This window comes from Streptomyces prunicolor NBRC 13075 (assembly GCF_000367365.1).
In the GTDB taxonomy this organism is placed as follows: Bacteria; Actinomycetota; Actinomycetes; order Streptomycetales; family Streptomycetaceae; genus Streptomyces; species Streptomyces prunicolor.
The window spans coordinates 1-56,969 of the sequence record NZ_BARF01000018.1 but is presented as its reverse complement, the minus strand read 5'-3'; the positions used below and the strand labels follow the sequence as shown (position 1 = coordinate 56,969).

Sequence of the window (56,969 nt, the reverse complement as noted above, 5' to 3'; positions counted from 1 at the left end):
ACAGCGGGCCTGCACTCGAAATACGACCCCCGCGCGAAGCGCAATGTTGCGGAGGGATGAAATCCGCTTCAATCCGCGTTGGTGCCTTCCGAAAGACCACCTGATCAGGGGCGAACGGAAGGCACCGCGTGGCAGCGAAACAGGGGGAGACACCGGGGTACAGCCAAGGCTGGGCAAGAAGACTCGCCGGATACGCCTGGCGCCACCCCAAGGACGTCATCCTCGCCCTGGGCGCCTCCCTCGCCGGCATGGCGGTCACCGCCCTCGTCCCCCTGGTCACGAAGGTGATCATCGACGACGTGATCACCGGCCACACCCGCTCCATGGCCCCCTGGGCAGCCGCCCTGATCGTCGCCGCCCTCCTCGTCTACGTCTCGACATACATCCGGCGTTACTACGGCGGCCGCCTCGCCCTGGACGTCCAGCACGACCTCCGCACCGAGATGTACGGGACGATCACCCGCCTCGACGGCCGCCGCCAGGACGAGCTGTCCACCGGCCAGGTCGTCGGCCGCGCCACCAGCGACCTCCAGCTGATCCAGGGCCTGCTCTTCATGCTCCCGATGACCATCGGGAACGTCCTGCTCTTCGTGATCTCCCTCGCGATCATGGCCTGGCTGTCCCTCCCCCTGACCCTGATCGCCCTGGCCGTCGCTCCCGCCCTCGGCATCATCGCCAAGCGCAGCCGCAGCAAACTGCACCCGTCCACCTGGTACGCGCAGGCCCAGGCCGCCGCCGTAGCAGGAGTCGTCGACGGCGCCGTCAGCGGCGTACGCGTGGTGAAGGGCTTCGGCCAGGAGGACCAGGAGACCGGAAAACTCCGCGAGGTAGGACGCCGGCTGTACGCGGGACGCCTCCGCACGATCCGCCAGAACGCCCGCTACACCCCCGCCCTCCAGGCCGTCCCGGCCCTCGGCCAGGTCGCGATGCTCGCGCTCGGCGGCTGGCTCGCGGTACGCGGTCACATCACGCTCGGCACGTTCGTCGCGTTCTCCACCTACCTCGCCCAACTCGTCGGCCCGGTCCGCATGTTGGCGATGGTCCTCACGGTCGGCCAGCAGGCCCGCGCCGGCACCGAACGCGTCCTCGAACTCATCGACACCGAGCCCTCCATGACGGACGGCACCAAGGAACTCCCCGCCGACGCCCCGGCCACGGTCGAGTTCGACGACGTCTCCTTCGGCTACGACGACACCCGCCCCGTCCTGAACGGCCTCAGCTTCGAGATCCGCCCCGGCGAGACTCTGGCGGTCGTAGGCTCCTCGGGCTCCGGAAAATCCACGGTCTCGCTCCTCCTTCCGCGCTTCTACGACGTCACCCACGGCGCCGTCCTCATCGGCGGCCACGATGTCCGCGAACTCACCCTCGACTCGCTGCGCGCCGCGATCGGCCTGGTCCCCGAGGACTCCTTCCTCTTCTCGGACACGGTCCGCAACAACATCGCCTACGGCCGCCCCGACGCGACCGACGAGGAGATCCGCACCGCCTCCCGCGCCGCGCAGGCCGACCGGTTCATCGCGGAACTCCCCGACGGCTACGACACGACGGTCGGCGAACACGGCCTCACCCTCTCCGGCGGCCAGCGTCAGCGCGTCGCACTCGCCCGCGCGATCCTCACCGACCCGCGCCTGCTGGTCCTCGACGACGCGACCTCGGCGGTGGACTCACGCGTCGAGCACGAGATCCACGAGGCCCTGAAACACGTCATGCAGGGCCGCACCACCCTCCTCATCGCGCACCGCCGCTCCACCCTCAACCTCGCCGACCGCATCGCCGTCCTCGACGCCGGCCGCCTCGCCGACATCGGCACCCACGACGAACTCCAGGCGCGCTCACCCCTCTACCGCCGCCTCCTCACCGACCCCGACGAACTCGGCGGCGTCTCACCGGGCCACGCCCTGCCCGCCGCGGAACCGGCCGAAGACACCTCCGTACGCGAGGAGTTGGACGCGGAGTTCGACGCCGAGCGCGGACTCACGCCCCGGCTGTGGACCGGCGACCGCGAGCCCAAGGACACCGCGCTGTCCGGGATGCCCGCGACCCCCGAACTCCTCGCCCAGGTCGACGCGTTGCCCCCGGCGACCGATGTCCCCGACATCGACGAGGCACGCGCGGTACGCGCCGAGGACTCCTACGGCCTGCGCCGGCTGCTGCGCGGTTTCGGCACCCCGCTGCTGATCAGCCTCGGCCTGGTCGCGGTGGACGCGAGCATGAGCCTGCTGCTGCCGATCATGATCCGGCACGGCATCGACCAGGGCGTCACCAAGATGGCGATCGGCGCGATCTGGTCGGCGTCAATTCTGGCTCTGCTCGCGGTAGTTGTGCAGTGGGCGGTCCAGCGCAGCGAGACGCGCATGACCGGACGCACGGGGGAGCGGGTCCTCTACACCCTCCGCCTCAAGATCTTCGCCCAGCTGCAACGCCTCGGACTCGACTACTACGAGCGGGAGTTGACGGGTCGGATCATGACGAGGATGACGACGGACGTGGACGCGCTGTCCACGTTCTTGCAGACGGGGCTGGTCACGGCCTTCGTCTCGGTCGTCACCTTCTTCGGCATCATGGTCGCCCTGCTGGTGATCGACATCCAGCTGGCGCTGGTCGTGTTCGCGACCCTCCCGCCCCTCGTCATCGCCACCTTCTTCTTCCGCCGGGCGAGCGTGAAGGCGTACGAACTCGCCCGCGAGCGCGTGTCGTCGGTCAACGCCGACCTCCAGGAGTCGGTGTCGGGGCTGCGGATCGTGCAGGCGTTCCGACGCGAGAAGGACGGCGGCCGACGGTTCGCCGAACGCAGCAGCAGCTACCGCGAGGCCCGTACGCGGGGCCAGTGGCTGATCTCGATCTACTTCCCCTTCGTGCAGCTGCTGTCGTCGGTGGCGGCCGCGTCCGTACTGATCGCGGGCGCGGGCAGGGTGGACAACGCGACCCTGACAACAGGCGCGTTGGTCGCCTACCTCCTCTACATCGACCTGTTCTTCGCCCCGGTCCAGCAGCTCTCCCAGGTCTTCGACGGCTACCAGCAGGCGACCGTCTCCCTGGGCCGCATCCAGGAGCTGCTCCAGGAACCGACGTCGACACGAGCGGCCGAAGAACCGCTGGAAGTCCTGTCTCTCCGCGGCGACATCGCCTTCGAGGACGTGCACTTCGCGTACGGCTCCGCCGAAGAGGCAGATACTGCAGAGGCCATCGGGGGCGTCGAGTTGAGCATCCCGGCCGGCCAGACGGTCGCCTTCGTCGGCGAGACGGGCGCGGGCAAGTCGACGCTCGTGAAGCTGGTGGCCCGCTTCTACGACCCGACGGGCGGCCGGGTCACGGTCGACGGCACGGACCTCCGCGCCCTCGACATCACGTCGTACCGCCACCACCTGGGCGTCGTCCCCCAGGAGGCGTACCTCTTCCAGGGCACGGTCCGTGACGCCATCGCCTACGGCCGCCCGGACGCCACCGACGCCGAGGTGGAGGCGGCGGCCCGCGCGGTGGGCGCCCACGAGATGATCGCCACGCTCGACGGCGGCTACCTCCACGAGGTCGCCGAGCGCGGGCGCAACCTCTCGGCGGGCCAACGCCAGCTGATCGCCCTGGCCCGCGCCGAACTGGTCGACCCCGACATCCTCCTCCTGGACGAGGCCACAGCGGCCCTGGACCTGGCCACAGAAGCCCAGGTCAACCAGGCCACCGACCGCCTCGCAGGCCGCCGCACCACCCTCGTCGTCGCCCACCGCCTGACGACGGCGGCCCGCGCGGACCGGGTCGTGGTGATGGACCACGGGCGGGTCGTCGAGGACGGCACACACGACGAGCTGCTCGCGCTCGACGGGTACTACGCCGAGCTGTGGCGCACGTTCATCGGCGCGCCCGAGTCGGAGGAGCCGGTCGCCGCACCCCACTGACGGTCGCGCAACCATGCGACATACGTCTTGCGTCCGTACATCAGTACGCTGTTCGGCTGCTGTGCTGTGCGGGAGGGGTGACTGTGGACATGGGTGCGCTACGACGGCGGGTGGCGCTCGGCACGGCCGTGCTCACCGTGTCCGGACTGCTCGCGCTCGCGGCCCCCGGCACCGCCCAGGCGGCCCTGGTCTGCCCGGGGCGGGAGGTGGTGACGCTGCCCTTCTCCACCGGCACCGTCCATGTCTTCCGCCGGGGCGAGTACATCTGCGCGTACACCGCCCCCAAGAGGTCCGGCGCCAAGCGCACCATGTCGGTCAGCGTCCAGGCCCGCGGCAACCGCCCGGTCGTCGACAGGGGCCGGTACACGCGCCGGGCCGGACCGGTCACCGTGCACGCCGGGCACCGGTGCGTACGGGTGAAGGGCGCGGTCGGCGGCGGCTCGGTCAGCTCGGGCTGGATCCTCTGCTGAACCGCAGGTCGGCACCGTAGCCGCACAATCTCCTCTGGTGTGACGGGAGTTGCTCCGATAGCTTCCCGTTCACAACTGCCTCACAGGGGAGACTGCATGCGCAAGGCGCTCAGATGGCTGCTGGCGCTCACCGTGCTCATAGGCACGCTGAGCACGGCCGGGGTGGCCACCGCCGCCCAGGCCGGCCCGGCCAGTCAAACGGCGGACATCAAGGACCAGTTGCTGGCGATACCCGGCATGAGCCTGATCCAGGAGAAGCCGTACACCGGCTACCGCTACTTCGTCCTGAACTACACCCAGCCGGTCGACCACCGGCACCCGTCCAAGGGCACGTTCCAGCAGCGGATCACCGTGCTGCACAAGGACGTCTCACGCCCGACGGTCTTCTACACCAGCGGCTACAACGTCTCGACGACCCCCAGCCGCAGCGAACCGACCCGGATCGCGGACGCCAACCAAGTCTCCCTGGAATACCGCTACTTCACGCCGTCGCGGCCCGCCCCGGCCGACTGGTCCAAGCTCGACATCTGGCAGGCGGCCAGCGACCAGCACCGCGTCTTCAAGGCCCTCAAGTCGATCTACACCAAGAACTGGATCGCCACCGGCGGCTCCAAGGGCGGTATGACGGCCACCTACTTCGAGCGGTTCTACCCGCACGACATGGACGGCGTCGTCGCCTACGTCGCCCCCAACGACGTGGTGAACAACGAGGATTCGGCCTACGACCGCTTCTTCACCAAGGTCGGCACCAAGGAGTGCCGCGACCGCCTGGACGCCGTACAGCGCGAGGCGCTGGTGCGCAGGGACGCGCTGGAGAAGAAGTACGCGGCGTACGCGGCCGAGAACGGCTTCACCTTCACCACCGTCGGCAGCCTCGACAAGGCCTACGAAGCCGTCGTCCTCGACTACGTCTGGGGCTTCTGGCAGTACAGCCTGGTCTCCGACTGCGACACCATCCCGGCGAACGCACAGGCCGCCACCGACGACGAGATCTGGACCTCCGTCGACACGATCTCCGGCTTCTCCTTCTACACCGACCAGGGCCTGGACCCGTACACCCCGTACTACTACCAGGCGGGCACCCAACTCGGCGCCCCCACCATCCAGTTCCCGTACATCGAGAAGAAGTACATCCACTACGGCTACCAGCCGCCCCGCAACTTCGTCCCCCGCTCCATCCCGATGAAGTTCCAGCCGGGCGCCATGCGGGACGTGGACAGCTGGGTCCGCCACCACGCCACCCGCATGCTCTTCGTCTACGGCCAGAACGACCCGTGGGGCGCGGAGCGCTTCGCCGTCGGCAAGGGCTCGAAGGACTCGTACGTCTTCACCGCGCCCGGCCTCAACCACGGCGCGAACGTCGCGGCCCTGACCGCCGACCAGAAGGCACTCGCCACCGCCCGCATCCTCGCGTGGGCCGGTGTCCCGGCCACCACCACGGCACAGGCGAAGCCGCTGGCGCCGTACGACGCGAAGCTGGACCGGCAGGACGTGCAGCGCGAGCCGACGCTGCGCCCGTAAGCAAGCTCCGTGCTGTGCCCGGCCGTTGAGAGTCACCTGACTACACCGGCCGGGCGCAGCCCACCGGTTGCTCGCCGCCGAGCTGGACGTACAGGGCGGTCGAGGCCGGGCAACTCGCGCGCCGGAGCACGGCCTTGACGACCTTGTACTGCGGCTTCCGCTGACCCGAGCCGTCGCACGCCGTCTCCCGCACCTGCCCGCTGCCCGAGCCGTAGACGCAGTCACCGACGATCGTGCGGGGCCCGCCCCCGCCACCCGGGTCGCCGGGGTGCGGCGGCTCCAGGTTGCGCATACAGGCGTAGCCCTTCGGTATGACCCCGTCGCTGACCCCGCCCGAGGATCCCTGAGCGCTGATGTGCAGCACGAAGTCCGTGATCGCCGGGCACGCGGGACCGTCGCTCACATCGCCGTCGTAGCGGGCGATGACGCGGGCCGCCGCCCGCTCGCTGGTGCACGGCACCTCGGTGAAACTCGTCGTACCGAAGGAACTGCACTCGTCGACGCCGAGGAACACCGTGCCGTAGCCGGAGGGTTGGGTGGTCGCCGAGGAGGTCGACGACGCGGGCGCCTTCCCGCCGAGCCGGCCTTCCCCCGCGTCGGAACCGTTCGCCGACGAGCAGCCGGTCACCAGGGCGGCGAGCAGCGCGCACACCACCCCCACGCTCCATCGCTCACGCATCGATCCCCCCGACTGCCCCCGCCCAGCGTGACCCGCGGTGGCGGGCGCACGCCAGACGTGCGGGGGGCTTTGGGCCAGTTGGCGGGGGTGGGGCGGGTGCGGAACGTACCCCTAGTACGACAGTCCGTGCCCGACCGGATACAGCACCTGCGTCGGATCGTCCGCGCGCTGCACCGCAACCGGCAGCTTCCCGCGCGGCCGGACCCGGCCCGCGATCACCCGTGCCGCCGCCCGGAGTTCGACGTCGGTCCAGGAGTAGGACGCCAAGTAGGCGGAGACCGAGGGTAGTTGGGCAACATCGTAGGGGTTGCGGACGGCGACGGCCACGACCGGTTTCCCGGTGGCGACCAGTTGCTCGACGAGCGTCTTCTGTGCGTCGGCCGCCGTGACGTTGTAGGTCGCCACCACCACCACATCCGCCGCACGCGCCGCCGCCACGGCCTTCGCGACGGTCGCGGCGGAAGGAGCCGTACCGGTGGAGAGGGCGGTCGCCGTGAACCCCAGCTCCCCGAGGGCTGCCGCGAGCACACCGGTGGGTGGCCCCGTAGTACCGGAGGGGGAGGCCGGATCGGCGCCGACCACCAGGACCTTCCCGTGCGTACGGCGGGACAGCGGCAGCAGCCCCGCCTTGTTGACCAGCAGGGTGGTCGTCCGCTCGGCGATCCGGTCGGCGGCGGCGAGGTGAGCGCCGGTCCCGACCGTACGGTCGACACCCGCCCGGTCGGCATACGCGTCCTCGAACAACCCCAGCCGGGCCTTCAGCCGCAGCACCCGCAGGATCGACTCGTCGAGCCGCGCCTCCGTCAACTCCCCGCCCCGCACGGCGTTGAGGACGGCGTTCCAGGCGACGTCCAGGGACGGCGGGTTGAGCAGCTGATCCACCCCGGCCTTCAGCGCGAGCACCGGCACCCTGTCGTCCCCGTACTTCTGCCGTACGCCCTCCATCTGCAGCGAGTCGGTGATCACGACCCCGTCGTAACCGAGTTCGCCGCGCAGGATGCCGGTGAGGATGGGGTGGGAGAGGGTGGCCGGGTCGCCGGAGTCGTCGAGGGCCGGGACCATGATGTGGGCGGTCATGATCGAGTCGATGCCCGCGCCGATGGCCGCCCGGAAGGGGACGGCGTCCAGCTTCCCCCACACCTCGCGGCTGTGCGTGATGACCGGGAATCCGAAGTGGCTGTCCACTGCGGTGTCGCCGTGCCCCGGGAAGTGCTTGGCGGTGGCGGCCACCCGGCTGCTCTGATACCCCTTCACCTCGGCGGCGACGAGGCCGGCCACCGCGTCCGGGTCGGCGCCGAAGGACCGTACGCCGATGACCGGGTTGGCCGGGTTGACGTTCACATCGGCGTCGGGGGAGTAGTCCTGGTTGACGCCCATCGCGCGCAGCTCGGCGCCGGAGATCCGGCCGAGGGTGCGGGCGTCGGCACGGGAACCGCCCGCGCCGATCGCCATCGCGCCCGGGAAGAGGGTGGCGGGGGTGCCGATACGGCACACGATGCCGTGCTCCTGGTCGGTGGCGACCAGTACGGGTAGCCCTCGGGGCTGACTGAGGGACGCCTTCTGGATGCCGTTGGAGAGGGCGGCGATCTGGTGCGGGTCGCGGGTGTTGTGCGCCCAGGTGAAGTAGATGATGCCGCCGACCCGGTACTTGGCGATCAGCTCGGCGGCGGTACGCACGCCGATCTCGCTCAGGTTGGCATCGATGTCGGCCTGGTCGGGGGCGGTGGCGGAGTGGCCGTAGACCCGCATCACGAACAGCTGGCCGACCTTCTCCGGCAGCGTCATACGGGAGATCAGCGAGCGGAGTGTCTTGTCGTCGGCGTCGTAGGCGTGGGCGGTGCCGCCGACCGCGAGGGACGCGGTGACGCCCATGGTCGCGGCGAGAACGGTACGTCTGGAGGGCACGTGCGCTCCTTCCGGAGGTGTTCCACTTCGGATCATCGGATCCGCTGAAGGAAACTTCCACGACTTCACGAATATCCGGGAAGTTTCTGCCAGTCAAGGGAACGCACAGTACCCAGCTGAGGGGCCGCCATCGGCGCAGTTGGAGGGGGGCGCGCCGATGACGGCGTGCCGCCGGCCGCGGTACGGAGGAGAGGGTTTGTCAGCTTTCGCAGCCAGCAGCGAGGCCGACGCCGTACCGCGGAGACTCTTCCGGCAGCATGCCGGTTGGACGGAGGGGAGGGGATGCGGGTTCCCTCCTGGTGGCCGATTCCCGGAAGTTGGTGAACCCGTGCACAACGGGACGGATGCGGTCACACACAGGTACGCGCGGACGAACGGTGGTCGTCCATCCCGTGGACGTCCCGGCGGGGCGGGCGAGCACCGTCCGATCATGAGGGCATGCCCGTAGTCGACATCCCCGGTTCCAAGTCCATCACCGCCCGCGCGCTGTTCCTGGCCGCGGCGGCCGACGGTGTCACCACCCTCCGGCGCCCCCTCCGCTCGGACGACACCGAGGGGTTCGCCGAGGGCCTGACCCGGCTCGGCTATCGCGTGGGCCGGAGTCCGGACGCCTGGCAGATCGACGGCCGCCCGCAGGGCCCCGCGGTCGCGGAGGCGGACGTGTACTGCCGGGACGGCGCGACGACCGCCCGCTTCCTCCCCACCCTCGCGGCGGCCGGCCACGGCAGCTTCCGCTTCGACGCGTCCCCGCAGATGCGCCGCCGCCCGCTCCTTCCGCTCACCCAGGCCCTGCGCGACCTGGGCGTTGACCTGCGCCACGAGGAGGCGGAGGGCCACCACCCGCTGCGCATCCAGGCGTCGGGGGTGGAGGGCGGCGAGGTGGTCCTGGACGCGGGCCAGTCCTCCCAATACCTGACCGCGCTGCTTCTGCTGGGCCCCCTGACCAGGAAGGGCCTGCGGATCAGGGTCACCGACCTCGTCTCCGCGCCGTACGTCGAGATCACGATCGCGATGATGCGGGAGTTCGGGGTGGAGGTACTACGGGAAGGGGACGGCCGGGTGTACGTCGTCCCACCGGGGGGCTACGGGGCCACCACCTACGGCATCGAACCGGACGCGTCCACCGCGAGCTACTTCTTCGCGGCGGCGGCCGTGACCGGCGGCGAGGTGACGGTCCCCGGACTCGGCACCGGCGCGCTCCAGGGCGACCTCGGCTTCGTCGACGTACTGCGCCGCATGGGTGCGGAGGTGGAGACCGACGCGCACGGCACACGGGTGCGGGGCACGGGCGAGCTGCGCGGTCTCACGGTCAACATGCGGGACATCTCGGACACCATGCCGACGCTGGCGGCGATCGCCCCGTTCGCCTCCGGCCCGGTCCGGATCGAGGACGTGGGCAACACGCGGGTGAAGGAGTGCGATCGGCTGGAGGCCTGTGCGGAGGGCCTCCGGCGGCTGGGCGTGGAGGTGGCGACGGGGGACGACTGGATCGAGATCCGGCCGAGTGACGTGCCGGGGGCAACTCCCGTCACGGGCACGGAGATCAAGTCCTACGGCGACCACCGCATCGTCATGTCCTTCGCGGTGACCGGGCTCAGGGTGCCCGGTATTTCGTTCGACGACCCGGGGTGCGTACGGAAGACTTTCCCGGGTTTCCACGAGGCGTTCGCGGCGCTGCGAGCGCAGTTGCCGGAATAGGCCGAGACGCAGGGACAAGGAGTCAACGGGTGGGTTTCGAACTGAAGGCTCCGGTCCTGGCAGGCGAGTTGGTGCGCCTGGAGCCCCTCGATCACCGGCACGCGGCCGAGCTGGCGGTGGCGGTTCACCTGGGTGCCGAGGGCGGATCAGGTGCAGGCCTACATCGACGCCCAGTTGGGCAGGGCGGCGACGGGCCAACTCGCGCCGTACGCCCAGGTGTCGACGGCCACGGGGAGGGCGGTCGGCGTCACGGCCTTCTGGGAACCCCGCTCCTGGCTGACGGGCGATCAACTCGACGCCGTCGAGGTCGGGTTCACCTGGCTGGCGAGTTCGGCGCAGGGCACGGGCGTCAACGCCGAGGCCAAACTCCTGCTGTTCCGGCACGCGTTCGAGGAGTGGGGCGTATCCCGGGTCGACCTGAAGACGGACGCCCGCAACGACCGCTCCCGCGCGGCGATCCAGAGCGTCGGCGCCCGCTTCGAGGGCGTCCTGCGCAACTGGTCCCGCTCCTGGGCGCCGGGCGAGGACGGCCGGTTGCGGGACTCCGCGATCTACTCGATCACGGCCGAGGAGTGGCCGGAGTGCCGGGCGGGGTTGGAGGCACGGGTGCGGGCGCGGCCGGCGCGGGGCAACGCGCGGGCGGACAGCCTGAGTTGATCGTGGACCGAGTGGACCGAGTGGACCGAGTGGACCGAGTGGACCCAGCGGACCGACTGGGCCGACTGGACCGTTCGGCCGGTGATCGGAAACCATCGACCTCATGACCGCCTACCTCATCCTCCACGGCTGGCAGAACCACCGTCCGAAGGACCACTGGCAGCACTGGCTGACCGACCGGCTCCGCGCACTCGGGCACCACGTCACCTACCCTCAGCTGCCCGACCCCGACGAGCCCGACCTGGACGTATGGCTGGGTGAACTCGGCCGCCATCTCGGCGAGTTGCCGGGCGGTGCCGACTCCGAGCGGGTCGTGCTCGCGCACAGCGCCTCCGCGCTGCTCTGGCTGCACGCCGTCGCCCGCGGGCTGGTCGAGGGCGGTGCGGTCGACCGGGTGCTGCTGGTCGGACCGCCGTCCGCGTCCGTCGTAGCCGGGTATCCGGAGGTCGCCGGATTCGTCCCGCCCGCCGCGGACTTCACCGTCCCCGGGAACGTCCGTCTCGTCGCCGGTGACGACGACCCGTACTGCCCGGAAGGCGCCCGCACCGCCTACGGCGATCCGTTCGGCATCCCCACCGAACTCGTCCCGGGCGGGGGCCACTTGGACCTGGTCGCCGGTTACGGCTCCTGGCCCGCCGTACTGGACTGGTGCCTGGACGGGACGGCGCGGCTCACGGCTCGACCGGTGGGGTGACGCCTGCTCCCGCCCGCAGCTCGGGCGTGCTCGCGCCCACCCCCGCCACCGCCAGTACGCACAGCAGCCCCCCGGTGAACAGAGACGTCGCGCCCGAGGTCCAGCCGGCGACCAGGCCGCCGCGGAGGTTGCCCAGGTTGGGGCCCGCCTGGCCGACGATCTGTTCGGCGGCGGAGACGCGGCCCAGCAGGGCGTCCGGGGTGTGGGTCTGGATGATCGTGCTGCGGGAGACCACCGAGCAGGCGTCGGCCGCACCGGCCAGGGCGAGGCAGCCGAGCCCCGCCCACGGGTTCGTCATCAGGCCGAAGGCCGCCAGCGCGGCACCCCAGATGCTCGCCCCGAGCAGCATCACCGGGCCCGGGCGGCCGAGCCGGGTGACGGTGCCGGAGAAGACGGACGCGGTGATGCCGCCGACCGAGACCGCCGACAGGAACAGGCCCAGGGTGCGTGGATCGCCGCCGAAACGCTCGGAGTTGATCAGGGGGAACAGACTGACCGGCATCGCCAGGACCGTCGCGGCCAGGTCGATGAGCAGCGCGCCGCGCACCACCCGGTGGCCCGCCAGGAAGCGCAGGCCGTCCAGGATGCCGTGCAGTCCGCCGCGCGACGGCTCACCCTCGGGCGGCAGCGCGGGCAGGCCGAAGGCGCCGTAGAAAGCGACGAGGAAGGTGAGCGCGTCGACCAGGTAACCCGCGCCGATGCCGACCCAGCCGATCAGCAGGCCGCCGAGCGCGGGGCCGACGAGCATCATGGTCGTGAAGGACATGGTGTTGAGGGCGAGCCCCGCCGCCACCTGGTCCTTCGGCAGCAGCCGGGGGATGAACACGCCCGACGCCGGGCCGCCCACCGCGCTGAAGCCCGACTGCGCGGCGATCAGCGCGAGCACGCCGAGCACCGGGACGTGACCGGTGAAACCCTGCACGGCGAGGAGGAGCGAACTGACGGCCTGCCCAACGGTGTTGAAGAGGAAGATGCGCCGCCGGTCGCCGCGGTCCACCCACGAACCGGCGAACAGCCCGACGACCACCGTCGGCACCGCGCTCGCCAGCCCGACCGCGCCGGTCCAGACCGTGCTGTGGGTCATGTCCCAGACCTGGTACATGACGGTCACCGAGGTCATGAACGAGCCCAGCACGGACACCGTCCGCCCGACCAGCAGCCGCCGGAACACCGGGGACGTCCGCAGGGGCCGGACGTCGATCAACGTCCGGGTGAGGCTCATGAGGGCATGACAGGGCGCGGGGCGGGGTGAGGAGGCACCGGGGGACCCTAAGCCGCGACCCGTAGGGGCCGCCAGTTGTTTACGCGGAGTCGTTGAGCAGGCGTGCCAGGTGATCGTGACCGGCGGCCAGCAGCTCGGGGAGCGGCGCGGCGGCCTCGTACCACCGCTTCTCGTACTCCCAGCACAGCCAGCCGTCCCACTCGTGCCGGGACAGCACCTCCACGCACTCGGCGAGCGGAAGCACACCGGCTCCGAGCGCCAGCGGGGTGGTGTCGTCGGCCGACGCGATGTCCTTGACCTGCACGTATCCGAGATACGGGCCCAGCGCGGCGACCGTCTCCGGCGGCTGCTCACCGCCCAGCCAGGTGTGCATGACGTCCCACAGCGCCCCGACCTGCCGATGCCCGACCGGCCCGAGCACGCGGAGCGCGTCCGCACCGGTCCGATGCGAGTCGTGGGTCTCCAGCAGTACCCGTACGCCGAGGTCGGCACCCCACTCCGCCGCGGTACCGAGCCGCCGAGCGGCGGTGGCGTCGGCCTCCTCGACGGGCTGGTCACTTCCGCCGCCGGGAAAGACGCGGATGAAGGGCGCACCCAAGTCCCGCGCCAGCTCCAGCAGTTCACGGATCTCGGCGAGTACGACGTCGTCGTCACCCGGTGCGGCCACCCGCGGATACCCGGCGAGGCCCAGGACTTCGACCCCGGCCGCCTTGAACTCGGCGACCACGTCGGCCCGTTGGGAGGCGTCGATACCGGGGTGGACGGGCTCCTCAGGGTGTGCGCGCAACTCGACGCCGTGGTAGCCGTGCGTGACGGCGAGCTCCAGTACGTCGGCCACGGGGAGGCCGGGGACACCGAGGGTGGAGAACGCGAGCTTCATACTCGGGACCCTACTCGTCACTCACCGGTCCCGTGCAGGTCGAGCCGCCAGTCCTGGCCGACGAGATCCTGGCCGAAGGAGCGGTGCGGTTTCTCGGCGACGAGGACGAACCCGTGCCGTTGATAGATGCGGCGGGCGGCCCCGAGGATGTTATTCGTCCACAGCACGAGGTCGCGATAGCCGACCCCGCGCGCGAACTCGACGACCGCCGCGACGAGTTGATCCCCGATCCGCAGCCCACGCGCATCGGGCTCGACGAGCAACAACCGCAGCCGGGCCGTCCCCGGGGCATCGTCCCGCACACACATCACACACCCCACCGCCCGCCCGTCCAGCTCGGCGATCCACACCCGCTCCAGATGCGGATCGTGATCCTCGGCGAAATCGGCGACGATCCGCGCCACGAGCCCTTCGTAGTCGGCGTTGAAGCCGTACTCGGCGGCGTACAACGCGGCGTTCCGCTGGACGATCCAGCCCAGGTCACCGGGCCCGGGCTCACGCAGCACGACGTCCTCGGGCCGGGACCGCCGAACGTCCTCCGGGTCCTCCGACAGGATGGTCCGTACGGTGTGCAACGCCTCGGACAGCCGCGGCCGGTCTGCCTCCGGCACGGTCGCGAGCAGCGCCCCTACGGATTCGTCCGCGCGCTCGGCCAACAGCGCGGCGGTCTCCCGCCCCCGCTCGGTGAGCGTGACCTGGCGCCGCCGCGGATCCCGCTCCGAGGGCGCCCGCTCGACCAGCCCGTCCTGCTCGAAGCGGTTCAGGATCCGGCTCAAGTACCCGGCGTCGAGGGAGAGTTCGGTACGGAGATCGGCGGCGTCCGTACGGGGGGAGTGCGCGAGTTCGTACAGGACGCGGGACTCGGTGAGGGTGAAGGGGGCGTAGAGGTGACGGCTGTAGTCGAGGGCGCCGATGACGTTCGTATAGAAACGGTTGAAGGCGCGGATGTCCTGGACGGTCATGATCGATCCCCGGTGCTCGGTCCCCGGTGCTCGCGCAGGGTAGTTGACTCAGTCAGAGGTATTACGGTTCTGACGGTAGTACGGGGGAGGGCCGCGCGTCCACGGTTGGAGCCATGCCTCCATGGTTGGAGCTATGCCTCCATGGTTGGAGCTATGCCTCCATGGTTTCGGAGCACGCTCAGGGGCGTGCGGTAGGTTCCCCGCCATGACCGGACTCGGCCCCGTCGCATGGCCACCCGCCCCGATCAGGACCGAGCGGCTGGTACTCCGCGAGTCGGAGACGCGGGACCGCGCGGCGTTCATCGAGCTGTTCGCGTCGCCGGAGGTGAACAGCTACCTCGGCGGCCCTCGACCGCGCGACGAGCTGGAGCGCACGGTGCCGCAGACACCCGGGCGGCGCCCCGGCCTTTTCGTGATCGAACGGGACGGAACGATGATCGGCACCGTCGAGTTCAACCGGCGCGAGGGCGACCTTCGGAGCCAGGTCCGCCCGGACGCCGGGGAGGCCGATCTCGGCTATCTGCTCCTGCCGGAGGCATGGGGACACGGGTACGCCGCCGAGGCATGCGCGGCGGCGCTCGCCTGGTTCGCCGACACACTCCCCGGCGAGCCGGTGCTCCTCTGCACCCAGACCGCCAACACCCGTTCACTGCGCCTCGCGGCGAAACTGGGGTTCATCGAGGTGGGGCGGTACGAGGCGTGGGGCGCCGAACAGTGGATGGGGGAGGTTCCGAAGCACGTCCCAGTCCCATTCGGGGGCACGTCCTAGTCCCACCAGAACCGCCACTGATGCCGCCCGACAAGCCCGTTCGCGTACTCGGGGAACGGCGTCGGCGGATCGTCCACGATGTTGTCGGCGGTCGACAGCACATGTTCCAGGGCGAGTTGCTCCGCGTGCGGGACATCAAGCGGCGGCCGGGCGACCGACACGGTCAGCGCACCCCCGAACCCCGACACGACCCGCACCCCGAACCGCTCCTCCCAACTCCGCAACAACGCACACAACAAGGGAACCGGCGCCTCGGCAGCCCACCCGACGATCGCCGACGCATCGGCGCTACGCCGCGCGGGCACAAGCGCCAACTGGCAGGTGTGCACAAAGGGTTCGTCCCCGAGCAGCTCCTCCACGGCCCACCGGCCGGCCTCCGCCGCACTCACCCCGGCACCCGTGCCAGGGTCGCCCGCCGCGAGCCCGGGCCAGGTCTCGAAGGGCGGCCCCGGATCGTGCGGCCAGGGCTCCATGTCCTCCGGATCGTCGTCATCCGGCAACACGTCGCCGCCCGCCGCCGGATTCGACCAGTACGGCAGCCGCCGACGCCGATACTCGACGAAGTCCGCAGCGAGCACGTCATCGAGCCGAATCGCGTCGACCTCGCTCAAGTCCTGGACCTGGTAAGGATCATCCCGCCAACAGATGAACGGATACAGCCCCGTGACCTCGGCCGACTCCAACAGCCTGGGCCACAACTCCACCAGATCCTCCGGCAGTTCGTCGGAGAACCACACCTCCACCTCCCCTCGCGCCTCGAAGCGGCCGGAGAGCGGGGACAGTTCATCGGGCAAGGGGAAGACCATGCCGGGACGATATGGGGAGGGACTGACAACGGGACGGTGGGGCGGAGTCAAGTGGGCGCAGGGCGGCGGGACTTCACGCCGCCCGCGAGGTTGACGCGAGTGGTCGGCCTCGGGCGATCCTGGCCCATGACCCGCGCTCTGTCGACGCCGCCCGTCATCGCCCCCGGCTCGCTCGGCGGCTCACCTCAACCCGTGCTCCCCGTCACCGGGGGCTTGCTGCTGCGCCCCTGGGAAGAAGCCGACGCGTCGGCGTTCCTGGCCGCTTACCAGGACGACGAGATCCGCCGCTGGCACACGCGTCGGCCTTCCACCGAGGGCCAGGTCCGGGAGTGGTTCGAGGCATACCGCCAGGACTGGAAACAGGAGAAGGGCGGCCACTGGGCGATCACCCGCGACGGCGCCGAGGTACTCGGCCGGATCGCACTGCGCGGTCTGGACTTCGACGACGGCACAGCGGGCGTGGCCTACTGGGTGCTCCCGGCAGCTCGTGGCGCCGGTGTCGCCACACGTGGCCTGAAGGCGCTGACCGCCTGGGCTGTGGCCGAGATCGGCTTCCACCGGCTGGAGTTGGACCACTCGACCCGCAACCACGCCTCATGCAGGGTCGCCACCAGCTCCGGCTACCTTCTGGAAGGCACCAAGCGCAGCGCCGCCGTGCACGACGACGGCCGACACGACATGCATCTGCATGCCTGCATCCGAGGTCTCTGAGGTCGGGGCCGAGCGATGCGCGGAGAAGCACCCACCGGCAAGGTGACCCGTAGAAGTGTGGCACTCCGCGCCGAACTGTCACACTTCCGCAGAGAAGGTCCCCGGCGGCAGACACCGGCAAAAACCCGCCGCACCGTCCAACTCCAAGACCCCCCTTACTTCCGCGGCACCCCCGAAGACCCCCGAACCATCAACTCCCCCCGAACCGTGGCGATCCCACCCGGCGGCGGCTCCTCCCGCCCCATCGCGATCCGCCCCGCCCGAGCCCCCGCCTCCGACAACGGCAACCGCACCGTCGTAAGCGAAGGCACCGCATCCACGCTGAACGGCAGATCGTCGAACCCGGCGACCGAGACGTCGTCCGGAATCCGCAGCCCCGACTCCCGCAGCGCGGCGCTCGCCCCCACCGCGACGGAGTCGTTCGCCGCGACCACGGCCGTCAGCGACGGATCCCGCCGCAGCAGCTCCAGCGTGGCCTCGTAGCCCGACCGCCGGTCGTAGCGGCCATGCACGGTCCACCGGGGATCCTCCACGATCCCGTGCGCGGCCAGCGCCTCCCGGTGGCCCTCCAAGCGGTGTCGGGTCGTCGTCCGTTCCTCCGGGCCCGCGATGTAGCCGAGCCGGCGATGGCCGAGGCCGATGAGGTGCTCGGTCAGTTCCCGGCCACCCCCGCGGTTGTCGAAGGTCAGCGCGAACGCCCCGGTGTCCGGCGCCGGCGGGCGCCCGCACAGCACCACCCGCGTCCCCGCCTCCCCCAGTTTCCGCAGCTTCGCCGCGACCGCCGCCGCGTGCGGGGCGTTCTCCATGGCGCCGCCGGTCAGCACGACCGCCGCCGCCCGCTGGCGCTGGAGCAGGGTCAGATACGTCAGCTCGCGCTCCGGGGAGCCGCCCGTGTTGCACACCACCGCCAGCCGTTCCCCGCCCGCGCGGCCCCCCGGCCCCCCGATCTCGCCCTGGATCGCGCTCGCCATGATCCCGAAGAAGGGGTCGGCGATGTCGTTCACCAGGATGCCGACCAGGTCGGAGGTGGCCGCCGCCAGCGCGCTCGCGGGACCGTTGAGCACGTAGTCGAGCTCGTCGACCGCCCGCAGCACCCGCTCGCGCGTGGTGGCCGCGACCGGATAGTTGCCGTTCAGTACGCGCGACACCGTCGCGGGGGAGACCTGGGCGCGGGCCGCCACGTCCGCCAGGGTCACCGTCATGTTGTTCGTCCTCCGGTCGCGCATCTTGTCGTACGCCGTTGTACATACGCTGCTCAGTCGTACACAGGCCGCCCGAAGGAAGCCCCCGTCCGAGCAGACGATAAGGCCATCTACCCCGGTCGTTCGCCCCCTCGAACAACTCGACCCCATCACGGTCTTGTACAGACCAGTGGGCAAAGGCTAGCTTCTGCATATATAGAAAGCGCTTGCTGGATTCTTGAGGCGTACGTGGAAACGTGCGTGGACGAAGGGAAACACGTGACACGCAAGACGGTGCGTATCGCCATGAACGGCGTGACCGGGCGCATGGGCTACCGACAGCACCTCGTCCGCTCGATCCTCGCACTGCGCGAGCAGGGTGGTCTAGACCTCGGCGACGGTACGGTTCTGTGGCCGGAACCGATCCTCGTCGGCCGCCGCGAGCACGCGCTGAAGGCGCTTGCCGAGCAGCACGGGCTCGACCCGGCGAACGTCTCCACGGACGTCGACGCGGTCCTCGCCGACCCGACCGTCGAGATCTACTTCGACGCGCAGGTCACCTCGGCCCGCGAGGAGGCGCTCACGAAGGCGATCGCCGCGGGCAAGCACATCTACACCGAGAAGCCGACCGCGACCGGCCTCGACGGCGCCCTGGAACTGGCCCGCCTCGCCGACGCCGCCGGCATCAAGCACGGCGTCGTCCAGGACAAGCTCTTCCTCCCGGGCCTGCTGAAGCTCAAGCGGCTCATCGACGGCGGCTTCTTCGGCCGGATCCTGTCCATCCGGGGCGAGTTCGGCTACTGGGTCTTCGAGGGCGACTGGCAGAGTGCCCAGCGCCCGTCGTGGAACTACCGCGCCGAGGACGGTGGCGGCATCGTCGTCGACATGTTCCCGCACTGGGAGTACGTCCTCCACGAGCTGTTCGGCCGCGTCAAGTCCGTCCAGGCCATCGCCACCACCCACATCCCGCAGCGCTGGGACGAGAACGGCAAGCCCTACGACGCCACCGCCGACGACTCCGCCTACGGCATCTTCGAGCTCGACAGCGGCGCCATCGCCCAGATCAACTCCTCCTGGGCCGTCCGCGTCAACCGCGACGAACTCGTCGAGTTCCAGGTGGACGGGACGGAGGGATCGGCGGTCGCGGGCCTGCGCAACTGCCGTGCCCAGCACCGGAGTTCCACCCCCAAGCCGGTCTGGAACCCGGACCTCCCCGCCACCGAGGTCTTCCGCGACCAGTGGCAGGAAGTCCCCGACAACACCGAGTTCGACAACGGCTTCAAGGCCCAGTGGGAGCTGTTCCTCCGCCACGTCTACGCCGATGCCCCGTACCACTGGGACCTCCTCGCCGGCGCCCGTGGCGTCCAACTCGCCGAGCTGGGCCTGAAGTCGTCCGCCGAGGGCCGCCGTTTCGACGTTCCGGAGATCACCCTGTGACCATCCAACTCCCGTACAGCAGTGGGGCCTTGAGGGCGTACGAGCCCCGCCAGGAACCCCTCGCCGTCACCTCCGGCACCCCCTTCACCTCTCGTACGGTGTTCTCGGCGGCGCACGTCGTCGCCGACCCGTTCGCCGACACGAGCCCCGACTCGGCCGCCGCCGTCGACTGGGACGCCACCCTCGCCTTCCGCCGTCACCTGTGGTCGCACGGGCTCGGTGTCGCCGAGGCGATGGACACCGCCCAGCGCGGCATGGGCCTGGACTGGGCGGGCGCGGCCGAGCTGATCCGCCGAAGTGCCGCCGAGGCCAAGGCGGTCGGCGGCCGTATCGCCTGTGGTGTCGGCACCGACCAGCTCACCGGCCCGGCGTCCCTGGCCGACGTACAGGCCGCGTACGAGGAGCAGTTGGCCCTCGTCGAGGCGTCGGGCGCGCAGGCCATCCTGATGGCGTCCCGGGCGCTCGCGGCCGTGGCCAAGGGTCCTGAGGACTACCTGGAGGTCTACGGCCACCTGCTCCGCCAGGCCACCGAGCCCGTCGTCCTGCACTGGCTCGGCCCGATGTTCGACCCGGCGCTGGAGGGCTATTGGGGTTCGTCCGACCTGGACGCGGCCACCGACACGTTCCTCGAAGTCATCGCCACGCACCCCGACAAGGTCGACGGCATCAAGGTGTCGCTCCTGGAGGCTCAGCGGGAGATCGACATCCGGCGCCGACTGCCGCAGGGCGTGCGCTGCTACACCGGCGACGACTTCAACTACCCCGAGCTGATCGCGGGCGACGACCAGGGCTTCAGTCACGCCCTGCTCGGCATCTTCGACCCGCTCGGCCCGCTGGCGGCGGAGGCGGTCCGCGTCCTGGACACCGGGAACACGGCAGGCTTCCGTGAACTCCTCGACCCGACGGTCGAGTTGTCCCGCCACCTCTTCCAGACCCCCACCCGCTTCTACAAGACGGGCGTGGTGTTCCTGGCCTGGCTCGCGGGCCACCAGGCGCACTTCACGATGGTCGGCGGCCTCCAATCGGCCCGCTCCCTCCCGCACTTCGCCCGTGCCTACGAACTCGCCGACGGGCTGGGCCTGTTCCCCGACCCGAAGCTCGCGGAGGAACGGATGAAGAACCTGCTCGCCCTGTACGGAGTGACCCAGTGAGCGCCGCCGACCTGTCCCGCTTCTCCATCAACCAGATGACGGTCAAGCAGCTGTCGATGCCCGAACTGGTCGACGCCTGCCTGGAGTTGGGCGTCCCGGGCGTCGGCCTCTGGCGCGAGCCGGTCCAGTCGTACGGCCTGGAGGAGACCGCGAAGCTGGTCCGCGGCGCGGGGCTCGCGGTGACAACGTTGTGCAGGGGCGGCTTCTTCACGGCGATCGACCCGGCCGAGCGCGCCCGCGCCCTGGACGACAATCGCCGGGCCGTCGACGAGGCGGCCGTGCTCGGCACGGACACCCTCGTTCTCGTGTCCGGCGGTCTGCCCGCCGGTTCGAAGGATCTGCACGGCGCGCGGGAGCGGATCGCCGACGCGCTGGGGGAGTTGGGGCCCTACGCCGAGGAGCGGGGCGTACGGCTGGCCATCGAGCCGTTGCACCCGATGTTCGCCTCCGACCGCTGTGTGGTCTCGACGCTCACCCAGGCCCTCGACCTCGCGGAGCGGTTCCCCGCCCAGCAGGTCGGCGTCACGGTGGACACGTACCACATCTGGTGGGACGACCAGGCCCCGGCGCAGATCGCCCGGGCGGGCGCGGGCGGCCGTATCCACACCTTCCAACTCGCCGACTGGACCACCCCGTTGCCCGAGGGCGTGCTCAACGGCCGCGGGCAGATCGGGGACGGCGCGATCGACATGCGGGAGTGGAAGGCGTACGTCGAGGCCGCCGGTTACACCGGTCCCATCGAGGTCGAACTGTTCAACGACGGGCTGTGGGCGCGGGACGGGCGGGAGGTGCTGGCGGAGACGGCCGCGAGGTTCGTGGAACACGTGATCCGCTGAGCCCGTCCCCGCGGGGTCACGCGCGCCGGTCGGAAACGGTGAGCGTCTGCTTCAGTGCGGCGAGGCCGTCCGCGTAGATGCCCTGGAACAGGGCGATGGCCTCGTCGTCGCTGATGCCGTCCGGCGTGAAGGCGCCGGACCACTCGACGCGGGCCGTGTCCTGCCCGGGTGTCTCGTGCACCGTGAGGGTGGAGAGGTAGCCGGTGACGGGGAAGGGGGCCTGGAGGATCGAGTAGCTGTAGGTGCGGGCCTTGTTGTCGAAGGCTTCGAGGCGCTCGACGATCACGCCGCCGTCCTCGTTCCGGAGGCTGCGGACGCGTCCGCCGTCGCTGAGTTCGCTGGCGGGGATGTAGGGGAGCCAGTCGGGCAGCGAGTCGAAGCCGCCGATGAGCTGCCAGACGCGGTCGGGCGAGGCGGGTATGTCGAGGGATGCGGTGGTCGTGGCCACGGGATCCTCCTGGGGGCGTAGGGGGCGTAGGGGGCGTAGGGGGCGTAGGGGGCGTAGGGGGCGTAGGGGGTCAGGCGGTGGGCACGGGCGCGTCCTGCGCTATCAGCCGCTCCGCGCGCAGATCCGTCCAGAACGCGGCCGGGATCGGCTCGCCGAGAGCGGCCAGGTCCTCGGCGATGCGGCTGGGCCTGGTGGCGCCGGGGATCACGGCTGCCGTCGCCGGATGGGCGAGGGAGAACTGCAGCGCGGCGGACTTGATACCGACCCCGTGCCGCTGGGTGAGCGCCTTGATCCGCGCCACCTTGTCGATGATGTGCGCGGGCGCCTGCTGGTACTCGAAGTGCGTTCCGCCGGCGAGGATGCCCGAGCTGTAGGGGCCGCCGACCACGATGTCGACGTCCTGCGCGGCTGCGGCGGGCAGCAGGCGCTGCAGGGCGCGGTCGTGGTCGAGGAGGGTGTAGCGGCCGGCGAGGAGGAAGGCGTCGGGCTTCGGCTCGTCCAGGTCGAGGGTGAGCTCCAGGGGTTCCACGCGGTTGACGCCAAGGCCCCAGGCCTTGATGACGCCCTCCTCGCGCAGCTTCTGCAGGACACGGAACGCGCCGGTGCGGGCGGTCTCGTAGGCGGCCAGCCACTCGTCGCCGTAGAAGTCCTGGGCCACGTCGTGCACCCACACGATGTCGAGGCGATCCGTCCGCAGGCGCTTGAGGCTGTCCTCGATGGAGCGGAGGGTGGCGTCGGCGGTGTAGTCGTTGACCATCTTGTTCGGGCGGCCGTGTTCGAAGAGGCCGCCCTTCTCGCCGAGGTCGCGTGCGGCCGGGTCCTCGATCTCGTCGAGGATGACGCGGCCGACCTTCGTGCTGAGGACGAACTCGTCGCGGGGGTGCTGCGCCAGTACGTCACCGAGCCGGATCTCGGAGAGTCCCGCGCCGTAGAAGGGCGCGGTGTCGAAGTAGCGGATGCCCTGGTCCCAGGCGGCTTCGACGGTGGCTGCGGCCTCCTCGTCGGGGATGGCGCGGAACATGTTGCCGAGCGGTGCGGTGCCGAAGCCGAGGGCGCCGGGCAGGAGGGGCTTGATGCTCATGGGGGGATCCTTGCGAGGGTGATGGTGATGGTGATGGTGATGGTGATGAGGGATGGCGATGAGTGCCGAGAGGTGGTGATTACGGCGGATTCATCCTTGAATGCGCGATCCGTCGGCCTTGCGTGTTCGAGGTTAGGATCCTTGGGTGAGACTGTCCAAGACTTGCTTGGACATACTTGAGTCCTCCGAGGTCCTACATGCTTGACCTGCGCCAACTCCGCTACTTCGTCGCCGTCGCCGAGACCGAACACGTCGGCCGGGCCGCCGAGCAGCTGCACATCTCCCAGTCGCCGCTCAGCCGGCAGATCGCCCAGCTCGAGAAGAACCTGGGCCTGACCCTTTTCGAACGCAGTCAGCAGCGCATCCGGCTGACCTCCGACGGCCGGGTCTTCCTGACCGAGGCGCGTGCCCTGCTGCGCCACGCGGACCGGCTGGAGAACCTCGGTCGGCGGCTCGGCCGCGGCGAGGAGGGCGGTCTGTGCATCGGCTACGTGGCCGACGCCATGCACACGGGCATCCTGCCCACCGCCCTGCGCACCCTGCGCGATCGGCGCCCGGGGATTCACGTCGCGCTGTACGACCAGGAGTCGGCCGAGCAGTTCGAGGGGCTGCGCCAGCGCAGCCTCGACATCGCGCTGGTGCGCACACCGCCGCCCGAGGACGACCCGGACCTGGACACGGCCCCTTTGCTGCGGGATCCGTTGCTGCTCGCGCTGCCCGCGGAGCATCCCCTCGCGGGGCAGGCGGAGTTGACCCCCGAGGCCCTTGACGGGCAGCCGTGGATCGCGGTGGGCGACTCTCACGACCCGGCCTGGCGCGACACGTTCGTCGCGTCGTGCGTGGCCTCCGGCTTCACCCCGGACATCCGTCTGGACGCGGCCGATCCGCTCACCGCGCTGGGACTGGTCGCCTCCGGTCTCGGCCTCGCGCTCATCCAGAAGAGCATGATGCGCGGCACGACCGACGGCGTCGCGGTACGCGAACTGCCCTGGCACGGAGCGTCCGTCCAACTGTGGGCGGCCTGGCACCGGGTCGATCTACGGCCCGTGGTCGCCTCGTTCCGCGAAACGGTCCTCGCGGGCCGGGGCGCCGCCTGAGCGCAGCCGGAATGTGAGAGTCACCTTCACACAGCTCATTTTTATAAACGCAGATCAGGGTCCGCGCAGTGTGCGTAATTCCTGTGAACAGCCTGTCGATTTAGGTTTTTCGGAGCTTTTCGGAACCGTATCTCCCCAGGTCATGTCTGTAGGATCGTGCTCGCCGCGGGGCCGGGAGAAAGCCCGGAAGCGCGGCCTTCCGGGCTTTCTCTTGTATGAGAGAAGCCTGAGAGATGCATAAGAGAAGTAATTCGAGAAACAAAACAAGGAGTTGTCTGTGAACGTGCGTATCGCCGCCGTGTCCGTGGTCTCCGCCGCGCTCGTCGCCGTCGGCACCACCGCCGCCGTCGCCGCCCCGGCGCCCAGCATCACCCTCAAGGCCAACCACGCCGCCGTGAAGCTCGGTGACGTGGTCACCTTCACCGGCAAGACCGCCGGTCTGAAGGAGGGCAGCAAGGTCACGCTCCAGGTCAAGACCGGCAAGGCCTGGAAGTCCCTGCCGGTGACCGTCAAGGTCAACCACAGCGCCTACAAGCTGACCGACAAGTTCCAGAAGAAGGGCGTCCAGGTCCTGCGGGTCAAGGACGGCGCCGCCGTGTCCAAGGGTGTCTCGGTCACCGTCCGCTGACGCCGACCACCCCGCACTGACACACCCCTGAGCCCTGCCCCACCCCGTTCGATCCGGGGTGGGGCAGGAGGTCAGGAGTATGCCGTACCGACCGGCCAACACCCGCACCGCACGGGTTACTTCTTCGCCGCCCGCTTCGTGAGCACCGCGAGTACCGCCGGGATCAGCATCTCGACGACCCGCGTGACGGTCGCCGGCGGCAGCCCCGTCTTCTTGGCCACCGCGTTCGCCACGGGCTTCGCCGCCTTCGCCGGCACCCCGGCCATGAGCCCCCCGGTCGCGAACCCGCCCAGCGTGGCCACGCCCTGGAGCGGAGCCCCCCTGAGGTGCCTCGGCAGCCGGGGACTCCACGGCCGCCGCCTCGCCGGACAGCGCCGAGGCCGTCGTGCCGACGGCCTCCCTCGCGCGCGCCTCGTCCGTGTCTTGAAGAATTCTCAAGATGTCGTACAACCCTCCCCGTAGTCCGTGGGTCGTACATGGCATCAGGACTCTTGGAGGGGGATCTGGGGGGATCGTGGGGGTCCTGATGGTGGAGGGGAAAACCCGAGGGGGCTTGGTCGACGGACCGGGCCCCCTCGAATTTTTTCCGGCACGCCGGTCACCCTGCCGGGCTCCGGACGGGCGCTAGAAAAACACCCCGCACCGCAACAGCACGTTCGCGTACGGCCGCGCCTCGCCCGTCCGTACGATCAGCCGCGCACCCGCCGACAGCTCCTTGAGCCGCTCGTGGGAGACGAGGTCCAGGCCGTCGGGGAAGCGCGCGTCGAGCAGCGCCGTGGCCGCTCGATTCGCGCCGCGCACCTCGCTCGCCGCCGTCGCCCCCTCCACCACCAGCTCGGCCAGCAACCCGTCCAGCACTTCCTCGAACGACGGCACCCCGGCCCGGAACGCCAGGTCCACCACCCGGGGGCCCTTCGGGATCGGCATCCCGGCGTCGCACACCAGCACCCCGTCCCCGTGCCCCAACTCGGCCAGCGCGCCGGAGAGATGACGGTTGAGAATCCCTGCCTTCTTCACAGCGCGGCGACCTCGTCCGCCGTCGGGAAGGAGTCCTGGGCGCCCTTCTTTGTGACGGCCACCGCCCCGACCCTGGCCGCGTACTCCGCCGCCTCGGCCAACGACAACCCCGCACCCAGCTTCCACGCCAGCGCCGCGGTGAACGCGTCCCCCGCACCCGTCGTGTCCACGGCGTCCACCTTCACGGACGGCACCCGCGTGACCCCGTCCTTGGACGCCACCAACGCACCCTCCGCACCCAGCGTCACGACCACCGAACGCGGCCCCTTCGCCAGCAGGATCCGCGCCCAGTCCTCGGGCCGCTCGCTCACACACGCGTCCCCGAGGATCACCTTCGCCTCGTGCTCGTTGACGATCAACGGGTCGCAGGCGGCCAGGACTTCGGCCGGGAGTGGCCGCGGCGGCGACGGGTTCAGCACGAAGCGGCTGCCGTCCGCGAGACTCCGGACGACCTCCACGACCGTCTCCAGCGGGATCTCCAGCTGTACGGAGACCACCCGGGCGGCCTGGAAGAGGCACCCGGCGGCCTGGACGTCCACGGGGAACAGCTTTCCGTTGGCGCCGGGCGACACCACGATGCTGTTGTCCCCGGACGGGTCCACCGTGATCAGCGCGACCCCGGTCGGCGCACCGCCGACCAGCACACCCACCGTGTCGACACCGGCGGCCCGCTGCGAGTCGAGCAGCAGCCGGCCGTTCGCGTCGTCGCCGACCCGGGCCAGCAGGACCGTACGGGCTCCCAGCCGGGCGGCGGCGACCGCCTGGTTGGCGCCCTTGCCGCCGGGGTGGACGGCCAGGTCGGAACCGAGGACCGTCTCGCCGGCGCCCGGCCGCCGCTCGACGCCGATCACGAGGTCGGCGTTGGCCGATCCCACGACCAGGAGGTCGTAGTCGTACATCAATTGACTCCCCACAGTGGTGACTTGGAGCGTTGATCCGGTCGTTGTCAGGCGGTGCTTGTCAGGCGGTGCTTGTCAGGCGGTGCTTGTCGGGTGGTGCTTGTCGGGCGGTCGTGGTCAGCCGGTGAAGCCGGCCACGTTCTCCTTGGTGACGACCTTGACCGGCACCTTCACCGTCGTCTCCACCTTCTTGCCCTGAGCGGCGCGCAGCGCGTTGTCCACGGCAATCTTGCCGAGCTGGCTGGGCTGCTGTGCCACGGACGCGTACAGCGTGCCCTGCTTCACGGCGGTCAGGCCGTCCGGCGTGCCGTCGAAGCCGACGACCGAGACCGACTTGCCGGCCTTGGAGCCGAGCGCCTTGATCGCGCCGAGGGCCATCTCGTCGTTGGCGGCGATGACGCCCTGGACGTCGGGGTGGGCCTGGAGCAGGTTCGACATCACGTCGAGGCCCTTGGTGCGGTCGAAGTCGGCCGGCTGCTGGGCGACGACCTGGATGCCGGGGTAGGCCTTCAGCCCCTTGGCGAAGCCCTCCGCCCGCTCGCGCGCCGCCGAAGTGCCCGCCTGGCCCTGGAGGATGACGATCTTGCCGCTGCCGCCCAGCTTCTCGGCGACGGTCTTGGCGGCGAGTTCACCGCCCACGACGTTGTCGGAGGCGACGAGCGTGTCCACGGCCGCCTTGTTGACGCCCCGGTCGACGGCGATGACCGGGATCTTCGCCTTGTCGGCGGCCTTCACGGAGTTGCTCGCCGCGTCCGAGTCCACCGGGTTGACGATGATCGCGCCGTAGTTGGAACTGGTGAAGTTCTGGAGCTGGTTGGCCTGCTGGGAGGCGTCGTTCTGCGCGTCCGTGACGGTCAGGTCCAGGCCCAGCTTCTTCGCCTCGGCCTGCGCGCCCGACCGGATCTGCACGAAGAACGGGTTGTTGAGCGTGGAGAGCGACAGACCGAGCTTGGGCTTCGCGGACGTAGAGGAGTCGTTGTGCAGGAAGGAGGTCGCGCCGACGATCGCGATGGTGACGACGGCCGCGAGCGCGTACGTGGTCGCCTGCTTGCTCTTGCTGCCACCGCCATCGCCCGCACCGGAGGCGGGAGTTGCGCCCGCCTTGCGGCGCACGGTGTCCAGCAGGACCGCCAGCGCGATGACGACACCGATGACGACCTGCTGCCAAAAGGCGGACACGGAAAGGAGGTTGAGGCCGTTGCGCAGCACCGCGAGGATCAGCGCGCCGATCAGCGTGCCGGACGCCTTGCCGGTGCCGCCCGCGAGGGAGGCGCCGCCGATGACGACAGCGGCGATCGCGTCCAGCTCGTAACCGTCGGCGGCCTGCGGCTGCGCGGAGGAGAGCCGGGAGGCGAGGACGATGCCCGCGGCGGCGGCGAAGACCCCGGACAGGGCGTAGATCGCGAGCTTCTGCTTGGAGACGCGCAACCCCGAGAGCCGCGCGGCCTCTTCGTTGCCGCCGATCGCGTACATGGAACGGCCGATGTAGGTCCGCCCGAGGATGAAGGCGGCGATCAGCCCCATCGCGATCATCACCAGGACCGGCACCGGCAGCCACCCGCCGAGCGTGTCACCGAGGTGCGAGACCGAGTCGGGGAAGGCGATCGGGGAGCCCTGCGAGATCACCAGCGACAGACCGCGCGCCACCGACAACATCGCCAACGTCGCGATGAACGGCGGCAGTTTGCCGTAGGCGATGAGGAAACCGTTGACGAGACCGGCCGCGATACCCGTGGCGATCGCGAGGACGACGGCGAGGAAGACCGGGACGCCGTGCTGCGTGGCGCTCCAGGCCAGCACGGTGGCCGAGAGGGCCGCCACCGAACCGACCGACAGGTCGATGCCCGCCGAGACGATCACGAAGGTGACGCCGAAGGCGAGGATGGCGGTCACGGCCGCCTGGACACCGACGTTGAGAAGGTTGTCGGTGGTCAGGAAGTCGCCGGACAGCGCCGACATGGCGATGACCAGGACGATGAGCGCGGTCAACGCGCCGTTGTCGAGCAGCAGTCGGCGGATCCCCGAGGCGCCACTCGCGCCCGGCGTGCTCTTGAGCGTGTCAGTGGCCACGGTGGCCCTCCACAGCGGTAGTTGCTTGAGCGGTAGTCGCTTGGGTCGGTGTGCTGGGCGTGCTGACGGCGAGTGCCATCACGGAGTCCTGCGTGGCCTGTTCGGCGGAGAGTTCGCCCGCGATCCGCCCCTGGGCCATGACCAGCACCCGGTCACTCATGCCGAGAACTTCGGGCAGATCACTGGAGATCATGAGCACGGCGGCACCGGCGGCCGTCAGCTCATTGATCAGCTGATAGATCTCGACCTTGGCGCCGACGTCGATACCGCGCGTCGGCTCGTCGAGGATCAGCACCTTGGTGTCGGCGAGCAGCCACTTGCCGATGACGACCTTCTGCTGGTTGCCGCCGGACAACGTCCGTACCTGCTGGCCGAGTCCGGCCATCCGCACGCCCAGCTGCTTCGCGATCCGCGCGGCGGCCTCGCGCTGCCCCTTGAGATCGACAAGACCACCCTTGGTGGCGGCCCGCATGGTGACGAGCCCGAGGTTCTCCTCCACGGACTGGTCGAGGACGAGCCCCTGCCCCTTGCGGTCCTCGGGCACGAGCCCGATCCCGGCCGCCATGGCCGCGTTGACGTCATGCTTGGGGATGAGCCCACCGGAGACGGTGACCGCCCCCTGGTCGTACGGGTCGGCCCCGAAGACAGCCCGTACGACTTCGGTACGACCGGCCCCGACGAGCCCGGCGATGCCGACGACCTCACCGGCCCGCACCTCGAAGCTGATGTCGTGGAAGACCCCGTCACGGGTGAGCCCCTCGACGGAGAGCAACGCGGCGCCGGCGTCCGGCCGTTCACGCGGATACTGCTGCTCGATCGACCGCCCGACCATGAGCCGTACAAGCTCGTCTTCAGGGGTGGAGGCAGGCACCTCCCCCACGCTCTTCCCGTCCCGAATGACGGTGACGCGGTCCCCGAGGGCAGCGATCTCCTCCAGGTGATGGGTGATGAAGACGATCCCGACCCCGTCAGCGCGCAGTTGACGCACGATGGAGAACAGCTTCTCGACCTCTTCCGAGGTGAGCACGGCGGTCGGCTCGTCCATGATCAGCACGCGCGCGTTCAGGCTGAGCGCCTTCGCGATCTCGACCATCTGGAGCCGCGCGATACCGAGTTCACGCACCCGAGCGCGCGGCGAGACGTTCACACCCACCCGCTCCAGCAGAACGGCGGCGTCGGCCTCCATCCGCTTCCGGTCGATCATCCCGAGGCGACGCGGCTGCCGCCCCAGAAAGATGTTCTCGGCGACCGTCAGATCGGGAACGAGGTTGAACTCCTGGTAGATGGTGGCGATCCCGAGGTGCGCGGAGTCCTGCGCACTGTGGATGCGCACCTCCTCGCCGGCGGCCAGGATGCGACCGCCGTCGGGGCGATAAGCACCGGAGAGCATCTTGATGAGGGTGCTCTTGCCCGCGCCGTTCTCACCGAGCAGCACATGGACCTCACCCCGGCGCAGATCGAAGTCGACGCCGTCCAGCGCGACGACACCGGGGAAGGTCTTGCGGATGCCCTCGATGCGCAGCAACTCGTCCTGGTTGCTCACGACTGGCTCCTTCGAACAGGGGATGACGAGGTTCCCGGCTCACCGGGTTCGCCGCACGAGCGGCGCACGACGAGCCGGGCGGGAAGGGTGACGGACGGCGGGGGCCGTCCTTCGATCTGGTCGACGAGCGCACGCACGGCGGCCCGCCCCAACTCGCCCGTGGGCTGAGCGATCGCGGTGATCGGCGGATCGGTGTGCACGAACCACCGGATGTCGTCGAACGCGGCCAGCGCGAGATCCTCCGGAACCCGCAACCCACGCGCGCGTACGGCGTCCAGGGCACCCAGGGCCATCAGGTTGTCGGCGGCGAACACGACCTCGGGCGGCTCGGGCAGATCGAGAAACCCTTCGGTCACCCGCCGCCCGCTCTCGACCTGGAAGTCGCCCTGGCCGATGTAGACGTCGGGGAGGGGTATCCCGTACTCGGCCAGCGCGTCCCTGAAGGCAGCGACGCGCTCACTGCCGGTCGTGGTGGCAGCAGGCCCCCCGATGATGGCGAGCCTGCGATGCCCGAGCCCGTGCAGATGCGCGACGAGATCCCGGATCGCGGCCCGCCCGTCGGCCCGCACGACGGGCACGTCCAGGCCCGGGATCCACCGGTCCACGAACACCATCGGGGTCCCGGCGCGGGCGGCGTCCAGCATGCCGGGGGAGCCGCCGTCGGTGGGGGAGACGAGCAGTCCGTCGATACGCCGGTCCAGCAGCGTCCGCACGTGGTGGTCCTGCAGCTCCGGCCGCTCGTCGGCGTTGCCGATGATCACGCTGTACCCGAGGGCGCGGGCCTCCTCCTCGACGGAGCGGGCCAGCTCGGTGAAGTACGGGTTGAGCACGTCGCTGATGACCAGCCCGAGGGTGCGCGTCTGATCGGTACGCAACGAACGGGCGACGGCGTTCGGGCGGTAGCCCAGCGCCTCTACGGCGGCCAGCACGCGGGTACGCGCGTCGTCACTGACCGACGGATGGTCGTTCAGCACCCGCGACACCGTGGCCACGGAAACCCCGGCCTCGGCGGCGACGTCCTTGATGCTCGCCATCGCCGTTCCACCTCCTCGTGGAATCGATTACATGGAGGATTGGAATCGATTACATGCGAATAAATCAAGACCCTGATCGACCTCTGAGACCCGATCGTGATGAACGGCGGCACGCCGGGACCAGGTGTTCGATCAGGCTTCGGCAGTCCTCGTGATGCCGCCGCCTCGCCCTCGCCCTCGCCCTCGTGCTCGTCGCAGACCTGGGCGTCGACCTCGGCCGGTACTTGACCGTCGGCCGCTGACTCCCCAGGGGCATTGCGTGATCGCGGTCTGTCCGGGTTGATCATGCGAGGCCGAGGGCTGACAGCGGGCTGTGGTGGCCGGGGCTGGTGTGGCGGAGGACGGCGACCGACGTGGTGCGGGAGGTTCTCGATGCCCCGGTGGCTTCTGACCCAGGCGGCGAGCTGGGTCGGGATGGCGTCGTAGATGTCCCGGCTGGTGGTCACGTGGACCCGCTCGATGGTGATCTTGCCGGTACTCAGTTCACTTCGCCGTCAGACGACTTGTATGGCCTGGCGGGCGCCGGGACGGGCGAGGCGGCGGAAGGCTGCGCTTTCTGACCTGCTCATGCAGGCCGGGACGGTTCTTCTTGGCGACGGCCAGGTAGCGGGCGCTGGGCGTGAGGAGGCAGGCGCTGTGGGCGATCCATCTGCACCGGGCACGACCAGGTTTGGCCGAGCGGGCGGCGTTGGAGCCGAGCCTCCAGGCACGTCGCTCAGCAGCCTCTGGACTGCCGTACCGCTCACGATGTCCCTGCCGCAGGGACCAACTGCGCCTCGCCTGCCGGGGGACATGGCCGGGACGGTCTAGGTCTCCGCCCGGGCTGCAGCCTCCACCTCGGATCGCCTCGCTTGCGCCACGGTGTCGTGGAACGCCGTGAGCAGGCGAAGAGCCTCGCGGCGCTGCTCCCGTGCTTCCTGCGGAGCTCCCTGGTGGGTCAGTGCCACGGCGAGATGAGCCAGGGAAAGTGCCAGGGACCAGCGGTCGTCCCTGCTACGGAACGCCGAACACGCCTGGCGGTGGAATGCGACGGCTTCCTCGACTCGCCCGAGCAGGAGATACGCCTCGCCGGTCGCGTCCCACGCGGCAGCCTGAAGATCGGGACGGCCGATGCGCTGGAACAGGGCGGCGGCCTGCTGGAGGTGGGCGAGGGCCTCGGTGGCCTCTCTCTGCGCGACGGCGTTGCGGCCCAGTTCCAGGAGAGCGAGGGACTCGAACAGCTTGCCGTCGGCTTCGCCCGCGATGGCCAGTGCCCGCTCGGCCGTCTCGTTCGCCGGCGTGAATCGTCCCGCTCGCCGGTGGACGGCCGACAGCAGGGTCAGCGCTTCGGCCTGTTCCAGCGGCTCTTTCGCGTCGGCCAGAATGGCGGCCGATCGGCTCAGTAATTCCTCCGCCCGGTCGAGTTCGTCGCATTCGAGGAACGCCCATCCGAGATTGCGGGTGAAGGCGCCGGTGTAGAGGACGTTGCCGAGTTCGTTCGCCTGCTCCAGCGCCTGCTCGAAACAGGTGGTGGCGTCCTCGACGCGATGCGCGAACATATGGGTCACGCCCAGGCCGTTGGCGGCCCGAGCAACCCCGAACACGTTCCCGAGTTCCTGAAAGGTATTCAGCGCGGCACTGAAGCACTCCTCGGCCTCGGCCAGCCGGAAAAGATGCCGGCAGGCGATGCCGAGGTTGTCGAGGGTGATCGCTTCCCCGTACCGGTCACCCGCCCGGAGAGCCGATTCGAGGGCCATGCGCTGGGCAGGCAGCCAGGTGTCGGCCGGCTCCCGGTCCGCGATGACCATCGTCAGCACGGCGGGGATCTGCCAGGCGACCCGGTCCAGCCCGATGGCGCCGGCGATACGGACCGCGGTGATCAGATTGTCGCGCTCGGTCTCGTACCAGGCGATCCCCGCCTTTCCATCGTCTCCGTCGTCGAAGGACATCGGCCTGACGTGATCGTCCACCGGTTCCAGCGTCAGCGGCATCGTGTACGAGCATGAGCCCGCCAGGGCGGCAGCGGCAGCCGAGTGCAAGTACCAGCCGAGGACCCGTTCCAGCGCGGCACGCCGGCTCTCCGGTGATTCCTCGCGCTGGGTCTGGTCGACGGCGTAGGCACGCAGCAGGTCGTGGAACTGGTAGCGGTCGTGACCACACTCCTCCAGCAGATGCGCGGCGGCCAGGCTGTCGAGGTGGCGTCGGGCGCGGACCGTGGTGGTGGCTGCGAGGGCCGCGGCGGCCTCCACCCTGAATTCAGGTCCCGGATGCAGTCCCAGTAACCGGAACATCCGAGCGTTCTGCGGGGTGAGCGTGCGGTACGACCAGGCGAACACCGTGCGCACCGCGTCCGCTTCCTCTGTCTCTCCCTCGCCTGTCACCGACAGCGCGTCCCACAGTCCGGACTCGTCGCGCAGATCGGCGATCAGGTCGCGCAGAGGCATGCGCGGCCGTGCCGCAGCGCGTTCGGCCACGATTCGGAGGGCCAGCGGCAGCCGGGCGCACAATCGCGCCAATTCGGCGAGCTCTTCCTGGTCGTCGCCGGTCCGGTACCCGGCGAAGACGGTGCGCAGCAACTGCACGGATTCGGCTTGAGACAGCGTTTCCACACCCACTCGATGTGCCCCTTCCCGCACCACCAAACCCGACATGCGGGTACGACTCGTGATTGCCACCAGACAGCTGGAGGAGCCGGGCAGAAGTGGTCGGATCTCGCCGGCGGTGGCGGCGTTGTCCAGGACGATGAGCACGCGGCGGTCGGCCGTCACCGACCGGAACAGTTCCGCGCGTGGCTCTTCACCAGTGGGTATGTGCTCCAGCGGCACGTCAAGCGCACGCAGGAAACGTCCCAGGACATCCGTGACGATCACCGGCGGGCCCGGGTCGTAGCCGTGCAGGTTGACGTACAGCTGCCCATCGGGAAAGTGCTCCTTGATCTGGTGCGCCCAGCGGATGGCGAGCGATGTCTTGCCCACTCCGGCGGTGCCGACGACAACGGCAATGCGCAATATCCCCGAATTCTGCTGGGTTCCGGGTGGTGGAAGCTCCAGCAGGGCGTGCAGGGACCGCAGTTCATCGATCCGGTTGACGAAGCCGCCCACATCGCCGGGCAGTTGGGCCGGGCAGGGAGCCGACGCGAGTGCCACGCTGTGAAAATGCACGCCGCCCCGGACTTCACCGGCCTGGACCACGTTGCCAGCCGTTCCGGCGAGGTCGTTGTTGGTGCCCGGGCGAGGCTCGGATCCCGGCTCTCCATCGTGACCGATCCGCTTCTCCGTCACATCCCCTCCACTCCTCTCTCGTCCCCTTACCGGTCGCCCGCTCGGCGTCGCCAAGCCGAGTTACCCATGAACCAGTACGCCGAACCCGGTGCCGCACCGGAGGCAATCACTCCGTGGCTTGTTCCCTCCATCTTGATTGGGAGATATGGGATTCGTGCCTCACAGAGGAGCCTTGGTCAGCTACGATGATCGTCGTTGTACCCATTGCATGTTTACAACATCATGGAGTGATTCGCGGCATCGAAGAGTGAGGGACAGTCATGAAGATTACCTTCGTCGGTGGCTCCACGGGTCAGGGCGGTTCACCGCGCTTGTACCGGGACGAGGAAAGCGGCGATTTCATCGTGCAGGGCTATTTGATCGGAGACCCGAATGATCTGGTACAGATGAATATACCGGACGGGGAAACGGTCGTCCGAGTGCCCGCGTCGCTGTTCTCGTACTTGCCGAAAGATGAAGGATGATGTGAATGGAGTCTCTCGACGCAGAAGGCTGGGCCCGGCTTTTCAATTCCTGCCGCGAATCTGCCTGGCATCTGGAGATGCGGGATCACTACGCCGTCGCGGAGGAGCGGGCGGACATCGAGAAGTGGCGGGCCGGTGAGTGGGGGCCCGAGGAGGACGCCGCGAGCAAGGCCGGCTGGCTCGACCTGATGCGGGCCACCGCCGCGCGGGGTGTGGAGCTTCGCCGGGCCCGGATCGTCTCCGAACCGGTCACCGAGTACATCCGGTTCGAGCACGAGGGTACGCCCCAGAACATCGCGGCCGGTGAGGATGTGCGCTGGCTGCCTCGTACGCGCGCTTCAGGGCTGGCGTTGCCGGGCAACGACTGCTGGATCTTCGACAGTTCCACCGTGTTGTTCAACCACTTCACCGGAGACGGCGGCTGGGTCGGCAACGAACTGAGTAAAGATCCCCAGGTGGCGGAGGTGTGTGTCAAGGCTTTCGAATCGGTCTGGAAGCTGGGCATTCCGCACAGCGAGTACACCTTGATTTGACGGTCTTGACGGTGATCGGCGGAATACCTGCCGCCGATCCGCTCTATGAGGAACAGCTGGATGTCGACTGCTCTCCGAATCGGCGTGATCTCCTCCGGGCCCGCCGAGTTCTCCACGATTCATGCGGCGTGCACCGACGCCGGTCATCTTCCGGTCGCGTATTTCTACGGTCGTTCCCTTCGATCCGGCGGCCCGATTCTCGGCGACGCCGGTGAAACAACGGCCGCCATTCTCGACGCGGTTCCGCCAGGGATGGATCTGATGCTTCCCGGGGGCGTCAAAGGGCTCGGTCTCATGCTGGAGAGTTACCGGCCCGACCTTCTGGTCGTGTTTGGGTTCGCCTGGAAGCTTCCGCCTTCCGTATTGGCGATTCCGAGGTTGGGCGCACTCAACATTCATGTCTCGATGCTGCCGAAGTATCGCGGTCCGGCGCCGTTGCTGTGGGCGATCCGCAATGGCGACCCGACCGGTGGTGTCAGCGTGCACCGAATGGACGACGACTTCGACACCGGGAATGTTCTCGCCCAGCAGGATGGAATTCCCCTCGCTGACGACATCGACTGGGCGAGCTACTGCACCAAGGCCATGCCCGTTGTTCGCGATTTGCTTCGCACCTCGCTGGACCGGGCGGCGGCCGGCCACGCCGGCGAGCCACAGAACGACGCGGCGGCCAGCTACGCGGGGTTCATGGAAGCGGAGTTCTCCGTCATCCACTGGTCGGACAGCGCCCGTACGATCCACGACCAGGTCAGGACGCATCGCTTCATGCGATCGCCCGATCGCCCCCTTGCCCAGGTGGGCGACACCTGGCTTCAAGTGAAGCGCACCAGCCTTGAACCAGCCGATGGACTCCGCGTCACCTGCGGCGACGGCAAACCATTGTGGATCACGGAGTCCGAAAGGAACACGGAGTCCGAAAGGAACAAGGGGGAGGGTGTCCGTGGGCCCCATCGCACCTGAGCCATACGTAACGTAGCTCGGCCACTGTCCGATGCAGGCGCTGCGTACCCAACTGCTCCCCAAAGTCGCACTCACCAAGAGGGTGCCGATTGCGACGACCCCGTGCGGGAGCATTCAGACGCCGAGGCCCCACGGACCTGCCCAGGGTTCCGCAGCCCCCTGTCACACCCGCCCGGTACCGTCGACCCATGTCCAACCAGGCGGCAAAACCGGGGACCCCCACAGACGAGCGCCACCTCGCCGTCCTCGAAGGCGTCCTGGAACGCATCACCTACGCCAACGACGAGACCGGCTACACAGTCGCCCGTGTCGACACCGGCCGAGGCGGCGGCGATCTCCTCACCGTCGTAGGCGCACTGCTCGGCGCCCAGGCCGGCGAATCCCTCCGCATGGAGGGCCGTTGGGGCTCGCACCCCCAATACGGCAAGCAGTTCACCGTGGAGAACTACACAACACTGCTCCCCGCCACCATCCAGGGCATCCGCCGCTACCTCGGCTCCGGCCTCGTCAAGGGCATCGGCCCCGTCTTCGCCGACCGCATCACCCAGCACTTCGGCCTGGACACGCTCCAGATCATCGAGGACGAGCCCAAGCGGCTCATCGAGGTCCCCGGGCTCGGCCCCAAGCGCACCAAGAAGATCGCCGAGGCCTGGGAGGAGCAGAAGGCGATCAAGGAGGTCATGCTCTTCCTCCAGACCGTCGAGGTGTCCACGTCGATCGCGGTCCGCATCTACAAGAAGTACGGCGACGCGTCGATCTCCGTCGTCAAGAACCAGCCGTACCGCCTCGCCTCCGACGTCTGGGGCATCGGCTTCCTCACCGCCGACAAGATCGCCCAGTCCGTCGGCATCCCGCACGACAGCCCGGAGCGCGTCAAGGCAGGCCTCCAGTACGCCCTTTCGCAGGCCACCGACCAGGGCAACTGCTACCTCCCCGAAGAGCGGCTCATCGCCGACGCGGTGAAGCTCCTTCAGGTCGACACCGGCCTCGTCATCGAGTGCCTCGCCGAACTCGCCCTCCCGGACGAGGAGTCGGGCGACCCCGGTGTCGTACGGGAGAAGGTTCCCGGCCCCGACGGCAGCCCCGACCCCGTCACCGCCGTCTACCTCGTCCCCTTCCACCGCGCCGAGCTCTCCCTCGCCGCCCAGCTCCGCCGCCTTCTGCGCACGGACGCGGACCGCATGCCCGGCTTCCACGACGTGGCCTGGGACAAGGCGCTGGGATGGCTGAAGGGCAAGACGGGCGTCGAACTCGCCCCCGAGCAAGAGGCCGCCGTCAAGCTCGCCCTCACGAAAAAGGTCGCCGTCCTCACCGGCGGCCCCGGCTGCGGAAAGTCATTCACGGTCCGCTCGATCGTCGACCTGGCCCGCGCCAAGAAGGCCAAGGTCGTCCTCGCCGCCCCCACCGGCCGTGCAGCCAAGCGCCTCGCCGAACTGACGGGCGCCGAGGCCTCAACCGTCCACCGCCTCCTCGAACTCAAGCCCGGCGGCGACGCGGCCTACGACAAGGACCGTCCCCTGGACGCCGACTTGGTGGTCGTGGACGAGGCCTCCATGCTCGACCTCCTCCTCGCCAACAAGCTCGTCAAGGCCGTACCCCCAGGAGCCCATCTCCTCTTCGTCGGAGACGTGGACCAACTCCCCAGCGTCGGCGCCGGCGAGGTGCTGCGCGACCTGCTGGCCGACGGCGGCCCGATCCCCGCCGTGCGCCTCACGCGCGTGTTCCGCCAGGCCCAGCAGTCCGGCGTGATCACCAACGCGCACCGGATCAACTCCGGCCAACGCCCCGTCACCGACGGCATGAAGGACTTCTTCCTCTTCGTCGAGGACGACACGGAGGAGGTCGGCCGGCTCACCGTGGACGTGGTGGCGCGCCGGATTCCGGCCAAGTTCGGGCTCGACCCGCGCCGGGACGTGCAGGTGCTCGCGCCCATGCACCGGGGACCGGCGGGCGCGGGCAACCTCAACGGACTGCTGCAGCAGGCGATCACGCCCGGCCGGCCCGACCTCGCCGAGAAGCGGTTCGGTGGCCGGGTCTTCCGGGTCGGCGACAAGGTCACCCAGATCCGCAACAACTACGAGAAGGGCGCGAACGGCGTCTTCAACGGCACGGTCGGCGTTGTCACCTCACTCGACCCGGTGGACCAGCGCCTCACGGTGCTGACGGACGAGGACGAGGAGGTTCCGTACGAATTCGATGAACTGGACGAGCTGGCGCACGCGTATGCGGTGACAATTCACCGTTCGCAGGGCAGTGAGTATCCGGCTGTGGTGATCCCGGTCACCACGGGCGCGTGGATGATGCTCCAGCGGAACCTTTTGTATACGGCCGTCACCCGGGCCAAACAGCTGGTTGTGCTGGTCGGATCGCGCAAGGCGATCGGGCAGGCCGTGCGCACGGTGTCGGCGGGGCGGCGCTGCACGGCACTGGACTTCCGACTGACCGTAAAAAATGATCGATCAAATGAGTCATGAAGGTCACACAGCACTTCCAGATGCCGGGGTAGAGGGGGCAGGATGAACAGGTTGGCGGCACTGAGTGCCGCCAATAGGCCCAATGGTCGACCCCGAGTGCACTCTCCTGCGCCAAATGGGGGATGGTAGAGACAGTCAGGGCAACCTCGAAGAAGAGGCACAACGTCGGTGAGGGATGACGTGAGCGACAACTCTGTAGTACTGCGGTACGGCGACGGCGAGTACACCTACCCGGTGATCGACAGCACCGTCGGCGACAAGGGCTTCGACATCGGGAAGCTCCGCGCCCAGACCGGTCTGGTGACGCTGGACAGCGGTTACGGGAACACCGCCGCCTATAAATCCGCCATCACCTACCTCGACGGTGAGCAGGGCATCCTCCGGTACCGCGGCTACCCGATCGAGCAGCTGGCCGAGCGCTCCACCTTCGTGGAGGTCGCCTACCTGCTCATCAACGGCGAGCTGCCTACCGTCGACGAGCTCACCGTGTTCAAGAACGACATCACGCAGCACACCCTGCTGCACGAGGACGTCAAGAACTTCTACAAGGGCTTCCCGCGCGACGCCCACCCGATGGCGATGCTGTCGTCGGTCGTCTCGGCGCTGTCCACCTTCTACCAGGACAGCCACAACCCGTTCGACGAGAAGCAGCGCAACCTCTCCACGATCCGGCTGCTCGCCAAGCTTCCGACGATCGCGGCGTACGCGTACAAGAAGTCGATCGGCCACCCGTTCGTCTACCCGCGCAACGACCTCGGCTACGTCGAGAACTTCCTGCGCATGACCTTCTCGGTCCCCGCCCAGGAGTACGACCTCGACCCGGTCGTCGTCTCCGCGCTCGACAAGCTGCTGATCCTGCACGCGGACCACGAGCAGAACTGTTCGACCTCGACGGTCCGCCTCGTCGGCTCCTCGCAGGCCAACATGTTCGCCTCGATCTCCGCCGGCATCAACGCCCTGTGGGGCCCGCTGCACGGCGGCGCCAACCAGTCGGTCCTGGAGATGCTGGAAGGCATCCAGGCCAACGGCGGCGATGTCGACTCCTTCATCCGCAAGGTGAAGAACAAGGAGGAGGGCGTCCGCCTGATGGGCTTCGGCCACCGGGTGTACAAGTCCTTCGACCCGCGCGCCAAGATCATCAAGTCCGCCGCGCACGACGTCCTGTCGGCCCTCGGCAAGTCCGACGAGTTGCTGGACATCGCGCTGAAGCTCGAAGAGCACGCGCTGTCCGACGACTACTTCGTCTCGCGCAACCTCTACCCGAACGTCGACTTCTACACCGGCCTGATCTACCGGGCCATGGGCTTCCCGGCCGAGATGTTCACGGTCCTGTTCGCCCTGGGCCGCCTGCCGGGCTGGATCGCCCAGTGGCACGAGATGATCAAGGAGCCGGGTTCTCGTATCGGGCGCCCGCGTCAGATCTACACGGGTGTCGTCGAGCGGGACTTCGTTCCGGTCGAGGGTCGCTAGGTGCTCCGCCGGGTTCGCGGGTTCTTTGGCCGCGGGCCCGGTGGGGGCTGGTCGCGCAGTTCCCCGCGCCCCTAAAGCCAAAAGCAGCAGTGCCCGGCGTTCCTAAGGGAAGGGGCGCCGCAGCACAGCAACAACTCCGGACCACAGCACCACTGCAAAACTCCGGACCACAGCAAGACCGCGCCCCTTCAACTCCCTCGCCTAACGCGGCGAGTCAGCCGAAGGGGCGCGTCGGTGTCGAGAGGTCGAGCGCGCGGAGGCCCGCAGGGTCGAGCACGGTCGGCCTCTCGACACCGACTTTGGCGCCCCGGAGGCGAACCGAGCTCGAAAAAAGAGGTAAAAGAAGGCGCCCTGCCGACGGTCCCCCCACGGGCCGGCGTACAGGGCGCCTTCCCATGTCCCGGTGCGGATTCCCCCCACGGGATCCGGCCGGGCGTCTTTGAGAACCAGCGCCTGAATCGCTGTACTGCGTACTGCCGAAGCTCGATGAAGCTGAGCTTCGTTGAGTAGAACGAGCAAAAGTCCTCGTACTACCGGGTGGAGCCAGTGATGTGTGCGATCTGCCGGGACACCGCACGACGGGAGGGCCGCTCAAAGCTCCCCGGTGTACGTGTCCCGGCAACGCATCTCTGAGGAAGTCCCCCAAGACATCCTCAGATGCCAGTTCGCGCCCCCCAAGACGCTTGCTGACATCGTCAACTTAGACCTTCGAAGCCCTTCGATGGTTACGTTCACACCACTGTGATCTGCGTCTCTTGCATATGTCCGTTAGATGCGCAAGAGCCCCGATGTCGTGGTCGGGACCCCAGCGTAAGGATGATGCGCGAGCCTTGTGAAGAGCTTATGTGAGGCCGTCGTCCGTCTCTAGGGGGACTCTTACTTCGACTTCCCGTAACTCCCGGTAACTTTGCGGAACTTCAGCGAAATGTCCGAAGTCGCAGGCTGTTGGAGACCACGAACACCGACGAGAAGGCCATGGCGGCCCCCGCGATCATGGGATTCAGCATCCCCGCGGCGGCCAACGGCAGCGCCGCCACGTTGTATCCAAAAGCCCACACGAGATTGCCCTTGATGGTGCTGAGCGTCTTCCGGGACAGCCGGATCGCGTCCGCGGCCACCCGCAGATCCCCGCGCACCAGCGTCAGATCGCTCGCCTCGATCGCCGCGTCCGTCCCGGTGCCCATCGCGAGCCCGAGGTCGGCGGTGGCGAGCGCGGCGGCGTCGTTCACGCCGTCGCCGACCATGGCGACGCTCCGCCCCTCGCCCTGCAGCCGTCGTACGACAGCGACCTTGTCCTCGGGCAGCACCTCGGCGATGACGTCCCCGGGGGCGATCCCGACGGCGGCGGCCACGGAATCGGCCACCGCGCGGTTGTCGCCGGTCAGCAGCACCGGGGTGAGTCCGAGGGCGCGCAGCTGCCGTACGGCCTCCGCGCTGGTCTCCTTGACCGCGTCGGCGACCGCGACGACTCCGCGCGCGGTTCCGTCCCAGCCGACCACCACGGCCGTACGTCCGCCGCTCTCGGCCTCGGACCTGGCGCGGGCCAACACCTCCGGGAGATCGTCGAAGAGGCGCCCTACGGCCACCTCGTGGCCCTCCACGCGCCCGCGTACGCCACGTCCGGGCACGTTCTCGAAGCGCTCGACGGGCGGAAGCGCGCCCACGCGCTCCTCCGCGCCCGTCGCCACAGCCCGCGCGACGGGGTGTTCGGAGGCGTGCTCCAGGGCGCCCGCGAGCCGCAGCAGCTCCCGCTCGTCGGTGCCGTCGGCGACGTAGACCTCCTGGAGGGTCATGCGGCCGGTGGTGATCGTGCCGGTCTTGTCGAGTACGACCGTGTCGACGCGGCGGGTGGACTCCAGGACCTCGGGGCCCTTGATCAGGATGCCGAGCTGGGCGCCGCGGCCGGTGCCCACCATGAGGGCGGTCGGGGTGGCCAGGCCCAGCGCGCACGGGCAGGCGATGATCAGCACGGCGACGGCCGCGGTGAACGCGGCGGCCACGTCACCCGTGACTCCGAGCCACACCCCGAACGTGCCGACCGCGATCAGCAGCACCACCGGCACGAAGATCCCGGAGATCCGGTCGGCGAGCCGCTGCACCTCGGCCTTGCCGTTCTGCGCGTCCTCCACCAGCCGCGCCATGCGGGCGAGTTGGGTGTCGGAGCCGACACGACTCGCCGCTACGACGAGCCGCCCGCCGGCGTTCACGGTCGCGCCGGTGACCGTGTCACCCGGTGCCACGTCCACCGGCACCGACTCGCCGGTCAGCATCGACGCGTCGACCGCCGAGGTGCCCTCGACGACGGTGCCGTCGGTCGCGATCTTCTCCCCGGGACGTACGACGAAACGGTCCCCGACCGCCAACTCGCCGACCGGGACCCGTACTTCACGCCCGTCCCGCAGTACGGCGACGTCCTTGGCGCCCAACTCCATGAGCGCACGGAGGGCCGCTCCCGCGCGGCGCTTCGAGCGGGCCTCCAGATAGCGGCCCAGCAGGATCAACGCGACGACTCCGGCGGCCACTTCGAGGTAGATCGTCGAGGCGCCGTCCGTACGCGAGACGGTGAGGCGGAACTCGTCGTGCATGCCGGCCATGCCCGCGTCGCCCCGGAACAGCGCCCACAGCGACCAGCCGAACGCGGCCAGCGTGCCGACCGAGACGAGGGTGTCCATGGTCGCGGCGCCGTGCCGGGCGTTGGTGAACGCGGCCTTGTGGAACGGGAGTCCGCCCCACACGACGACGGGCGCGGCGAGCGTGAGCGCGAGCCACTGCCAGTTGTCGAATTGCAGGGCCGGGATCATCGAGAGCAGCACGACGGGCACGGCGAGGAGGGCGGAGACGGTCAACCGCTCGCGCAGCGAGGCGAGTTCGGGATCGGCAGTGGCCGGTGTCTCGGGCTGCGGCGGCGCGGGTTCCTCGGCGGTGTACCCGGTCTTCACCACGGTCGCGATCAGGTCGGCGACCTGGATGCCCGCCGGATAGCTGACCTTCGCCTTCTCGGTCGCGTAGTTGACCGTGGCGCTGACGCCGTCCATGCGGTTGAGCTTCTTCTCGACGCGGGCCGCGCAGGAGGCGCAGGTCATCCCGCCGATGAGCAACTCGACCTCGGCGGCGGCGGATTCGGGGGTCGCGGCTATAGGTGTCTCCGCAGGGGTGGGTGTCCCTGCGGTGGTGGGTGTCCCTGCGGTGGTGGGTGTCGCTGTGGTGGTGCTGGTCATGTCCGGACTCCAGACATCGGACCGGACCGCACGGAGCCAGTATCAGCTGGTCGGCACGGCCCGGTCGGAAAACAGAAGCGTCCTACTAGAAGCGTCCTGCTGATGAAGACGGGTGCTGGCCGGTGCTGTCTCAGGCCTGGCCGACGAGCTCGAAGCCCGCCTCGTCGACGGCCGCGCGGACCGCCTCGTCGTCGAGCGGGGCGGCAGATACGACGGTGACCTCGCCGGTCGACGCGACGGCCTTCACCGAGCTGACACCGGGCAGCCCGGAGATCTCGCCGGAGACGGAGCCCTCACAGTGTCCGCAGCTCATCCCGCTCACCTTGTAGACGGTGGTGACGGAACCCTGGGTGTCGGTCTGGGCGGTCATGTCGTTCTCCTCGTGGAGGCGTGTGGAGGCGTATGCGGTCGGAGTGGCCCACGGTGGCTCACTCTGTGTTCCACATTATACCCCTAGGGGGTATTTCTCCAAGAGGGGTCGCGGCGGGCCAGCGACCGCACCCAGGCGATGCCGAGCAGGGCCACGAGCACCATTCCGCCCACCGAGAACATCGTGAAGAGATGCTCCTGCTGGTCGGTCGGCCTCGGGATGTACCCCTGGGCGAACAGCTGCTTGTCCAGGCCCGTGCCGGACAGCCGGGCCACCAGCCAGATCGCGATGCCGTGCGTCGAGTCCCACAGGGCGTGCAGCAACGAGACGCCGAGATACGTGCCGACGACCGGGGCGGTGAAGCGGAAGCGCCCGTTCAACTGCCGGTACGTGAGCAGGACGCCACCCGCGATCGCCGTCCACAGGCCGTGCCCGAAGGGTGCGAGCACCCCGCGCAGGATCTCGGTCTCCAGGAGTGCCCGCAGATCGATGCCCTTGGCGGAGACGGCCGCGTTGAAGGCGTACCCGGCGCTCTCCAGGGCCGCGAAACCGAAGCCGACCGTCGCGCCGAGAATCAGGCCCGCGCGCATCCCGTGCAGCCGGGGCTGCCGGCGCAGCACGAACATCAGCGCCCCCAGCTTCACGGCCTCCTCGATGAGGCCGACGCCGACGAACATCCACAGGGAGGGATGCAGCAGGTAGTACTCCATCACCGAGGCGCCCAGCACCCCGAGCGTGCCGCCGGTCAGGAAGCAGCCCAGGATCACGCTGACGCCCAGGTCCCGGCCGTGCCGCTCGTACGCCCACAGGACGAACGTCACCGGCACCAGGAAGCTGCCGAGCAGGATCAGCGTCGGCAGCAGGGTGGTGTTCTTCGTCGCGTACGTGACCAGCGCGGTCAGCACCCACAGCGCCAGCCCGCCGCCCAGACAGTGCTTCCAGAGACCGGTACGGATCTGGGGGTACGTCGGCGGCGGCTGCTGCGGCCCGGGGATACGGGCCCGGGGCGCACCGGGCGGCGGAGAGTAGGTCACGGCAAATCCCCTCGTACTCCTACAGGGCAGATTTACCGGCACTTTATGGTAGATACGCCTCATGTCGCAGTCCGGGACGCTCATCCTCATCATGGCCATCGCGGTACTGGCCCCCCTGCTGGCCTACGCGATCAGCCGCCTGCTCCCGGTCCCGCTGGTCATCTTCGAGATCGTCCTCGGCATCCTGGTCGGTCCCGACGTACTCGGCTGGGCGGGCGACGGACAGGTGATCGACACCCTGTCCGACCTCGGTCTGACGATGCTGATCTTCCTCGCCGGGTACGAGATCGAGTTCGACAAGATCCGCGGGGACACGCTCAAACGGTCGGTACGCGCGTGGCTGATCTCCCTGGCTGCGGGCCTGGCCCTCGCCACCGCGCTCTCCGGCTGGTCCAAGGGTGTCTACGTCGGCACGGCCCTCACCAGCACCGCCCTGGGCACGGTCCTGCCGGTACTGCGCGACGCCGGGGACCTGCACTCGCGCTTCGGCTCCGTGATGCTGGCGGTCGGCGCGGTGGGGGAGTTCGGCCCGATCATCGCGATGGCGCTGCTGCTGAGCGGGCGGGCACCGGGCCGCTCCACGGCCCTGCTGGCCGCGTTCGCCCTCCTCACGGCAGCGGCCGTGTGGTGGGCGCTACGCCCCCGCCCACCCTGGTTCTCCCGGATCATCGCCAAGACCCTCCACAGCAGCGGCCAGTTCGCCGTACGACTCGTCGTGCTCCTCCTGGCGGTCATGCTGGGCATCTCCGGAGCCCTCGGCCTCGACACCCTCCTCGGCGCCTTCGCCGCCGGCCTGATCACCCGCCTGGTGCTGCACGGCGCGGCCCCGGAGAGCGCGGGTTCGGTCCTGGAGAAGGTCGAGGCGATGGGCTTCGGCTTCCTGGTGCCGGTGTTCTTCGTGGTCACCGGCATCGAGTTCGACCTGGACGCCCTGCTCTCCGGGGGCCACGCCCTGCTCCTCCTCCCGGTGTTCCTGGCCCTCTTCCTGCTCGTCCGAGGCATTCCGGTCTACGTCCTCGCCCCGCGCGATCTCGTACGACGGGACCGGCGCGCGCTCACCCTGTTCGCGTCCACCGCGCTGCCACTGGTCGTCGCGATCACCACCATCGGGGTCGACGACAAGGTGTTGAAGTCGGCGGACGCGGCGGCGCTGGTCGGGGCGGCGATGGTGTCGGTGCTGGTGTTTCCGCTGCTCGCGCTGCGGTTGCGGGGGGAGCGGGTGGGGGCGGAGGGGGCCGTCAGGGGGTCAGGGGCCGGGGCTGGGTCCGAGGCGTGGTGAGGTCCCCCGGGGTCCGGTTCTCGGCCCGGATATCGGCCTGGATCCAGGCCCGGTTCTCGGCGACCATCGGCGTCAGATAGCGGATCAGGATCTTCTTCAGCTCCTGGATGTAGGCCTCGCGCTCGGTGCCCTCGTGGGAGAGGACCAGTTCGAGGCCGGCTTTGTAGAGGCCCAGGCACATGCGGGCGGTGCGGGTGACGTCGGCGGCGGGGGTGATCCTGGCCGTGGTGATGATCGCGATCGGCACGTCCCGGGTCACCAACACCAAGATGCTGGGCCTGGGCATCGCTCTGGCGGTCCTGATGGACGCGATGATCGTCCGAAGCCTCCTGGTCCCGGCGGCGATGAAACTGACGGGGAGGGCGACGTGGTGGGCGCCGACCCGGCTACGGCGCTTCCACGACCGGTTCGGTCTAAGAGAGGCTGAGGATGAGCGCCCCTTCAGGGGCGCGGGGAACTGCGCGACCAGCCACAACGGACCCGCAGACAAAAACGGCGATGGGAGCCCCAATGAAAGCGGTGGTGTTCGAGCAATACGGTGAACCCGCCGAGGTACGCGACGTACCCACCCCCCACCCCGCCGACCACGGAGTAATCGTCCGGGTCGAAGCGACAGGCCTCTGCCGCAGCGACTGGCACGGCTGGCAGGGCCACGACCCGGACATCACCCTGCCCCACGTACCGGGACATGAACTCGCCGGTGTGGTCGAGGCAGTTGGCGACAGGGTGACCGCCTGGCACCCCGGCGACCGAGTCACCGTCCCCTTCGTCTGCGCCTGCGGAACCTGCGGAGCATGCGCGTCCGGCGACCAACAGGTGTGCGAGCGCCAGACCCAACCCGGCTTCACCCACTGGGGTTCCTTCGCTCAGTACGTCGCCCTGGACCACGCCGACGTGAACCTGGTCGCGATGCCGGACGAGATGACGTTCGCGACGGCGGCTTCCCTGGGCTGCCGGTTCGCGACGGCGTTCCGCGCGGTGGTGCAGCGGGGCCGGGTCGCGCCGGGCGAGTGGGTCGCGGTGCACGGCTGCGGGGGAGTCGGCCTGTCGGCGGTGATGATCGCGGCGGCCGCGGGCGCCAGAGTCGTCGCGGTCGACATCTCACCCCAAGCACTCGCGCTGGCAAGGAAGTTCGGGGCGACGGAGTGCGTGGACGGCGCGAGCACCCCGGACACGGCACAGGCCGTACGCGAACTGACGGGCGGCGGCGCCCACTTGTCACTGGACGCCCTGGGCTCCCCGGCGACCTGCGCCGCCTCGGTGAACGGCCTGCGCCGCCGAGGCCGCCACATCCAGGTCGGCCTCCTCCCCTCCCCGTCCGGTACGACCCCGGTCCCCATGGCCCGCGCGATCGGCCTGGAACTCGAACTCCTCGGCAGCCACGGCATGGCGGCCCACACCTACCCGTCCATGCTGGAACTGGTCCGAGCGGGAGTGCTCCGCCCCGACCTGCTGACCACCACCACGATCACCCTCGACGAGACACCGGCGGCACTCGCCGCGATGGGTACGGCACCGGGAGCGGGGGTGACGGTCATCGAGCCGTGGAGTTGAGCGCGGCCCACCACGAAGGGGGCGGCCCACCGTGAAATCGGCCGGCGCCGCCCCACGAACGGGTACTGCTGGCTTCGCGTCCGTGATCGTGTACCCGCTGTGGCATGTCGGCCACCAGAACGAAGCCGGTGACGACGGCTCGACCGTGCACGTCGACGAGAGCGGCGTGTTCTGCGACGAGTCCGATGGCGACGACCTGAAGCTGCTCGGCATCTACTCGACTCTTGAACGGGTTGAGGAGCGTGTGCGTCAGGCGCGACTGCTGCCGGGCTTCCGTAGCGAACCGGAGTGCTTCCACTTCGACGCCCGCGAGCTCGACGAGGACGACTGGACCGAGGGTTTCGTGCGGGTTCCGCCGGGCGAGTAGGCCCGTGGGCCGAGACCTCGCCCGGCGAGGCCGGGCGGCGAACGCTAACGATCGCCGCCGTGACCTCCGGCCGCCCGCATCCCGCCCCCGGGCCGGTCCGTCCACGGCCGTGACCGACCCGGCCGGACCCGAGGCCGGCTCAGTCGTCTCTACGACCCCGGTTCCCGGGCCGGGCGGCCACCCACGCCCGGACCGTGTCGGCGTACCAGAACGGCTTGCCGCTCTCCACGTGATCGGGCGGGGGCAGCAGACCGTGCTTGCGGTAGGAGCGGACGGTGTCGGGCTGGACGCGGATGTGGGCCGCGATTTCCTTGTACGACCAGAGCCGTCGGTCGGTCATGAGTGCACCTCCCTGCGCGCGCCGCGGCGGCGACCGGAGGCGGCCGTCGGGGGAGCCGTGCGCTGCGCTGGCGATCACAAAGCCTGTCCCCGGTCAACGACACAGAGTGAGGGACGGGAAGCGCCTGTCGACCGGGTGTGACGCAAAACCCGCGTACACGCGACACGTGTGACACGAAGGGGGCTTTTGTGACACAGGTGACGCAAAGGCGCACGCGGGCGCAAGGGCGTGGCGCGTTGACTATGGCCGGGAAAGGAGCGCCCCGAAGGGGCGCGGGGAACTGCGCGACCGGCCCCCACCGGAGCCGCGCCCGACAAACCACCTGTCAAGGCCGTCGCAATGCAAGCCCTTACCCGCAACCTGCCCATGTCTGGTCCGAATGTCTGGACAAAACATTGACAGGGCTCGGCCACCGGGACTACAAACCGTGGAGAGCCGAAACGAAGCCGCTCCGCATCCGGTCCTCAGGGGGCCCGGAAACGAGGGCGCGAAGGGAAGTCGATGGCGTACGACCTGATCACCATGGGGCGGCTAGGGGTGGACCTCTATCCGCTGCAGACGGGCGTGCCGCTGCCCCAGGTGACGACCTTCGGGAAGTTCCTCGGCGGCTCGGCGGCGAACGTCGCGGTCGCCGCCGCCCGGCTGGGTCGCGAGGTCGCCCTGATCTCGCGCACCGGCGACGACCCCTTCGGCACCTACCTGCACGAGGCGCTGCGCGACTTCGGCGTGGACGACCGCTGGGTCACCCCGTTCCCCGGACTGCCGACCCCGGTCACCTTCTGCGAGATCTTCCCGCCGGACGACTTCCCGCTGTACTTCTACCGCCAGCCCAAGGCCCCGGACCTGGAGATCGACGCCCACGGCCTCGACCTGGACGCGATCCACGAGGCCCGCATCTTCTGGATCACCGGCACCGGCCTGAGCGAGGAGCCCAGCCGTACGGCGACGCTCGCGGCCCTCGCCCATCGCGCCAAGTCCGGTACGACGGTCTTCGACCTCGACTGGCGGCCGATGTTCTGGTCCGACCCGAGCGCGGCCCGCCCCTTCTACGAGGAGGCCCTCCGCCACACCACCGTCGCCGTCGGCAACCTCGACGAGGTCGAGGTCGCCACCGGCGTACGCGAACCGCACGCCGCCGCCCGCGCGCTCCTGGACGCCGGTGTCGAACTCGCCGTCGTCAAGCAGGGCCCCAAGGGCGTCCTGGCCGTGCACCGCGACGGTACGACCGCCGAGGTACCCCCGCTCCCCGTGACCGTCCTCAACGGACTCGGCGCCGGTGACGCCTTCGGCGGCTCGCTCTGTCACGGCCTGCTGTCCGGCTGGGACCTGGAGAAGATCATGCGGCACGCCAACGCGGCCGGCGCGATCGTCGCCTCCCGCCTGGAGTGCTCGTCCGCGATGCCCACCGTCGCCGAGGTCGAGGGCGCGATCGCCGCCGGAGCGGTCCTGTGAGGGCCGGCCGCGTGGCGGGTGCCGAGCACGAACACGGGGGCGGGGACGGTCTCACCACCGGGCCGTCGGATCCCTCCGGCCCTTCGGGGCACGAGGGCGGTACCGGCCCCCGCGTCGACATCTCCGAACTCGTCCGCGTCCGCACCCGCCACCCCGAGGCGATCGCCGAGGCCGCCGCCCGCCGCGTCCGGCGCCCCCTCCTCAATGACGCCGGCCGGCTGATGATCGTCGCCGCCGACCACCCGGCCCGCGGCGCGCTCGGCGTCGGCGAGCACAAGTTCGCCATGGCCAACCGCGCCGAACTCCTCGAACGCCTCTGCCTGGCGCTCTCCCGGCCCGGCGTCGACGGCGTCCTCGCGACCGCCGACATCCTGGACGACCTGCTGCTCCTCGGCGCCCTCGACGGCAAGGTCGTCATGGGCTCGATGAACCGCGGCGGGCTGCAAGGCGCGAGCTTCGAACTCGACGACCGCTTCACCGGCCACCGCGCCCAGGACATCGAGCGCCTCAACTTCGACGCGGGCAAGCTGCTCCTGCGCATCGACTACGACGACCCGGGCTCCCTCACCACCCTGGAGTCCACCGCCCGCGCCATCGACGACATGGCCGCGCGTCGACTCCCGCTGTTCGTCGAGCCGTTCATCAGCCGCCGTACCGACGAGGGCAAGCTGAAGAACGACCTCTCTGCCGACGCTGTCATCAAGTCCATCGCCATCTCCTCGGGCCTGGGCGGCACTTCGGCCTACACCTGGCTCAAGCTCCCCGTCACCGAGAACCCGGACGACATGGCCCGGGTCATGGAGACCTCCACCCTCCCCGCCGTGCTCCTCGGCGGCGAGGTCGGCGGCTCCATCGAGGAACAAGACGGCGCCTACGAGAAGTGGCGCGGCGCCCTCCAACTCCCCACCGTGCGCGGCCTGGTGGTCGGCCGCTCGTTGCTCTACCCGGCGGACGGAGACGTCGCCGCCGCCGTGGACACCGCCGTAGGACTGCTGTGAGGGCCGCCTTATGACGACCGCCGAGCAGTCGTACGTTCCCGAGCTGTACGTCCCCAAGGGCTCGGCCGCCAACGCGCAGTACGCCGTGGACATCGACCCCAAGCGGGCCGGCTGGACCCACAGCAGTCTGCGGGTCGTCGAGCTGGAGCCGGGTGGGACACACCACTTCACCACCGGTGACAGCGAGTGGATCGTGCTTCCGCTCAGCGGTGGATGTACCGTGCGAATTGCGGACGAAGAGTTCCAACTCCTGGGCAGGGAAAGCGTGTTCGCCGGAGTCACCGACTTCGCGTACATGCCCCGCGACGCCCAGGTCAAGATCGCCTCCGGCGCGGGAGGCCGCTTCGCCCTGGCAGGAGCGAAGTGCGAGCGACGACTCCCCGCTCGCTACGGCCCCGCGCCGGAGGTTCCGGTGGAACGACGCGGCGACGGCACCTGCCTTCGCCGCGTCCGCAACTTCGCCTCGGCCGACGCCTTCGCCTGCGACAAGCTGATCGCGGTCGAGGTCATCACTCCCGGCGGCAACTGGTCCTCGTACCCGCCCCACAAGCACGACGAACAACGGCCGGGCGAGGAAGCCGAGTTGGAGGAGATCTACTACTTCGAGATCGACGGCCCGAACGGTTTCGGCTATCAGCGCGTATTCCCCTCCCGTGAGGGCGGATCCGACGTCCTCGCGGAGGTCCGCTCCGGCGACGCCGTGCTCGTGCCCGATGGCTGGCACGGCCCGTCGATCGCCCAGCCGGGTCACGACATGTACTACCTGAACGTCATGGCGGGGCCGGGTGGAACGAGGGAGTGGCGGATCTGCTTCCACCCGGACCACGTTGAAAGCACAGGTGGTTACCGATGACCTCGACGACGAGGCTGACGGTCGCACAGGCACTCGTACGGTTCCTGTCCGTCCAGTACACCGAACGCGACGGCGTACGGCGGCGGTTGATCGACGCGACCTGGGGCATCTTCGGCCACGGCAACGTGGCCGGCCTGGGCCAGGCGCTCATCGAGTACGCCGATGAGATGTCCTACCACCAGGGCCGCAACGAACAGTCCATGGTCCACGCGGCAGTCGGCTACGCACGTCAGTCAAACCGCCTGTCCGCACAGGCCGTTACGACATCGATCGGCCCCGGCGCCACCAACCTCGTCACCGGCGCCGCCCTCGCCACCATCAACCACCTCCCCGTCCTGCTCTTCCCCGGCGACACCTTCGCCACCCGCGTCGCCGACCCGGTGCTTCAGCAGCTCGAAGTCCCGTACGCGGGCGATGTGTCGGTCAACGACTGTCTGCGCCCGGTGTCGAAGTACTTCGACCGCATCACCCGCCCGGAAGCGCTCATCCCCGCCTCCCTGAACGCCATGCGCGTGCTCGCCGACCCCGTGGAGACCGGAGCCGTAACTCTCGCTCTCCCGCAGGACGTTCAGGCCGAGGCGTACGACTGGCCGGACGAGTTCTTCGCCGAACGCACCTGGTACGTAAGGCGACCGGCCGCCGACCCGGCCGAACTCGCCGAAGCGGTAAGGGCAGTTCGCGCGGCCAAGCGCCCCCTGATCATCGCGGGCGGCGGAGTCCACCACAGCCGCGCGGAGGCAGCCCTCGCCGAGTTCGCGTCGGCCACCGGCATCCCGGTCGCCTCCACCCAGGCCGGCAAGGGCTCCCTGAACCACGACCACCCCCAGGACGTCGGCGGCATCGGCCACACCGGCACCGCGACCGCCGACGAACTCGCCCGCCTGGCCGACCTGGTGATCGGCATCGGCACCCGCTACACCGACTTCACCACCGGCTCCCACACCCTCTTCGAACGCCCCGGCGTCCGCTTCCTCAACCTCAACATCGGCGCCTACGACGGCCACAAGCTCGCCGGACAGCCACTGATCGCGGACGCGCGCGCCGGACTCACCGCGCTGGCAAGGGAGTTGGGCCCGGACGCCTACCGGGTCACCGCGTCGTACATCGCCGAGTACCGCGAGGACAAGGAGCGTTGGGAGCAGCGCGTAGACGCCTGCTACGAGGCGGAGGAACCCGACGTACGCCCCACGCAGCCCCAAGTCCTGGGCGCACTGGACGAGATCGTCGACGAGTCGGACATCCTCATCAACGCGGCGGGCTCGCTCCCCGGTGATCTGCACAAGCTGTGGCGGACGCGGTCGTTCGACCAGTACCACCTGGAGTACGGCTACTCCTGCATGGGCTACGAGATCCCGGCCGCGATCGGCGTGAAGCTCGCCGCGCCGGACCGGCCGGTGTGGGCGCTGGTCGGCGACGGCACGTATCTGATGATGCCGACGGAGATCGTGACCGCCGTACAAGAGGGCATCGCGATCAAGGTGGTGCTGATACAGAACCACGGGTACGCCTCGATAGGCGGCCTGTCGGAGTCTGTGGGCGGCGAGCGCTTCGGCACGGCCTACCGCCAGCAGGCGGACGACGGCACCTACACCGGCCGCCCGCTGCCCGTCGATCTCGCCGCCAACGCGGCCAGCCTCGGCATGCGCGTGCTGCGCGCGAAGACCGTCAGCGACCTGCGCGAGGCACTCGCCGTGGCGCGGGCCGCCGACACTCCCACATGTGTCTACGTGGAGACCGAAACCGCAGACACAGTGTCGGGCGCGCCTCCCGCGCAGGCCTGGTGGGATGTACCTGTGGCCGCGACCGCGACCCGATCGTCCGCGGTCAAGGCACGTGAGCTGTACGAACGGCACGTCTCCACCCGACGCCGCCATCTGTGAAGGAGCATCTGGGCATGACGAAGATCGTCAACCACTGGATCGGCGGCAAGACCGTCGAAGGCGCGTCGGGCACGTACGGGCCGGTCACCGACCCGGCGACCGGCGCGGTCACCACCAAGGTCGCCTTCGCGACCGTCGACGAGGTCGACGCGGCCGTAGCCGCCGCCAAGGACGCGTACGCGACCTGGGGTACCTCGTCCCTCGCCAAGCGCACCACGATCCTGTTCAAGTTCCGCGCGCTGCTGGACGCCAACCGCGACGCGATCGCCGAGCTGATCACCGCCGAGCACGGCAAGGTGCACAGCGACGCGCTGGGCGAGGTCGCGCGCGGCCTGGAGATCGTCGACCTGGCGTGCGGGATCACCGTGCAGCTGAAGGGCGAGCTGTCGACGGAGGTCGCCAGCCGCGTGGACGTCTCCTCGATCCGCCAGCCGCTTGGCGTGGTCGCGGGCATCACGCCGTTCAACTTCCCGGCCATGGTGCCGATGTGGATGTTCCCGATCGCCATCGCGACCGGCAACACCTTCATCCTCAAGCCGTCCGAGAAGGACCCGTCGGCGTCCCTGAAGATCGCCGAACTGCTCGCGGAGGCAGGCCTCCCCGACGGCGTCTTCAACGTCGTCAACGGCGACAAGGTGGCAGTGGACCGCCTCCTGGAGCACCCGGACGTCAAGGCGGTCTCCTTCGTCGGTTCAACGCCCATCGCCCGCTACATCCACACCACAGCGGCCGCGAACCACAAGCGAGTCCAGGCCCTGGGCGGCGCCAAGAACCACATGCTGGTCCTCCCGGACGCCGACCTCGACGCGGCGGCGGACGCGGCCGTGAGCGCGGCGTACGGCTCGGCGGGCGAGCGCTGCATGGCCATCTCGGCCGTGGTGGCGGTCGGTTCGATCGGCGACGAGCTGGTCGAGAAGATCCGCGAGCGCGCCGAGAAGATCAAGATCGGCCCCGGCAACGACCCCACGAGCGAGATGGGCCCGCTGATCACCGCGGTCCACCGCGACAAGGTGGCGTCCTACGTCACCGGCGCGGCGGCCGAAGGCGCGGAGGTCGTCCTCGACGGCACCGGCTACACGGTCGAGGGCTTCGAGGACGGCCACTGGATCGGCATCTCCCTGCTCGACAAGGTGCCGACCACGGCGAAGGCGTACCAGGACGAGATCTTCGGCCCGGTCCTCTGCGTCCTGCGCGTCGACACGTACGACGAGGGCGTGGCGCTGATCAACGCCTCCCCCTTCGGCAACGGCACCGCGATCTTCACCCGCGACGGCGGCGCCGCCCGCCGCTTCCAGCTGGAGATCGAGGCCGGCATGGTCGGCGTCAACGTCCCGATCCCGGTGCCGGTGGGCTACCACTCGTTCGGTGGCTGGAAGGACTCCCTCTTCGGGGACCACCACATCTACGGCAACGACGGCACGCACTTCTACACCCGCGGCAAGGTCGTCACCACCCGCTGGCCCGACCCGGCCGATGGCCCGTCGGGCGTGGACCTGGGCTTCCCGCGCAACCACTGATCAACACCGAGCAGCACCGAGTGGGGCCGTCCGTATCGCGGACGGCCTCATTTTTTCGCCTACGACGGCTGCGGTTCCCGTAGCGGCCGCAGGCGGGACCGGCACTGCCTCCGGGTACCGAATACGACACTCCAGCTGGACTGGATCAACGGATTCCGTAGGTGAACACCCATTGACGTGATGGTTTCCGTCAATGTTCCATCAGCGCGTGACCGACACCCTCCCCACTGCCGAGGCCGCCGTTTCCGAGGCGACGTCGGACAGCCCCCAGAGTCCGCAGAGCCAGGGTCCGCAGCAGCTGAAGCGTTCCATCGGCATAGTCGGCGGCACCCTCCTCACGCTCTCCTGCGTGACACCGGCGTCGACGCTCTTCGTGATCGTCCCCGACCTGTTCGGCACGCTCGGCACCGCGACCGCCCTCACGATCGCGATCGGCTCGGTCCTCTGCATAGCCGTGGCGTTCTGTTACTCCGAGCTGGGCACCCTCATCCCCAGCGCGGGCGGCGAGTACGCGATGGTGTCGACACTGGCGGGAAGGCTCGCAGGCTGGCTGGTCTTCGTCCTGTCCCTCCTGGTCGTGATGATCGTCCCGCCGGTGATAGCGATGGGCACGGCGGACTACCTGGCCCCGATCGCCCACCTGAACCCGTCCATGACCGGCGCCGGAGTGATGCTCCTGGCAACGCTGGCAGGCCTGTTGGACCTGCGGGCCAACGCGTGGATCACGGGCATCTTCCTGGTCCTGGAGGTCATAGCGGCGGGAGTCGTAGCCCTGCTCGGCTTCACACACAGCCAACGAGGCATAGGCAGCCTGACGTCGATGCAGGTGGCCGGGACAGGCGGCCACACGGACACGGTGACGGCGATGCTGGTGGTCTCGGGCCTGGCGATAGCCCTGTTCGTCACGCAGGGCTTCTCGACGGCGGTCTACCTCTCGGAGGAGCTGGAGAACCCGCGCCGAAACGTAGCCCGCACGGTCCTGGCCACCCTCGCGATCTCCACGGTGATCATCCTGGTCCCGGTGGTAGCGATCACGATGGGCGCGAACGACCTCTCGACCCTGACCGGCGGAGACATCAGCACGATGGTGACAGCCTGGTCCAACTCGGCGGTGGGCACCTTCGTCAGCCTCTGCGTAGCCCTCGCGATCATCAACGCCGGCATCGTCATGGTCATCCAGAACTCCCGAGTCCTCTTCGCTTCGGCCCGAGACAAGGCCTGGCCCCACCCGGTCAACACGCTCTTCTCGAAACTGGGCCGCTTCGGCTCCCCTTGGGTGGCCACGCTCGCGGTAGGCATCCCCGGCGCGATCCTCTGCTTCGTCAACCTCGACACCCTGTACGGCGTGACAGGCGTCTCGGTAACCGGCATGTACCTGCTGGTGGCGGTAGCGGCCCTACTCTCCCGCCGCGGACCCCACAGGCATACGCACGCGTGGCGCATGCCCCTATGGCCCGCAATACCGATCCTCTTGATCGCAGTCCTGGCCTACATCCTCACCCAACAGGAGACGACGTACTTGCTGTGGACGGGCGGCATAGTGACGCTGGCCACTCTCTACTGGGCGTTCTATCTCCGCCCGCGCAGGGAAACCCGCTGGCTAATCTCACTCCCTGAGGAGGCCTAAGCCCCGAAGGGGCGAGGCCTCCTCAGGGGCGCG

Annotated in this window: 46 protein-coding genes and 3 pseudogenes; 28 read left to right on the top strand and 21 right to left on the bottom strand. The window is 69.4% G+C overall.

Annotated elements, in window-relative coordinates; translation table 11 throughout:
• The first annotated feature begins 128 nt into the window (after positions 1-128).
• The 3 genes from SPR02S_RS08650 to SPR02S_RS08640 all read left to right on the top strand — a co-directional run bounded on the left by SPR02S_RS08650 (position 129) and on the right by SPR02S_RS08640 (position 5,881).
• The gene (locus SPR02S_RS08650; protein ID WP_019056551.1) at positions 129-3,890 is read left to right on the top strand and encodes an ABC transporter ATP-binding protein; all 3,762 of its coding nucleotides are present in this window, start codon (positions 129-131) and stop codon (positions 3,888-3,890) included.
• An 83-nt stretch (positions 3,891-3,973) separates the two neighbouring features.
• Positions 3,974-4,360: a hypothetical protein gene (locus tag SPR02S_RS08645; RefSeq protein WP_026150350.1), complete on the top strand. Its 387-nt coding sequence runs from the start codon at positions 3,974-3,976 to the stop codon at positions 4,358-4,360.
• Positions 4,361-4,456: 96 nt separating this feature from the next.
• Positions 4,457-5,881, top strand: coding sequence for a S28 family serine protease (locus SPR02S_RS08640; protein ID WP_019056549.1), 1,425 nt, complete (start codon positions 4,457-4,459; stop codon positions 5,879-5,881).
• Positions 5,882-5,921: 40 nt separating this feature from the next.
• Here the strand turns inward: SPR02S_RS08640 and SPR02S_RS08635 are convergent, their stop codons facing one another.
• Together SPR02S_RS08635 and SPR02S_RS08630 are read right to left on the bottom strand one after the other, a co-directional pair.
• Entirely contained in the window at positions 5,922-6,560 is a 639-nt protein-coding gene (locus SPR02S_RS08635; RefSeq protein ID WP_026150349.1) for a hypothetical protein, read from the bottom strand.
• Positions 6,561-6,671: 111 nt separating this feature from the next.
• On the bottom strand, positions 6,672-8,501 hold the full coding sequence (locus SPR02S_RS08630; RefSeq protein WP_052346949.1) for a glycoside hydrolase family 3 protein: 1,830 nt from the start codon (positions 8,499-8,501) through the stop codon (positions 6,672-6,674).
• Between the two features lie 402 nt (positions 8,502-8,903).
• Here SPR02S_RS08630 and aroA point away from each other — a divergent pair, with 402 nt between their 5' ends.
• The 3 genes and pseudogenes from aroA (at position 8,904) to SPR02S_RS08615 (ending at position 11,514) form a co-directional block, all read left to right on the top strand.
• The gene (gene aroA, locus SPR02S_RS08625) at positions 8,904-10,163 is read left to right on the top strand and encodes a 3-phosphoshikimate 1-carboxyvinyltransferase (protein WP_019056546.1); all 1,260 of its coding nucleotides are present in this window, start codon (positions 8,904-8,906) and stop codon (positions 10,161-10,163) included.
• Between the two features lie 29 nt (positions 10,164-10,192).
• Positions 10,193-10,820 (top strand): annotated as a pseudogene (locus SPR02S_RS55440) (GNAT family N-acetyltransferase).
• 103 nt (positions 10,821-10,923) lie between these two features.
• Positions 10,924-11,514: an RBBP9/YdeN family alpha/beta hydrolase gene (locus SPR02S_RS08615; protein WP_019056544.1), complete on the top strand. Its 591-nt coding sequence runs from the start codon at positions 10,924-10,926 to the stop codon at positions 11,512-11,514.
• On the opposite strand, the gene SPR02S_RS08610 is transcribed toward SPR02S_RS08615, so the two are convergent.
• From SPR02S_RS08610 to SPR02S_RS08600, 3 genes are all read right to left on the bottom strand, one after another.
• Positions 11,492-12,736: an MFS transporter gene (locus tag SPR02S_RS08610; RefSeq protein ID WP_019056543.1), complete on the bottom strand. Its 1,245-nt coding sequence runs from the start codon at positions 12,734-12,736 to the stop codon at positions 11,492-11,494. The two genes, SPR02S_RS08615 and SPR02S_RS08610, sit on opposite strands and share 23 nt — an antisense overlap.
• Before the next feature lie 79 nt (positions 12,737-12,815).
• Positions 12,816-13,616, bottom strand: a complete 801-nt coding sequence (locus SPR02S_RS08605; RefSeq protein WP_019056542.1) for a sugar phosphate isomerase/epimerase family protein — start codon at positions 13,614-13,616, stop codon at positions 12,816-12,818.
• Between the two features lie 17 nt (positions 13,617-13,633).
• Positions 13,634-14,578: a bifunctional helix-turn-helix transcriptional regulator/GNAT family N-acetyltransferase gene (locus SPR02S_RS08600; RefSeq protein ID WP_019056541.1), complete on the bottom strand. Its 945-nt coding sequence runs from the start codon at positions 14,576-14,578 to the stop codon at positions 13,634-13,636.
• Between the two features lie 205 nt (positions 14,579-14,783).
• Between SPR02S_RS08600 and SPR02S_RS08595 the strand changes: the two genes are divergently transcribed.
• Entirely contained in the window at positions 14,784-15,347 is a 564-nt protein-coding gene (locus tag SPR02S_RS08595; protein ID WP_019056540.1) for a GNAT family N-acetyltransferase, read from the top strand.
• Here SPR02S_RS08595 and SPR02S_RS60010 read toward each other — a convergent pair.
• Positions 15,344-16,153, bottom strand: coding sequence for a DUF4253 domain-containing protein (locus SPR02S_RS60010; RefSeq protein ID WP_019056539.1), 810 nt, complete (start codon positions 16,151-16,153; stop codon positions 15,344-15,346). The two genes, SPR02S_RS08595 and SPR02S_RS60010, sit on opposite strands and share 4 nt — an antisense overlap.
• 126 nt (positions 16,154-16,279) lie before the next feature.
• Here SPR02S_RS60010 and SPR02S_RS08585 point away from each other — a divergent pair, with 126 nt between their 5' ends.
• On the top strand, positions 16,280-16,864 hold the full coding sequence (locus SPR02S_RS08585) for a GNAT family N-acetyltransferase (RefSeq protein ID WP_019056538.1): 585 nt from the start codon (positions 16,280-16,282) through the stop codon (positions 16,862-16,864).
• A gap of 155 nt (positions 16,865-17,019) precedes the next feature.
• Here the strand turns inward: SPR02S_RS08585 and SPR02S_RS08580 are convergent, their stop codons facing one another.
• Positions 17,020-18,066, bottom strand: a complete 1,047-nt coding sequence (locus SPR02S_RS08580) for a LacI family DNA-binding transcriptional regulator (RefSeq protein WP_019056537.1) — start codon at positions 18,064-18,066, stop codon at positions 17,020-17,022.
• A gap of 258 nt (positions 18,067-18,324) precedes the next feature.
• Here SPR02S_RS08580 and SPR02S_RS08575 point away from each other — a divergent pair, with 258 nt between their 5' ends.
• From SPR02S_RS08575 to SPR02S_RS08565, 3 genes are read left to right on the top strand one after another with little or no spacing between them, the layout of a single operon-like run.
• The gene (locus tag SPR02S_RS08575; RefSeq protein ID WP_026150348.1) at positions 18,325-19,482 is read left to right on the top strand and encodes a Gfo/Idh/MocA family protein; all 1,158 of its coding nucleotides are present in this window, start codon (positions 18,325-18,327) and stop codon (positions 19,480-19,482) included.
• Positions 19,479-20,633: a dihydrodipicolinate synthase family protein gene (locus SPR02S_RS08570; protein ID WP_019056535.1), complete on the top strand. Its 1,155-nt coding sequence runs from the start codon at positions 19,479-19,481 to the stop codon at positions 20,631-20,633. Before SPR02S_RS08575 ends, SPR02S_RS08570 begins: the two co-directional genes overlap by 4 nt.
• A 35-nt stretch (positions 20,634-20,668) precedes the next feature.
• Complete coding sequence (locus tag SPR02S_RS08565; protein WP_052346950.1) at positions 20,669-21,469, top strand: sugar phosphate isomerase/epimerase family protein; 801 nt, start codon at positions 20,669-20,671, stop codon at positions 21,467-21,469.
• Positions 21,470-21,485: 16 nt separating this feature from the next.
• Here SPR02S_RS08565 and SPR02S_RS08560 read toward each other — a convergent pair whose 3' ends face one another.
• The gene (locus tag SPR02S_RS08560) at positions 21,486-21,917 is read right to left on the bottom strand and encodes an SRPBCC family protein (protein ID WP_019056533.1); all 432 of its coding nucleotides are present in this window, start codon (positions 21,915-21,917) and stop codon (positions 21,486-21,488) included.
• A 70-nt stretch (positions 21,918-21,987) separates the two neighbouring features.
• On the bottom strand, positions 21,988-22,998 hold the full coding sequence (locus SPR02S_RS08555; protein WP_019056532.1) for an aldo/keto reductase: 1,011 nt from the start codon (positions 22,996-22,998) through the stop codon (positions 21,988-21,990).
• Positions 22,999-23,195: 197 nt separating this feature from the next.
• Here SPR02S_RS08555 and SPR02S_RS08550 point away from each other — a divergent pair, with 197 nt between their 5' ends.
• Complete coding sequence (locus SPR02S_RS08550; protein WP_019056531.1) at positions 23,196-24,095, top strand: LysR substrate-binding domain-containing protein; 900 nt, start codon at positions 23,196-23,198, stop codon at positions 24,093-24,095.
• Positions 24,096-24,372: 277 nt separating this feature from the next.
• Positions 24,373-24,723 carry a hypothetical protein gene (locus SPR02S_RS08545; protein ID WP_019056530.1) on the top strand — a complete coding sequence of 117 codons (351 nt, stop codon included), beginning with the start codon at positions 24,373-24,375 and terminating at the stop codon, positions 24,721-24,723.
• A gap of 116 nt (positions 24,724-24,839) precedes the next feature.
• Here SPR02S_RS08545 and SPR02S_RS64740 read toward each other — a convergent pair whose 3' ends face one another.
• The 7 genes from SPR02S_RS64740 to SPR02S_RS08510 all read right to left on the bottom strand — a co-directional run bounded on the left by SPR02S_RS64740 (position 24,840) and on the right by SPR02S_RS08510 (position 34,546).
• Positions 24,840-25,025, bottom strand: a complete 186-nt coding sequence (locus SPR02S_RS64740; protein ID WP_019056529.1) for a hypothetical protein — start codon at positions 25,023-25,025, stop codon at positions 24,840-24,842.
• A gap of 322 nt (positions 25,026-25,347) precedes the next feature.
• The gene (gene rbsD, locus SPR02S_RS08535; protein ID WP_019056528.1) at positions 25,348-25,740 is read right to left on the bottom strand and encodes a D-ribose pyranase; all 393 of its coding nucleotides are present in this window, start codon (positions 25,738-25,740) and stop codon (positions 25,348-25,350) included.
• Complete coding sequence (locus SPR02S_RS08530) at positions 25,737-26,639, bottom strand: ribokinase (protein WP_019056527.1); 903 nt, start codon at positions 26,637-26,639, stop codon at positions 25,737-25,739. Before SPR02S_RS08530 ends, rbsD begins: the two co-directional genes overlap by 4 nt.
• Before the next feature lie 117 nt (positions 26,640-26,756).
• A complete protein-coding gene (locus SPR02S_RS08525; RefSeq protein ID WP_019056526.1) occupies positions 26,757-28,709 on the bottom strand; it encodes an ABC transporter permease/substrate-binding protein in 1,953 nt (650 codons plus the stop codon).
• Positions 28,699-30,252 carry a sugar ABC transporter ATP-binding protein gene (locus tag SPR02S_RS55425; protein WP_019056525.1) on the bottom strand — a complete coding sequence of 518 codons (1,554 nt, stop codon included), beginning with the start codon at positions 30,250-30,252 and terminating at the stop codon, positions 28,699-28,701. The genes SPR02S_RS08525 and SPR02S_RS55425 overlap by 11 nt, the downstream gene beginning before the upstream one ends.
• Complete coding sequence (locus SPR02S_RS08515) at positions 30,249-31,286, bottom strand: LacI family DNA-binding transcriptional regulator (RefSeq protein WP_019056524.1); 1,038 nt, start codon at positions 31,284-31,286, stop codon at positions 30,249-30,251. The genes SPR02S_RS55425 and SPR02S_RS08515 overlap by 4 nt, the downstream gene beginning before the upstream one ends.
• Before the next feature lie 806 nt (positions 31,287-32,092).
• Positions 32,093-34,546, bottom strand: a complete 2,454-nt coding sequence (locus tag SPR02S_RS08510; RefSeq protein WP_019056523.1) for an ATP-binding protein — start codon at positions 34,544-34,546, stop codon at positions 32,093-32,095.
• Between the two features lie 260 nt (positions 34,547-34,806).
• On the opposite strand from SPR02S_RS08510, the gene SPR02S_RS08505 reads away from it, so the two are divergent.
• From SPR02S_RS08505 to SPR02S_RS08485, 5 genes are all read left to right on the top strand, one after another.
• Positions 34,807-35,010, top strand: coding sequence for a hypothetical protein (locus tag SPR02S_RS08505; RefSeq protein ID WP_019056522.1), 204 nt, complete (start codon positions 34,807-34,809; stop codon positions 35,008-35,010).
• A 5-nt stretch (positions 35,011-35,015) separates the two neighbouring features.
• Positions 35,016-35,543: a DUF6879 family protein gene (locus tag SPR02S_RS08500; protein WP_019056521.1), complete on the top strand. Its 528-nt coding sequence runs from the start codon at positions 35,016-35,018 to the stop codon at positions 35,541-35,543.
• Between the two features lie 60 nt (positions 35,544-35,603).
• Entirely contained in the window at positions 35,604-36,503 is a 900-nt protein-coding gene (locus SPR02S_RS08495) for a methionyl-tRNA formyltransferase (RefSeq protein ID WP_019056520.1), read from the top strand.
• A 188-nt stretch (positions 36,504-36,691) separates the two neighbouring features.
• Positions 36,692-38,977, top strand: a complete 2,286-nt coding sequence (recD2, locus tag SPR02S_RS08490; RefSeq protein WP_019056519.1) for an SF1B family DNA helicase RecD2 — start codon at positions 36,692-36,694, stop codon at positions 38,975-38,977.
• 180 nt (positions 38,978-39,157) lie between these two features.
• Complete coding sequence (locus SPR02S_RS08485; RefSeq protein ID WP_019056518.1) at positions 39,158-40,447, top strand: citrate synthase; 1,290 nt, start codon at positions 39,158-39,160, stop codon at positions 40,445-40,447.
• Between the two features lie 917 nt (positions 40,448-41,364).
• On the opposite strand, the gene SPR02S_RS08480 is transcribed toward SPR02S_RS08485, so the two are convergent.
• The 3 genes from SPR02S_RS08480 to SPR02S_RS08470 all read right to left on the bottom strand — a co-directional run bounded on the left by SPR02S_RS08480 (position 41,365) and on the right by SPR02S_RS08470 (position 45,069).
• Positions 41,365-43,665 carry a heavy metal translocating P-type ATPase gene (locus SPR02S_RS08480; RefSeq protein ID WP_019056517.1) on the bottom strand — a complete coding sequence of 767 codons (2,301 nt, stop codon included), beginning with the start codon at positions 43,663-43,665 and terminating at the stop codon, positions 41,365-41,367.
• Positions 43,666-43,795: 130 nt separating this feature from the next.
• Positions 43,796-44,035 (bottom strand): heavy-metal-associated domain-containing protein, encoded by a 240-nt coding sequence (locus SPR02S_RS08475; RefSeq protein ID WP_019056516.1) that lies wholly within the window; start codon positions 44,033-44,035, stop codon positions 43,796-43,798.
• An 83-nt stretch (positions 44,036-44,118) separates the two neighbouring features.
• On the bottom strand, positions 44,119-45,069 hold the full coding sequence (locus SPR02S_RS08470; RefSeq protein WP_019056515.1) for a PrsW family intramembrane metalloprotease: 951 nt from the start codon (positions 45,067-45,069) through the stop codon (positions 44,119-44,121).
• A gap of 61 nt (positions 45,070-45,130) precedes the next feature.
• On the opposite strand from SPR02S_RS08470, the gene SPR02S_RS08465 reads away from it, so the two are divergent.
• On the top strand, positions 45,131-46,348 hold the full coding sequence (locus tag SPR02S_RS08465) for a cation:proton antiporter (protein ID WP_019056514.1): 1,218 nt from the start codon (positions 45,131-45,133) through the stop codon (positions 46,346-46,348).
• On the opposite strand, the pseudogene SPR02S_RS62925 reads toward SPR02S_RS08465, so the two are convergent.
• A pseudogene (locus tag SPR02S_RS62925) lies at positions 46,308-46,559 on the bottom strand (hypothetical protein); the annotation flags it as partial. The gene SPR02S_RS08465 and the pseudogene SPR02S_RS62925 overlap by 41 nt on opposite strands.
• On the opposite strand from SPR02S_RS62925, the pseudogene SPR02S_RS59995 reads away from it, so the two are divergent.
• The 3 genes and pseudogenes from SPR02S_RS59995 to SPR02S_RS08450 form a co-directional block, all read left to right on the top strand.
• Positions 46,549-46,890: pseudogene (locus SPR02S_RS59995) on the top strand (MMPL family transporter); the annotation flags it as partial. The pseudogenes SPR02S_RS62925 and SPR02S_RS59995 sit on opposite strands and share 11 nt — an antisense overlap.
• The gene (locus SPR02S_RS08455; RefSeq protein WP_019056512.1) at positions 46,859-47,902 is read left to right on the top strand and encodes a zinc-dependent alcohol dehydrogenase family protein; all 1,044 of its coding nucleotides are present in this window, start codon (positions 46,859-46,861) and stop codon (positions 47,900-47,902) included. The pseudogene SPR02S_RS59995 and the gene SPR02S_RS08455, both read left to right, overlap by 32 nt.
• Before the next feature lie 82 nt (positions 47,903-47,984).
• Positions 47,985-48,269: a hypothetical protein gene (locus SPR02S_RS08450; protein WP_019056511.1), complete on the top strand. Its 285-nt coding sequence runs from the start codon at positions 47,985-47,987 to the stop codon at positions 48,267-48,269.
• Positions 48,270-48,408: 139 nt separating this feature from the next.
• Here the strand turns inward: SPR02S_RS08450 and SPR02S_RS08445 are convergent, their stop codons facing one another.
• Positions 48,409-48,609, bottom strand: coding sequence for a helix-turn-helix transcriptional regulator (locus SPR02S_RS08445; RefSeq protein WP_019056510.1), 201 nt, complete (start codon positions 48,607-48,609; stop codon positions 48,409-48,411).
• 501 nt (positions 48,610-49,110) lie between these two features.
• Between SPR02S_RS08445 and iolC the strand changes: the two genes are divergently transcribed.
• From iolC to SPR02S_RS08415, 6 genes are all read left to right on the top strand, one after another.
• Positions 49,111-50,061, top strand: coding sequence for a 5-dehydro-2-deoxygluconokinase (gene iolC, locus SPR02S_RS08440; RefSeq protein WP_019056509.1), 951 nt, complete (start codon positions 49,111-49,113; stop codon positions 50,059-50,061).
• 119 nt (positions 50,062-50,180) lie between these two features.
• Positions 50,181-51,059, top strand: coding sequence for a Cgl0159 family (beta/alpha)8-fold protein (locus SPR02S_RS08435; RefSeq protein WP_026150346.1), 879 nt, complete (start codon positions 50,181-50,183; stop codon positions 51,057-51,059).
• Positions 51,060-51,069: 10 nt separating this feature from the next.
• Positions 51,070-51,912, top strand: a complete 843-nt coding sequence (iolB, locus tag SPR02S_RS08430) for a 5-deoxy-glucuronate isomerase (RefSeq protein ID WP_019056507.1) — start codon at positions 51,070-51,072, stop codon at positions 51,910-51,912.
• Entirely contained in the window at positions 51,909-53,792 is a 1,884-nt protein-coding gene (iolD, locus tag SPR02S_RS08425) for a 3D-(3,5/4)-trihydroxycyclohexane-1,2-dione acylhydrolase (decyclizing) (RefSeq protein WP_019056506.1), read from the top strand. The genes iolB and iolD overlap by 4 nt, the downstream gene beginning before the upstream one ends.
• Positions 53,793-53,806: 14 nt before the next feature.
• Complete coding sequence (gene mmsA, locus SPR02S_RS08420) at positions 53,807-55,309, top strand: CoA-acylating methylmalonate-semialdehyde dehydrogenase (RefSeq protein ID WP_019056505.1); 1,503 nt, start codon at positions 53,807-53,809, stop codon at positions 55,307-55,309.
• A gap of 208 nt (positions 55,310-55,517) precedes the next feature.
• Positions 55,518-56,936, top strand: a complete 1,419-nt coding sequence (locus SPR02S_RS08415; protein ID WP_026150345.1) for an APC family permease — start codon at positions 55,518-55,520, stop codon at positions 56,934-56,936.
• Positions 56,937-56,969 lie beyond the last annotated feature (33 nt).

What these genes read in the sequence shown, in the direction of transcription:
- iolC (WP_019056509.1), top strand. Translation starts at nt 49,111, where the DNA reads ATGGCGTACGACCTGATCACCATGGGGCGGCTAGGGGTGGACCTCTAT.
- SPR02S_RS08595 (WP_019056540.1), top strand. Translation starts at nt 14,784, where the DNA reads ATGACCGGACTCGGCCCCGTCGCATGGCCACCCGCCCCGATCAGGACC.
- SPR02S_RS08500 (WP_019056521.1), top strand. Translation starts at nt 35,016, where the DNA reads ATGGAGTCTCTCGACGCAGAAGGCTGGGCCCGGCTTTTCAATTCCTGC.
- aroA (WP_019056546.1), top strand. Translation starts at nt 8,904, where the DNA reads ATGCCCGTAGTCGACATCCCCGGTTCCAAGTCCATCACCGCCCGCGCG.
- SPR02S_RS08465 (WP_019056514.1), top strand. Translation starts at nt 45,131, where the DNA reads ATGTCGCAGTCCGGGACGCTCATCCTCATCATGGCCATCGCGGTACTG.
- SPR02S_RS08480 (WP_019056517.1), bottom strand. Translation starts at nt 43,665, where the DNA reads ATGACCAGCACCACCACAGCGACACCCACCACCGCAGGGACACCCACC.
- SPR02S_RS08555 (WP_019056532.1), bottom strand. Translation starts at nt 22,998, where the DNA reads ATGAGCATCAAGCCCCTCCTGCCCGGCGCCCTCGGCTTCGGCACCGCA.
- SPR02S_RS08445 (WP_019056510.1), bottom strand. Translation starts at nt 48,609, where the DNA reads ATGACCGACCGACGGCTCTGGTCGTACAAGGAAATCGCGGCCCACATC.
- SPR02S_RS08615 (WP_019056544.1), top strand. Translation starts at nt 10,924, where the DNA reads ATGACCGCCTACCTCATCCTCCACGGCTGGCAGAACCACCGTCCGAAG.
- SPR02S_RS08515 (WP_019056524.1), bottom strand. Translation starts at nt 31,286, where the DNA reads ATGGCGAGCATCAAGGACGTCGCCGCCGAGGCCGGGGTTTCCGTGGCC.
- SPR02S_RS08630 (WP_052346949.1), bottom strand. Translation starts at nt 8,501, where the DNA reads ATGATCCGAAGTGGAACACCTCCGGAAGGAGCGCACGTGCCCTCCAGA.
- mmsA (WP_019056505.1), top strand. Translation starts at nt 53,807, where the DNA reads ATGACGAAGATCGTCAACCACTGGATCGGCGGCAAGACCGTCGAAGGC.
- iolB (WP_019056507.1), top strand. Translation starts at nt 51,070, where the DNA reads ATGACGACCGCCGAGCAGTCGTACGTTCCCGAGCTGTACGTCCCCAAG.
- SPR02S_RS60010 (WP_019056539.1), bottom strand. Translation starts at nt 16,153, where the DNA reads ATGGTCTTCCCCTTGCCCGATGAACTGTCCCCGCTCTCCGGCCGCTTC.
- SPR02S_RS08585 (WP_019056538.1), top strand. Translation starts at nt 16,280, where the DNA reads ATGACCCGCGCTCTGTCGACGCCGCCCGTCATCGCCCCCGGCTCGCTC.
- recD2 (WP_019056519.1), top strand. Translation starts at nt 36,692, where the DNA reads ATGTCCAACCAGGCGGCAAAACCGGGGACCCCCACAGACGAGCGCCAC.
- SPR02S_RS08475 (WP_019056516.1), bottom strand. Translation starts at nt 44,035, where the DNA reads ATGACCGCCCAGACCGACACCCAGGGTTCCGTCACCACCGTCTACAAG.
- SPR02S_RS08530 (WP_019056527.1), bottom strand. Translation starts at nt 26,639, where the DNA reads ATGTACGACTACGACCTCCTGGTCGTGGGATCGGCCAACGCCGACCTC.
- SPR02S_RS08605 (WP_019056542.1), bottom strand. Translation starts at nt 13,616, where the DNA reads ATGAAGCTCGCGTTCTCCACCCTCGGTGTCCCCGGCCTCCCCGTGGCC.
- SPR02S_RS08495 (WP_019056520.1), top strand. Translation starts at nt 35,604, where the DNA reads ATGTCGACTGCTCTCCGAATCGGCGTGATCTCCTCCGGGCCCGCCGAG.
- SPR02S_RS08610 (WP_019056543.1), bottom strand. Translation starts at nt 12,736, where the DNA reads ATGAGCCTCACCCGGACGTTGATCGACGTCCGGCCCCTGCGGACGTCC.
- SPR02S_RS08455 (WP_019056512.1), top strand. Translation starts at nt 46,859, where the DNA reads ATGAAAGCGGTGGTGTTCGAGCAATACGGTGAACCCGCCGAGGTACGC.
- iolD (WP_019056506.1), top strand. Translation starts at nt 51,909, where the DNA reads ATGACCTCGACGACGAGGCTGACGGTCGCACAGGCACTCGTACGGTTC.
- SPR02S_RS08550 (WP_019056531.1), top strand. Translation starts at nt 23,196, where the DNA reads ATGCTTGACCTGCGCCAACTCCGCTACTTCGTCGCCGTCGCCGAGACC.
- SPR02S_RS08505 (WP_019056522.1), top strand. Translation starts at nt 34,807, where the DNA reads ATGAAGATTACCTTCGTCGGTGGCTCCACGGGTCAGGGCGGTTCACCG.
- SPR02S_RS08565 (WP_052346950.1), top strand. Translation starts at nt 20,669, where the DNA reads ATGACGGTCAAGCAGCTGTCGATGCCCGAACTGGTCGACGCCTGCCTG.
- SPR02S_RS08580 (WP_019056537.1), bottom strand. Translation starts at nt 18,066, where the DNA reads ATGACGGTGACCCTGGCGGACGTGGCGGCCCGCGCCCAGGTCTCCCCC.
- SPR02S_RS08600 (WP_019056541.1), bottom strand. Translation starts at nt 14,578, where the DNA reads ATGACCGTCCAGGACATCCGCGCCTTCAACCGTTTCTATACGAACGTC.
- SPR02S_RS08640 (WP_019056549.1), top strand. Translation starts at nt 4,457, where the DNA reads ATGCGCAAGGCGCTCAGATGGCTGCTGGCGCTCACCGTGCTCATAGGC.
- SPR02S_RS08635 (WP_026150349.1), bottom strand. Translation starts at nt 6,560, where the DNA reads ATGCGTGAGCGATGGAGCGTGGGGGTGGTGTGCGCGCTGCTCGCCGCC.